General features: G+C 31.5%; 58 protein-coding genes (2 of these 58 cut by a window edge). 45 read left to right on the top strand and 13 right to left on the bottom strand.

Annotation, left to right across the window (positions count from 1 at the left end):
- The 40 genes from OZP08_RS19575 to OZP08_RS19380 all read left to right on the top strand — a co-directional run.
- On the top strand, window positions 1–109 hold the 3' end of the coding sequence (locus OZP08_RS19575) for an AglZ/HisF2 family acetamidino modification protein (protein WP_281322670.1). 665 nt of this gene lie to the left of the window's left edge; 109 of the gene's 774 nt are visible here — the last part of the coding sequence; its start codon lies off the left edge, out of view; its stop codon occupies window positions 107–109.
- On the top strand, window positions 106–1,140 hold the full coding sequence (locus tag OZP08_RS19570; protein WP_281322669.1) for a polysaccharide biosynthesis protein: 1,035 nt from the start codon (window positions 106–108) through the stop codon (window positions 1,138–1,140). Before OZP08_RS19575 ends, OZP08_RS19570 begins: the two co-directional genes overlap by 4 nt.
- Window positions 1,141–1,151: 11 nt before the next feature.
- A complete protein-coding gene (locus OZP08_RS19565; RefSeq protein ID WP_268847696.1) occupies window positions 1,152–1,568 on the top strand; it encodes a WxcM-like domain-containing protein in 417 nt (138 codons plus the stop codon).
- An 8-nt stretch (window positions 1,569–1,576) separates the two neighbouring features.
- Window positions 1,577–2,695 (top strand): polysaccharide biosynthesis C-terminal domain-containing protein, encoded by a 1,119-nt coding sequence (locus OZP08_RS19560; protein ID WP_281322668.1) that lies wholly within the window; start codon window positions 1,577–1,579, stop codon window positions 2,693–2,695.
- A 23-nt stretch (window positions 2,696–2,718) separates the two neighbouring features.
- Entirely contained in the window at window positions 2,719–3,858 is a 1,140-nt protein-coding gene (gene wecB / locus OZP08_RS19555; protein ID WP_281322667.1) for a non-hydrolyzing UDP-N-acetylglucosamine 2-epimerase, read from the top strand.
- Window position 3,859: 1 nt separating this feature from the next.
- Window positions 3,860–5,065: a glycosyltransferase family 4 protein gene (locus OZP08_RS19550; protein WP_281322666.1), complete on the top strand. Its 1,206-nt coding sequence runs from the start codon at window positions 3,860–3,862 to the stop codon at window positions 5,063–5,065.
- Complete coding sequence (locus OZP08_RS19545) at window positions 5,065–5,967, top strand: NAD-dependent epimerase/dehydratase family protein (RefSeq protein ID WP_281322665.1); 903 nt, start codon at window positions 5,065–5,067, stop codon at window positions 5,965–5,967. The genes OZP08_RS19550 and OZP08_RS19545 overlap by 1 nt, the downstream gene beginning before the upstream one ends.
- 3 nt (window positions 5,968–5,970) lie before the next feature.
- The gene (gene rfbC, locus OZP08_RS19540) at window positions 5,971–6,519 is read left to right on the top strand and encodes a dTDP-4-dehydrorhamnose 3,5-epimerase (protein WP_281322664.1); all 549 of its coding nucleotides are present in this window, start codon (window positions 5,971–5,973) and stop codon (window positions 6,517–6,519) included.
- A complete protein-coding gene (gene rfbD, locus OZP08_RS19535; RefSeq protein ID WP_281322663.1) occupies window positions 6,519–7,379 on the top strand; it encodes a dTDP-4-dehydrorhamnose reductase in 861 nt (286 codons plus the stop codon). The genes rfbC and rfbD overlap by 1 nt, the downstream gene beginning before the upstream one ends.
- Window positions 7,380–7,467: 88 nt before the next feature.
- Window positions 7,468–8,337 carry a glucose-1-phosphate thymidylyltransferase RfbA gene (rfbA, locus tag OZP08_RS19530; protein WP_268847693.1) on the top strand — a complete coding sequence of 290 codons (870 nt, stop codon included), beginning with the start codon at window positions 7,468–7,470 and terminating at the stop codon, window positions 8,335–8,337.
- 40 nt (window positions 8,338–8,377) lie between these two features.
- The gene (locus OZP08_RS19525; RefSeq protein ID WP_281322662.1) at window positions 8,378–9,367 is read left to right on the top strand and encodes an MraY family glycosyltransferase; all 990 of its coding nucleotides are present in this window, start codon (window positions 8,378–8,380) and stop codon (window positions 9,365–9,367) included.
- A gap of 106 nt (window positions 9,368–9,473) precedes the next feature.
- On the top strand, window positions 9,474–10,070 hold the full coding sequence (locus OZP08_RS19520; RefSeq protein WP_281322661.1) for a sugar transferase: 597 nt from the start codon (window positions 9,474–9,476) through the stop codon (window positions 10,068–10,070).
- A gap of 235 nt (window positions 10,071–10,305) precedes the next feature.
- A complete protein-coding gene (locus OZP08_RS19515; protein ID WP_281322660.1) occupies window positions 10,306–12,255 on the top strand; it encodes a polysaccharide biosynthesis protein in 1,950 nt (649 codons plus the stop codon).
- A gap of 314 nt (window positions 12,256–12,569) precedes the next feature.
- Window positions 12,570–13,430 (top strand): ABC transporter permease, encoded by an 861-nt coding sequence (locus OZP08_RS19510; protein WP_268847689.1) that lies wholly within the window; start codon window positions 12,570–12,572, stop codon window positions 13,428–13,430.
- 48 nt (window positions 13,431–13,478) lie between these two features.
- A complete protein-coding gene (locus OZP08_RS19505; protein WP_281322659.1) occupies window positions 13,479–14,744 on the top strand; it encodes an ABC transporter ATP-binding protein in 1,266 nt (421 codons plus the stop codon).
- Between the two features lie 15 nt (window positions 14,745–14,759).
- Window positions 14,760–15,443 (top strand): TylF/MycF/NovP-related O-methyltransferase, encoded by a 684-nt coding sequence (locus OZP08_RS19500; RefSeq protein ID WP_281322658.1) that lies wholly within the window; start codon window positions 14,760–14,762, stop codon window positions 15,441–15,443.
- A 4-nt stretch (window positions 15,444–15,447) separates the two neighbouring features.
- On the top strand, window positions 15,448–16,215 hold the full coding sequence (locus tag OZP08_RS19495) for a class I SAM-dependent methyltransferase (RefSeq protein WP_281322657.1): 768 nt from the start codon (window positions 15,448–15,450) through the stop codon (window positions 16,213–16,215).
- A complete protein-coding gene (locus OZP08_RS19490; protein WP_281322656.1) occupies window positions 16,212–16,928 on the top strand; it encodes a class I SAM-dependent methyltransferase in 717 nt (238 codons plus the stop codon). The genes OZP08_RS19495 and OZP08_RS19490 overlap by 4 nt, the downstream gene beginning before the upstream one ends.
- A gap of 3 nt (window positions 16,929–16,931) precedes the next feature.
- Window positions 16,932–17,762, top strand: a complete 831-nt coding sequence (locus OZP08_RS19485; protein ID WP_268847685.1) for a glycosyltransferase family 2 protein — start codon at window positions 16,932–16,934, stop codon at window positions 17,760–17,762.
- Window positions 17,763–17,772: 10 nt separating this feature from the next.
- A complete protein-coding gene (locus OZP08_RS19480) occupies window positions 17,773–18,735 on the top strand; it encodes a glycosyltransferase family 2 protein (protein WP_281322655.1) in 963 nt (320 codons plus the stop codon).
- A 17-nt stretch (window positions 18,736–18,752) separates the two neighbouring features.
- Window positions 18,753–19,694, top strand: a complete 942-nt coding sequence (locus OZP08_RS19475) for a glycosyltransferase family 2 protein (protein ID WP_281322654.1) — start codon at window positions 18,753–18,755, stop codon at window positions 19,692–19,694.
- Window positions 19,687–20,676 carry a glycosyltransferase family 2 protein gene (locus tag OZP08_RS19470; protein ID WP_281322653.1) on the top strand — a complete coding sequence of 330 codons (990 nt, stop codon included), beginning with the start codon at window positions 19,687–19,689 and terminating at the stop codon, window positions 20,674–20,676. Before OZP08_RS19475 ends, OZP08_RS19470 begins: the two co-directional genes overlap by 8 nt.
- 3 nt (window positions 20,677–20,679) lie before the next feature.
- Window positions 20,680–21,699: a glycosyltransferase family A protein gene (locus OZP08_RS19465; protein WP_268847682.1), complete on the top strand. Its 1,020-nt coding sequence runs from the start codon at window positions 20,680–20,682 to the stop codon at window positions 21,697–21,699.
- The gene (locus tag OZP08_RS19460) at window positions 21,696–22,775 is read left to right on the top strand and encodes a glycosyltransferase family 2 protein (protein WP_281322652.1); all 1,080 of its coding nucleotides are present in this window, start codon (window positions 21,696–21,698) and stop codon (window positions 22,773–22,775) included. Before OZP08_RS19465 ends, OZP08_RS19460 begins: the two co-directional genes overlap by 4 nt.
- 41 nt (window positions 22,776–22,816) lie before the next feature.
- Complete coding sequence (locus OZP08_RS19455; protein ID WP_281322651.1) at window positions 22,817–23,908, top strand: glycosyltransferase family 4 protein; 1,092 nt, start codon at window positions 22,817–22,819, stop codon at window positions 23,906–23,908.
- Window positions 23,909–24,586, top strand: coding sequence for an acylneuraminate cytidylyltransferase family protein (locus OZP08_RS19450; protein WP_268847678.1), 678 nt, complete (start codon window positions 23,909–23,911; stop codon window positions 24,584–24,586).
- Window positions 24,587–24,657: 71 nt separating this feature from the next.
- Window positions 24,658–25,698 carry an N-acetylneuraminate synthase gene (gene neuB, locus OZP08_RS19445; RefSeq protein ID WP_268847677.1) on the top strand — a complete coding sequence of 347 codons (1,041 nt, stop codon included), beginning with the start codon at window positions 24,658–24,660 and terminating at the stop codon, window positions 25,696–25,698.
- Window positions 25,699–25,702: 4 nt separating this feature from the next.
- Window positions 25,703–26,824, top strand: coding sequence for a UDP-N-acetylglucosamine 2-epimerase (neuC, locus tag OZP08_RS19440; RefSeq protein WP_268847676.1), 1,122 nt, complete (start codon window positions 25,703–25,705; stop codon window positions 26,822–26,824).
- A complete protein-coding gene (locus OZP08_RS19435; RefSeq protein WP_281322650.1) occupies window positions 26,824–28,224 on the top strand; it encodes a glycosyltransferase family protein in 1,401 nt (466 codons plus the stop codon). The genes neuC and OZP08_RS19435 overlap by 1 nt, the downstream gene beginning before the upstream one ends.
- Before the next feature lie 49 nt (window positions 28,225–28,273).
- On the top strand, window positions 28,274–29,707 hold the full coding sequence (locus OZP08_RS19430) for an MBOAT family O-acyltransferase (protein WP_281322649.1): 1,434 nt from the start codon (window positions 28,274–28,276) through the stop codon (window positions 29,705–29,707).
- On the top strand, window positions 29,707–30,588 hold the full coding sequence (locus OZP08_RS19425; RefSeq protein ID WP_281322648.1) for a hypothetical protein: 882 nt from the start codon (window positions 29,707–29,709) through the stop codon (window positions 30,586–30,588). Before OZP08_RS19430 ends, OZP08_RS19425 begins: the two co-directional genes overlap by 1 nt.
- A 4-nt stretch (window positions 30,589–30,592) precedes the next feature.
- On the top strand, window positions 30,593–31,738 hold the full coding sequence (locus OZP08_RS19420; protein WP_281322647.1) for a glycosyltransferase family 4 protein: 1,146 nt from the start codon (window positions 30,593–30,595) through the stop codon (window positions 31,736–31,738).
- A gap of 2 nt (window positions 31,739–31,740) precedes the next feature.
- Window positions 31,741–33,276: a glycosyltransferase family 2 protein gene (locus OZP08_RS19415; RefSeq protein WP_281322646.1), complete on the top strand. Its 1,536-nt coding sequence runs from the start codon at window positions 31,741–31,743 to the stop codon at window positions 33,274–33,276.
- 3 nt (window positions 33,277–33,279) lie between these two features.
- On the top strand, window positions 33,280–34,290 hold the full coding sequence (locus OZP08_RS19410) for a glycosyltransferase family 2 protein (RefSeq protein WP_268847673.1): 1,011 nt from the start codon (window positions 33,280–33,282) through the stop codon (window positions 34,288–34,290).
- Between the two features lie 16 nt (window positions 34,291–34,306).
- The gene (locus tag OZP08_RS19405) at window positions 34,307–35,311 is read left to right on the top strand and encodes a hypothetical protein (RefSeq protein WP_281322645.1); all 1,005 of its coding nucleotides are present in this window, start codon (window positions 34,307–34,309) and stop codon (window positions 35,309–35,311) included.
- A 10-nt stretch (window positions 35,312–35,321) separates the two neighbouring features.
- Window positions 35,322–36,437 (top strand): glycosyltransferase family 4 protein, encoded by a 1,116-nt coding sequence (locus tag OZP08_RS19400; protein ID WP_281322644.1) that lies wholly within the window; start codon window positions 35,322–35,324, stop codon window positions 36,435–36,437.
- On the top strand, window positions 36,437–37,510 hold the full coding sequence (locus tag OZP08_RS19395) for a glycosyltransferase family 4 protein (RefSeq protein WP_281322643.1): 1,074 nt from the start codon (window positions 36,437–36,439) through the stop codon (window positions 37,508–37,510). The genes OZP08_RS19400 and OZP08_RS19395 overlap by 1 nt, the downstream gene beginning before the upstream one ends.
- Window position 37,511: 1 nt before the next feature.
- Window positions 37,512–38,888, top strand: coding sequence for an O-antigen ligase family protein (locus tag OZP08_RS19390; protein ID WP_281322642.1), 1,377 nt, complete (start codon window positions 37,512–37,514; stop codon window positions 38,886–38,888).
- An 18-nt stretch (window positions 38,889–38,906) separates the two neighbouring features.
- Entirely contained in the window at window positions 38,907–39,914 is a 1,008-nt protein-coding gene (locus OZP08_RS19385; RefSeq protein ID WP_281322641.1) for a glycosyltransferase family 4 protein, read from the top strand.
- A 57-nt stretch (window positions 39,915–39,971) separates the two neighbouring features.
- Complete coding sequence (locus tag OZP08_RS19380; protein WP_268847671.1) at window positions 39,972–41,366, top strand: sugar transferase; 1,395 nt, start codon at window positions 39,972–39,974, stop codon at window positions 41,364–41,366.
- 1 nt (window position 41,367) lies between these two features.
- Here OZP08_RS19380 and OZP08_RS19375 read toward each other — a convergent pair whose 3' ends face one another.
- The gene (locus OZP08_RS19375) at window positions 41,368–42,507 is read right to left on the bottom strand and encodes a lipoprotein N-acyltransferase Lnb domain-containing protein (protein ID WP_281322640.1); all 1,140 of its coding nucleotides are present in this window, start codon (window positions 42,505–42,507) and stop codon (window positions 41,368–41,370) included.
- Window positions 42,508–42,559: 52 nt separating this feature from the next.
- On the bottom strand, window positions 42,560–43,630 hold the full coding sequence (locus OZP08_RS19370; protein ID WP_489886166.1) for a putative type IX sorting system protein PorV2: 1,071 nt from the start codon (window positions 43,628–43,630) through the stop codon (window positions 42,560–42,562).
- A 190-nt stretch (window positions 43,631–43,820) separates the two neighbouring features.
- On the opposite strand from OZP08_RS19370, the gene OZP08_RS19365 reads away from it, so the two are divergent.
- Window positions 43,821–44,543: a CDP-alcohol phosphatidyltransferase family protein gene (locus OZP08_RS19365; protein ID WP_268847669.1), complete on the top strand. Its 723-nt coding sequence runs from the start codon at window positions 43,821–43,823 to the stop codon at window positions 44,541–44,543.
- A gap of 9 nt (window positions 44,544–44,552) precedes the next feature.
- The gene (locus tag OZP08_RS19360; protein ID WP_281322639.1) at window positions 44,553–45,398 is read left to right on the top strand and encodes a glycoside hydrolase family 25 protein; all 846 of its coding nucleotides are present in this window, start codon (window positions 44,553–44,555) and stop codon (window positions 45,396–45,398) included.
- A gap of 67 nt (window positions 45,399–45,465) precedes the next feature.
- Here OZP08_RS19360 and lptB read toward each other — a convergent pair whose 3' ends face one another.
- The 4 genes from lptB to OZP08_RS19340 form a co-directional block, all read right to left on the bottom strand.
- Window positions 45,466–46,206: an LPS export ABC transporter ATP-binding protein gene (gene lptB, locus OZP08_RS19355; RefSeq protein ID WP_268847668.1), complete on the bottom strand. Its 741-nt coding sequence runs from the start codon at window positions 46,204–46,206 to the stop codon at window positions 45,466–45,468.
- Window positions 46,207–46,316: 110 nt separating this feature from the next.
- On the bottom strand, window positions 46,317–46,667 hold the full coding sequence (locus OZP08_RS19350; protein WP_268847667.1) for a carboxymuconolactone decarboxylase family protein: 351 nt from the start codon (window positions 46,665–46,667) through the stop codon (window positions 46,317–46,319).
- Window positions 46,660–47,475: a twin-arginine translocase subunit TatC gene (gene tatC, locus OZP08_RS19345; protein ID WP_281322638.1), complete on the bottom strand. Its 816-nt coding sequence runs from the start codon at window positions 47,473–47,475 to the stop codon at window positions 46,660–46,662. Before tatC ends, OZP08_RS19350 begins: the two co-directional genes overlap by 8 nt.
- A complete protein-coding gene (locus OZP08_RS19340; RefSeq protein ID WP_281322637.1) occupies window positions 47,475–48,440 on the bottom strand; it encodes a KpsF/GutQ family sugar-phosphate isomerase in 966 nt (321 codons plus the stop codon). Before OZP08_RS19340 ends, tatC begins: the two co-directional genes overlap by 1 nt.
- An 85-nt stretch (window positions 48,441–48,525) precedes the next feature.
- Here OZP08_RS19340 and recQ point away from each other — a divergent pair, with 85 nt between their 5' ends.
- Window positions 48,526–50,721 carry a DNA helicase RecQ gene (gene recQ, locus OZP08_RS19335; protein ID WP_281322636.1) on the top strand — a complete coding sequence of 732 codons (2,196 nt, stop codon included), beginning with the start codon at window positions 48,526–48,528 and terminating at the stop codon, window positions 50,719–50,721.
- An 83-nt stretch (window positions 50,722–50,804) separates the two neighbouring features.
- Here recQ and OZP08_RS19330 read toward each other — a convergent pair whose 3' ends face one another.
- Window positions 50,805–51,044 (bottom strand): hypothetical protein, encoded by a 240-nt coding sequence (locus OZP08_RS19330; RefSeq protein ID WP_268847664.1) that lies wholly within the window; start codon window positions 51,042–51,044, stop codon window positions 50,805–50,807.
- A 150-nt stretch (window positions 51,045–51,194) separates the two neighbouring features.
- Between OZP08_RS19330 and OZP08_RS19325 the strand changes: the two genes are divergently transcribed.
- Window positions 51,195–52,754, top strand: a complete 1,560-nt coding sequence (locus tag OZP08_RS19325; protein WP_281322635.1) for an NAD(P)/FAD-dependent oxidoreductase — start codon at window positions 51,195–51,197, stop codon at window positions 52,752–52,754.
- 9 nt (window positions 52,755–52,763) lie between these two features.
- Window positions 52,764–53,855, top strand: a complete 1,092-nt coding sequence (locus OZP08_RS19320; protein ID WP_281322634.1) for a DUF6630 family protein — start codon at window positions 52,764–52,766, stop codon at window positions 53,853–53,855.
- 129 nt (window positions 53,856–53,984) lie between these two features.
- Here the strand turns inward: OZP08_RS19320 and OZP08_RS19315 are convergent, their stop codons facing one another.
- The 6 genes from OZP08_RS19315 to msrA all read right to left on the bottom strand — a co-directional run.
- A complete protein-coding gene (locus tag OZP08_RS19315) occupies window positions 53,985–54,944 on the bottom strand; it encodes a quinone oxidoreductase family protein (RefSeq protein ID WP_268847662.1) in 960 nt (319 codons plus the stop codon).
- Window positions 54,945–54,984: 40 nt separating this feature from the next.
- On the bottom strand, window positions 54,985–55,446 hold the full coding sequence (locus OZP08_RS19310) for a GNAT family N-acetyltransferase (RefSeq protein ID WP_268847661.1): 462 nt from the start codon (window positions 55,444–55,446) through the stop codon (window positions 54,985–54,987).
- 72 nt (window positions 55,447–55,518) lie between these two features.
- Window positions 55,519–56,004, bottom strand: a complete 486-nt coding sequence (locus OZP08_RS19305; RefSeq protein WP_281322633.1) for a nuclear transport factor 2 family protein — start codon at window positions 56,002–56,004, stop codon at window positions 55,519–55,521.
- A gap of 28 nt (window positions 56,005–56,032) precedes the next feature.
- Window positions 56,033–56,680 carry a TMEM175 family protein gene (locus OZP08_RS19300; RefSeq protein ID WP_268847659.1) on the bottom strand — a complete coding sequence of 216 codons (648 nt, stop codon included), beginning with the start codon at window positions 56,678–56,680 and terminating at the stop codon, window positions 56,033–56,035.
- 87 nt (window positions 56,681–56,767) lie between these two features.
- Entirely contained in the window at window positions 56,768–57,298 is a 531-nt protein-coding gene (locus tag OZP08_RS19295; RefSeq protein WP_281322632.1) for a MepB family protein, read from the bottom strand.
- 89 nt (window positions 57,299–57,387) lie between these two features.
- Window positions 57,388–57,671: the 3' portion of a peptide-methionine (S)-S-oxide reductase MsrA gene (msrA, locus tag OZP08_RS19290; RefSeq protein WP_268847657.1), read on the bottom strand. Its footprint extends 343 nt past the window's final position; the window shows 284 of its 627 coding nt (coding positions 344–627); its start codon lies beyond the right edge, outside the window — the gene reads right to left on this strand; it ends in the stop codon at window positions 57,388–57,390.

Genomic DNA, 57,671 nt, shown 5'->3' with positions numbered 1-57,671 from the left:
TGTAGCGGCAGGGAGCTTATTTGTGTTCAAAGGTCCTTATAAAGCGGTTTTAATAAATTATCCATCACAAATAGAAAAAAATAAGATTTTTAAAATAAATCAACAATGATAATAAAAAATAAAGTACTTTTAATAACAGGAGGAACTGGTTCATTTGGTCATGCCGTCTTAAATCGTTTTCTTCATACTGATCATTTTAGTGAAATACGTATTTTTTCTCGTGATGAGAAAAAACAAGATGATATGCGTAATCAATTAAAAAACGATAAACTTAAGTTTTATATTGGTGACGTAAGAGACTTCAATAGTGTAGAACGTGCCATGCGAGGTGTGGATTATGTGTTTCATGCAGCAGCATTAAAACAAGTTCCTTCATGTGAATTTTTTCCTTTAGAAGCTACCAAAACGAACGTTTTTGGAACACAAAATGTAATTGATGCAGCCGGAATCAATAAAGTAAAAAAAGTAATTTGTTTAAGTACAGATAAGGCCGCTTATCCTATTAATGCTATGGGAATATCAAAAGCTTTGATGGAAAAAGTAGCAGTGGCAGCTTCTAGAAATTTAACTGATACTACTGTTTGTTTAACAAGGTATGGAAACGTAATGGCTTCTAGGGGCTCAGTGATTCCTTTATTTTTAAAGCAAATAAAAGAGAATAACCCTATTACTATTACAGATCCTAATATGACCCGTTTTTTAATGTCATTGGATGAAGCTGTGGAATTGGTTTTATTTGCTTTCGAGAATGGTAATCCAGGGGATTTATTTGTTAATAAAGCTCCAGCTGGAACTATTGGAGATTTAGCTCAAGCATTGAAAGAACTTTGTAATTCAAATAATGAGATAAAAATCATTGGAACTCGCCACGGTGAAAAATTATATGAGACTTTATGTACTCGTGAAGAAATGGTTAAAGCTGAAGATATGGGAGAGTTTTACCGTATTCCTGCGGATAATCGTGATTTGAATTATGCACAGTATTTTTCTGAAGGGGAAGAAGATGTCTCATTAATAGAAGATTATCACTCTCATAATACGGAGCAGCAAGGAGTTGAAGGAATGAAAAAACTTTTATCGACATTGCCACTCATTCGAAAAGAGGTTTTTGGAGAAGATGTTGCACAAATGCCAGGTTAAAAAATAAATAAATGATACCAAAACTAATTATCGGCAATTGTCATTCTGACCAACGTGGCAATTTATTATATAATAATGATTTTGATGCTTCTTTAATTAAAAGAATATACGTAATCGAAAATAAAGATGTTCAATTTGTAAGAGGATGGCAAGGACATCAAATAGAACAAAGATGGTTTTCTGCTGTTAGCGGAAGTTTTAAAATTCAATTAATTAAAATTGATAATTGGGAAAAGCCATCTGTAGATTTGGAAAATTTTACCTATATAGTTGATTCCGAAAAATTAAATGTAATACATGTTCCTAGCGGATATATCAGTAGTATTCAATCCTTAGAACTTAATTCTAAGTTATTGGTTATGGCTGATTATTTATTAGGAGAGACTAAAGACGAGTATAGATACGATATTGAATATTTTAAAATTTAAATAAGTTAATGTTAAAAGTAGGTATTACTGGTCAAGCAGGTTTTGTTGGAAAACACTTATATAATACAATCGGTTTATTTACCGAAGAATTTGAGAGAATTGATTTTCGAAAAGAATATTTTGAAGAAGAAAGTAAATTAAATGATTTTGTAGCTGAATGTGACGTAATAGTGCATTTAGCTGCTATGAATCGTCATAATGATCCACAAGTTATCTATGATACAAATCTTGGGTTGGTACAAAAATTAGTAAATTCTCTTAAAGCAACAGGAAGTAAGGCTCATGTTCTTTTTTCTTCATCAACTCAAGAAGAAAGGGATAATCTTTATGGTAAGTCGAAGAAAGAAGGAAGAGAATTAATGATTGATTGGGCTAACAGTTCAGAAGGTGAATTTACAGGAATGATTATTCCAAATGTTTTTGGGCCTTTCGGATATCCAAATTATAATTCTGTAATTGCTACTTTTTGTCATAAATTATCGCATAATGAAATACCAACGATTGATGTAGATGGGGATTTAAAATTGATTTATGTTGGAGAATTGGTTGATAGAATGCTTTCTGAAATAAGAGCAAGAAAAGGAAATCCGGAAGTATTGGTTAAACATACTTCAGAATCTAAGGTTTCTCAGATTTTGAGTTTATTAGAAAAATATAAATCAGAATATCAAGAGAAAGGTATTATTCCAAGTATCAATAACACATTTGAGCTCAATTTGTTCAATACTTTTCGTTGCTACATGGATATAAAAAATCATTTTCCTGTAAAATTTGTTGAGCATACGGATCTGCGAGGCTCATTTGTTGAGATTATACGTTTGGGAGTTGGGGGGCAAGTTTCATTTTCAACAACAGTACCTGGAATAACTCGTGGGAATCATTATCATACAAGAAAAATAGAGCGTTTTGCAGTAATTAAAGGAAAAGCCTTAATTCAGTTACGCCAAATCGGTACCGATGAGGTTTTAGATTTTTATTTGGATGGAGATGAACCAGCGTATGTGGATATGCCAATTTGGTACACACATAATATAAAAAATATTGGGAATGAAGTTTTATATACTAATTTTTGGATAAATGAATTCTATGATCCGAATGACCCAGATACTTATTTTGAAAATGTTTAAAAAATAATTATTTCTTCTATATAATGAAATCACAATTAAAAGTAATGACTGTTGTTGGGACAAGACCTGAAATTATACGTCTTTCCAGAGTTATGGCAGCTTTAGATAATTCCGATGCAATTGAGCATATTATTGTACACACTGGGCAAAATTATGATTATGAATTAAATCAAATATTCTTTGATGATTTGGGAATTCGTAAACCAGATTTTTTTTTAAATGCAGCTGGAGCAACGGCCACAGAAACAGTTGGGCAAATTTTAATAAAAATAGATCCTTTACTAGAATCTGAAAAACCAGATGCTTTTTTAGTTTTAGGAGATACTAATAGTTGCTTGTGTGCAATACCAGCAAAGAAAAGACACATTCCAATTTTTCATATGGAAGCTGGAAATCGTTGCTTCGATCAGCGTGTACCAGAAGAAACTAACAGGAAAATTGTAGACCATACTTCTGATATTAACTTAACTTACAGTGATATAGCCAGAGAGTATTTACTAAGAGAAGGTTTACCTGCTGATAGAATCATAAAAACAGGTTCACCAATGTTTGAAGTTTTAAATCATTATCTGCCATCTATTGAATCTTCTGATGTATTAGAAAGATTAGAATTGGAAGAAGGTAAGTTTTTTGTTGTGTCATCGCATAGAGAGGAAAATATTAACAGTGAAGTAAATTTTCAAGGTTTAATGGACAGTTTGAATCTTATTGCTGAAAAATACAATTATCCAATTATTGTAAGTACGCATCCTCGAACTCGAAATATGATTGAGAAAAAGAATATTCAAATGCATAAAAATGTGCAATTTTTAAAACCATTAGGATTTAATGATTACAACGCTTTGCAAATGAAATCTTTTGCTGTTTTATCAGATTCAGGAACAATCTCGGAAGAATCATCAGTATTGAATTTTAGAGCCCTTAATATCAGGGATGCTCATGAAAGACCAGAAGCAATGGAAGAAACTTCTGTTATGATGGTAGGTTTAAGCCCAGAAAGAATTATGCAAGGATTAGTACAACTTCAATATCAAAAAGTTGGAGAAGAAAGAAACTTTAGACCAGTTGCTGATTACTCAATGCCAAATGTTTCAGAGAAAATGGTTCGTATTATTTTGAGTTATACCGATTATGTGAAGCGCGTAGTCTGGAGAGAATTATAGGATGAAAATATTATTAGTTACACAATATTTTTTTCCAGAAAATTTCAAAAGCAATGATATTGCTTTTGAACTTGTTAAAAGAGGACATGATGTTACCGTTTTGACTGGATTGCCAAATTATCCCGAAGGTAAAATTTATAATAGCTATGGTTTTTTTAAAAAACGTAAAGAAGTTATAAATGGAGTAAAGGTTATTAGGACACTTTTAATTCCGAGAGGAAAAGGGGGTGGAATTAGACTTTTTTTAAATTACTTTAGTTGGGCTTTTTTTGCTTCTTTTCGAGCTTTATCTTTAGCTTTCCAATCTAAATTTGATGCAGTTTTAGTACACGAACCATCTCCCATAACTCAAGGTTTTCCTGCAATTGTAGTCAAAAAAATTCAAAAGATTCCTCTTTATTTTTGGGTATTGGATTTATGGCCTGAAAGCCTTACTTCAGCAGGTGGAATCACAAATAAAACAGTCCTGTCATTTTTTACGAAAATGGTAAAGTATATTTATGATAAATCTGATAAAATTTTAATCAGTTCGGAAGGATTCAAAGAGTCAATTTTAGTAAAAGGGGATTATAATGAAAAATTACTTTATTTCCCTAATTGGGCTGAGGATTCTATTTTAAAGGGTAATTCTAATTATCCAATTCCTGAATTGCCGAAGGGGTTTAAAATTCTTTTTGCTGGAAATATTGGTGTAGCACAAGATGTTAATTCAATAATTAAAGCAGCCTTAATTCTTAAAGAAAAATTAGATATTCATTTTGTTTTTGTTGGAGATGGAAGAAGTAAGATACAATTAGAGGATTTTGTTAATGAAAATAATTTAAATAAAACAGTGCATTTTTTAGGAAGGTTTCCTCTGGATGCTATGAAAACTTTTTTTACCCAAGCAGATGTTTTATTAGTATCGCTAAAAGATGAATTGATTTTTAATGTAACAGTTCCAGCAAAATTGCAAGCATATTTATGTACTCAAAAACCAATTTTAGGTATGTTAAATGGAGAAGGAGCTGCGATTATTAATGAAGCAAAATGTGGATTCTCTGTTAATGCTGGAGATTCCAAAGAATTAGCTAAAGGGATAATTAAATTGTACGAAATGGATAATGAGGACCGATATATTCTTGGAAAAAATGGGTTTCAATATTTTGAAGAGAATTTTACGATGACAAAATGTTTAGATAATTTAGAATCCATATTAAAAAGCTAATGACTAAAATTGCAATTACTGGATCTACTGGGTTTGTAGGGGCTAACCTTCAAAATTATTTAAAAGAATCATATGAAATAGAACCATTGAGTGTTCGTTATATTCCTAATCAGGAATTTGAAATTGAAGCAGACTTTTTAATTCATCTTGGAGGGAAAGCACATGATTTAAAAAAAGTTTCAAAACCAAACGATTATTATGAAGCTAATTTCGAACTGACTAAACAACTGTTTGATGCATTTTTGGACTCGAATGCTACTGTGTTTGTTTTTATGAGTACAGTTAAAGCTGTCGCAGACAAAGCGGATGGAGTTTTAACTGAAGATGTAATTCCAAATCCAAAGACGCATTATGGTATTGCTAAGCACCAGGCAGAGCTATATATATTGAATAAGGAATTACCTAAAGATAAAAGAGTTTATATACTTAGACCATGTATGATTCATGGTCCGGGAAATAAAGGAAATCTTAATTTATTATATCAATTAGTTTCAAAAGGATTGCCTTGGCCCTTAGGATCTTTTAAGAATCAAAGATCATTTCTAAGTATAGAAAATCTTTGTTTTGTTATAAAAGAATTATTAGAAAACAGTTCAATACCTAGAGGTGTCTATCAAATAGCTGATGATGAATCATTATCAACTAATGAACTAATTGAGCTTTTTGGAACATGTTTAGGGAAAAAAAGTAGAATTTGGTCAATCCCTGTTTCTTTGATTAAAGGATTAGCCAATTTAGGGAATTATTGTTATTTGCCCTTAAATTCTGAACGTTTGCAAAAGTTAACGGAGAATTATGTGGTAAGTAACCAAAAGTTAGTAACGACTATAGGGAAACCTTTGCCATTAAGCGTGAAGAAAGGATTACTGATAACATTAGAATCATTTAAAAAAAAAGAATAAAAAATGACAATAGAACAAACATTTATTAAGGATTTAGTAGTTGTCGAGCCAACTGTTTTTGGTGATGAAAGAGGTTATTTTTTTGAGGCTTACAGTAAAATTAAATTTAAAGATTTAGGAATCGATATTGATTTCGTACAAGACAATCAATCTTTTTCAAAAAAAGGAACTCTTAGAGGATTGCATTATCAAAATCCTCCATTTGCACAAACTAAACTAGTACGTGTTTTAGAGGGGGAAATCATAGATGTGGCGGTCGATTTGAGAAAAGATTCTCCTACTTATGGAAAGCATTTTGGTATTAAGCTAACTGCTGAAAATAAAAAGCAATTATTTGTACCCCAAGGTTTTGCTCATGGATTTTCTGTTTTGAGTGAAACCGCTGTTGTGATGTACAAATGCGATCAGTTTTATAACAAACAAAGTGAAGGAGGAATCCGCTATGATGATGAAATCTTAAATGTCGATTGGGGAATGGATTTGGAGGATGCGATTGTATCCGAAAAGGATTTGGTTTTACCTGATTTTGCTAATTGTAATAGTCAGTTTTAATGAAAAAAATACTAGTTACTGGTGCCAATGGGCAATTGGGTTCGGAATTGAATGTTTTGTCCCAAAACTATAGTCAATTTGAATGGATTTTTACCGATAGAACTGAATTGGATTTGTGTGACTTAGAAAAAATAGCTTCTAAATTATCCAATATCAATCCACAGTTCATAATTAATTGTGCAGCGCATACAGCCGTAGATAAAGCTGAATCGGAGTTTGAATTAGCTGATGTTTTAAATCATCAAGCCGTTGCTATAATGGCAAAATGGAGTGAAATCAACGGCTCTAAATTGATACATATTTCTACAGATTATGTTTTTGATGGTACTGTGGCTACAGCACTAGATGAATCTGTACCAACAAAACCAATTAATGTCTATGGGGTAACTAAATTGGCTGGTGAAAAAGCCTGTTTGGAAGAAAATCCAACTGCGATTATCGTTAGGACTTCATGGGTATACTCGAGTTTTGGGGCAAATTTTGTAAAAACGATGTCTCGTTTGATGCAAGAAAGGGACTCTTTGAATGTGGTCAACGATCAAATAGGGAGTCCAACCTATGCAGCCGATTTAGCACAAGCCATAATGACAATTATTACACATGACCATTGGCAATCTGGAATTTATAATTTCTCTAACGAAGGAGAAATCAGTTGGTATGAATTTGCTTTGATGATTCAAGAAATAGGTGGCTTTGATTGTGTAATTAATGGGATTCCATCTTCGGGTTATCCTACACCAGCAAAACGTCCACAATACTCTTTATTGGATAAAACCAAGATTAAAAAAACTTTTGATGTTGTTGTTCCAGATTATAAAGAGAGTTTGGTTAGATGCATTGAATTATTGAAGAGAGATTAGGTATTAGTCGAAATTCTAATCCAAGAAGTAAAAGTAATACTAGAAACAATTGATAACTCAAACTCATACAACTCACTACAAAAAACATATGAAAGGAATTATACTTGCCGGAGGATCCGGTACTCGATTGCATCCTTTAACGCTTGCTATGAGTAAGCAAATGATGCCTGTTTATGACAAACCAATGATTTATTATCCATTGTCGACTTTGATGATGGCGGGAATCAATGAAATATTAATTATTTCGACTCCCCACGATTTGCCTAATTTTAAAAAATTATTAGGGGATGGGTCGACAATTGGATGCCAATTCAGTTATGAAGAGCAGGCAATTCCAAATGGTTTGGCACAGGCTTTTGTGATCGGAGAAGAATTTATCGGTTCGGATTCTGTTGCTTTAGTTTTGGGAGACAATATTTTCTTTGGCGCTAATATGCATGAACTTTTGCAGTCAAATACGGAACCAGTGGGAGGAGTTGTTTTTGCCTATCATGTTTCGGATCCAGAAAGATATGGTGTAGTAGAGTTTGATAAAAACCTAAAAGCACTTTCTATAGAAGAAAAGCCATTGGAGCCTAAATCCAATTATGCGGTTCCTGGATTGTATTTTTATGATAATTCGGTTGTAGAAATTGCAAAGAATATCAAACCAAGTGCAAGAGGCGAATATGAAATTACCGATGTAAATAAAGTGTACTTAGAAAAAGGCGCTCTAAAAGTTGGTATTTTGAGCCGAGGTACGGCTTGGCTGGATACTGGAACTTTTAATAGTTTAATGCAAGCTGGTCAATTTGTTCAGGTTTTGGAAGAACGTCAAGGGTTAAAAGTAGGTTGTATTGAAGAAATTGCTTGGAGGCAAGGTTTTATAAACGAACACCAATTAAGAGATTTGGCAGAACCGTTGAAGAAATCTGGGTATGGGGAATATCTTTTGGGACTTTTGAAAAACAAACTCTAGTTAAAAATTCAGTTTTAAAAAAATCAAATTCTAAAAAGAGATGAATATCTATTTTAGAAAACAGTTAGTACTTTATATGATTTACATTATATTACTCCTTTTATTTATAGGTATTGAATTGATTTATTTCAAAATTGCCGATCATTACAATATTATAGATAAACCCAATAGTCGTTCTTCTCATTCATCTATTACTCTGCGAGGAGGAGGGATTATTTTTCCTATCGCAATTTTAATTGCTGCTTTTTTAGGATATGTTTCTTGGGTAGTCGTTTTAGCTGTGGTTTTGGTGGCAGTTGTAAGTTTTATAGATGATATAAAACCTTTGTCTCAGTTGCCTCGATTTGCTTCTCATGCAATAGCGATTTGTTTGGTTTTTTATGATTTAAATTTGTTTAATCAAGCTATTTGGATTTTACCTATTATTTTCATTTTGCTTATAGGCTGGGTAAATGTCTTTAATTTTATGGACGGAATTAATGGAATAACAGTATTGTATGCGTTTGTTACTGTAGTTAGTTTCTCTTTTTTATCTATAAACAAAGATTGTCTTACTCTATTAATCACTATGGGATTGTCATGTTGTGTCTTTGGAATTTTTAATGTTAGAAAAAAAGCTAAAACATTTGCAGGTGATGTTGGGAGTATTAGTATGGCACTGTTTTTGGGATATTTTATGATCAAAACTATTTTGCTATCAGGGCAAATTGGTTATTTACTTTTTTTATCGGTTTATGGAATTGATGGTATAATTACTATTTTTACCCGTATCAAAAAGAAGGAAAATATTTTTGAACCTCATCGATCACATCTGTACCAATATTTAGCAAATGAATTAGGATATTCACATATTTTGGTATCGTTTATTTATGCAGGTGTTCAGATTGTAATAAATGTAGGTATCATTTATTTGGATAGCAAAGGGGATTTGTCACTTCCTATTGTTATTTCTTTTTTGGTGATTGAAATATTAACTTATTTGTGGATTAGAAAAAAAGTTGTTCAAAAAGTAAGTCTAGTAAATGCTTAAACGGTTTTTATAGTATAAAAAACTGGTATACTATTTTTTAAATTTGAATATTAGGTATTTTATCACAAATTTAAATAGCTTAGATAATAAATATAATTACTGTAATTTGAGATTAACTTTAAAGCGATTTTTTGATATTTTATTTTCTGTGCTAGCACTCTTTTCTCTTTCTTGGATATTATTGATTTCTTGGATTATAGCTGTTATTGATACACGTACCAACGGAGTTTTTAATCAAGAACGTATTGGATTATATGGCAAATGTTTCAAAATTCATAAATTTCGAACTATTCAAAAGATTCATGATTCAGGCGAATTTCAAATATCAAGAATGGGAAGGATACTTAGGAACTTTAAATTAGATGAATTGCCTCAGCTGTTTAATGTTTTAAAAGGGGAGATGAGTATTGTAGGTCCAAGACCCGATATTTCTGGATATTATGACTTATTGGAAGGAGAAAATCGAAAAATTTTAGAGTTAAAACCGGGTTTAACCAGTTTAGCTTCCTTAAAATATTTCAATGAAGACAAGCTGCTAGAAAATCAAATTTCGCCTTTATTATATAATGATCAAGTGCTTTTTCCTGATAAAGTAAAAATGAATTTAGAATATTATTACCACCAAAGTTTCTTCGGAGATTTAAAAATTATTATCAAGACTATTGTTTTTTTGTTTTTTAAAAGCCAATTTAGAAAGCATTAAGTTTTATTAAAAATTAAATCCTAAATTTGAAAGAAAAGGATTATTTTATAGATTGTAAATAAAAATTATTTTTTGAATCGATTACTACACATTATTACATTATTTGGAATATTTTTTTGTAAAATTAAATTCTGCATTGTTAATTAAATTCTACATTGAATTTAATTTGTATTTTTGCTGTTTCGTCTTAATTTTATAGAAAAGTTAAGCATTATAAAACATGATATTATAAAACATGAATAACGACTCTTTTATTTCTGGATTTTTTTCAAGAGCCAATTTGAAATTAAGCATTCATAATTTAAGCTATCTTCCGAGATGGATTATTGTTATGATTGATTTTTCAGTTTTAATAGTTTCCTTTTTTTTTACGCTTCTTATTTTTAGAGGTACTGGTTTAAAATACATCATTACAACACATGATGTATTATTTGTGTGTTCATTTTTTGGCGTTAATGTTTTCTTTTTTTGGTTGTTTAGAACTTATTCTGGAATTATACGGCATTCTTCTTATATAGATGCTGTTAAGCTTTTGTTTTCTCAGATGTCAGTTTTGGTCGTTTTTCTCTTTTTTAATTTTTCATACGAGTTATTGTATGATGAGAGAGCTTTTTTGACCACTGCGCTTTTTATAAATGTTGTACTTTCTTTTTGTGGGTTGTTTTTGTATCGCGTAGTAGTAAAGCAAACATTTGAACTTTATTTTTCGGAAAAAAGCCCAACTAAATTAATCCGAGCTATCATTTATGGAACCGATGCGAATGCCATATCAGTAGCTAATGCTTTAAAATTTGAAACACCAACTCGTTTTAAAATTGTAGGATTCGTAGATAGGAACAATCAAAATGCATCTAAGCGAATGTTGGATTTACCAATACTAGTCCAAAAGAAAAAGTTGCCATCTTTAATGCGTTCTGTTGGTGCTGAGGCTGTTATTATAGCCGATAAAAGTTTAGGAAAAGAAGAGCAATTGATCATTGTAGATCAATGTTTAGAGTTTAATTATAAAGTTTTTACTGTTCCTTTGATTTCTGATTGGGAAAATCAAAAGGAAATTTCCCAAAAGGTAAAGAACATTCAAATTGAAGATTTATTGGAAAGAAAACCAATTGTTTTAGATAATAAATCGATTTCTAAGCAATTAAAAGATAAAACAGTTATGATATCTGGTGCTGCAGGATCTATAGGGAGTGAGATTGTAAGACAGGTATTGAGTTTTAATCCCAAAAAAGTGATCATTTTGGATCAGGCTGAGACACCTTTACATCATTTGAGTCTTGAATTACAAAAAAATCACTATACGTCAAAAATTCATAATGTGATTGCCGATGTTAGGAATTATGAAGCTATGTCTAAAGTGTTTAAATCATACAAACCACAGGTTGTTTTTCATGCTGCAGCTTATAAACATGTCCCTTTGATGGAAGAAAATCCATCTCAGGCCATTTTGACTAATATTGAAGGAACTAAAAATTTAGCCGATTTAGCCTGTGAACACAGTGTAATTAAATTTGTGATGGTATCTACTGACAAAGCTGTAAATCCGAGTAATGTTATGGGGGCCAGTAAAAGAATTGCTGAAAAATATGTGCAATCCTTGCAAATTAAGAACTCAAAAAAGAGCAATGAAAAAACTACAAAATTCATAACTACTCGTTTTGGAAATGTTTTGGGATCTAATGGATCTGTAGTGCCTTTGTTTACCAAACAAATTGCTAATGGGGGCCCTGTTACTATTACACATCCAGATATTATACGCTATTTCATGACGATACCAGAGGCATGTCAGTTAGTGCTTGAAGCTGGCGCTATGGGTAATGGAGGCGAGATTTATATTTTTGATATGGGTAAACCAGTTAAGATTATTGATTTGGCTAAAAAAATGATCAAGTTGGCAGGTTTCATTCCAGATAAAGATATTAAGATTGAAATAGTTGGATTACGTCCAGGAGAAAAATTATATGAAGAGTTACTTAATGATACTTCAAAAACGATTCCAACGTATCATGAAAAGATAATGATTGCTGAAGAAATTCAAGATGAATTTGAAAATTTACATAGTGAAATAAATGAATTGATAGGAATTGCAAATTTCTTTAACAATGATGATATTGTTGCAAAAATGAAAACAATCGTCCCAGAGTTTATAAGTATGAATTCAACTTTTGAAGTTTTGGATAAATAAAAATGACTTAAAGATAGATTAAAAGGTTTACAAAGTTTATTTGTAAACCTTTTTTGATTAAGATTGTTTTCTGTAATTATTCTTTAATACTTCAATGAGATTGAGATTATAAATTTGTTGTCGAATTTTTGTAATGGACTAATCGAAATAGGCATTATAATATTAGGAAAACCTTATAATGCAAAATTCCCAATCTGTTAATTAAACTATATAAATTGTATCTTTGCTTTTTATTTTAAAGTATCAAGAAAAGTAAAAATTATTAAGAAGAAACAATTTTATTTAAACTATAATTTAAGCTTTTACTCTAAAAAATGAATACTACGCACAAGCCTTGGTTGTTTGAAATAACACCCAAAAATAATTTTTTTTCACTTAACCTAAAAGAAGTTTGGCAATACCGTGATTTGCTATTTCTTTTTGTGAAAAGAGATATTGTTACGGTTTATAAACAAACTGTATTAGGACCATTATGGTATTTGATTCAACCTCTATTTACCTCTATTATATTTACCATTATTTTTAATAATGTGGCTGGAATTGATACAGGTACTATACCTCCATTCTTATTTAATCTCGCAGGCATAACAGTTTGGAATTATTTTACAGCCTGTCTTAATGGGACTTCAGATACGTTCAGAAGTAATGCAAATATTTTTGGGAAGGTATATTTTCCAAGAGTTATAGTGCCCATTTCAATAGTAATCTCTAATTTATTGAAGTTTGGGATTCAATGTGGGATATTTATTGTTTTATATCTTTTTTATTATTTTAAAGGTGTAACTATTGGTTTGAATCCTTCAATTGTATTTTTCCCTTTGCTCATTTTGTTGATGGGTGTTTTAGGACTTGGATTTGGGATGTTAATCTCTTCATTAGTTACAAAATATAGAGATTTTAATTATTTGATAGGTTTTGGTGTGCAGTTGCTGATGTATCTCTCGGCTGTTATGTATCCGATGGTTTTAATTAAGGAGAAGCTTCCTTCTTATGGTTGGTTAGTTGAGTATAATCCGCTAGCTTACTTGATAGAAACCACACGTTATATGTTACTTGATGTCGGACATATTTCATTTTTAGGATTAGGCTACACCTTTTTGGTTACACTAGTTGTATTTTTTGTTGGTTTACTAATTTTTAATAAAACTGAAAAAAGGTTTATAGATACTGTTTAAAGGAGAACAAAGATCAATATCATAGAAACGAGAATTCACAACCCCAATATGAGTAAAGAAATTATATTAAAAGCTGAAAACATTTCTAAGCAATACCGTCTTGGACAAGTAGGTACGGGGACTTTGAGTCATGACTTGAACCGTTGGTGGCATCAAATTCGAGGGAAGGAAGACCCATATTTGAAAATTGGTGAGACCAATGACCGTAGTACTAAGGGATCAAGTGAATATGTTTGGGCTTTGAAAGACATTAATTTTGAAGTTGCACGTGGTGAAGTTCTAGGGATCATTGGTAAAAATGGTGCAGGAAAATCGACTCTATTGAAGATATTATCTAAGGTTACGGCACCCACTACAGGAAGTATAAAATCCCGTGGACGTATTGCCTCTTTGCTTGAAGTAGGCACAGGATTTAATCCTGAATTAACTGGACGAGAGAATATTTTCCTGAATGGAGCAATTCTCGGAATGACCAAAAATGAGATTACTTCCAAGTTAGACGAGATTATTGAATTTTCAGGTTGTGAACGCTACATTGATACTCCAGTAAAAAGATACAGTAGCGGAATGACTGTTCGTCTTGCTTTTGCTGTAGCAGCTTTTTTAGAACCCGAAATTTTGGTAATCGATGAGGTTTTGGCCGTTGGGGATGCTGAGTTTCAAAAGAAAGCAATAGGTAAAATGCAGGATATTTCAAGAGGAGGAGGTCGTACTGTTTTGTTTGTTAGTCATGATTTAAGTGCAATAAGTACTCTTACTAAGAAGACAATTGTACTTTCGAATGGTAAAATTGTTGCTTATGAAGAAACTGATAAGGCAATTGCAATTTATTCGTCTTTACAAATTTCTGAAAATCTTTTTGTTCAAAAGCCATTGTTGAATGTACCGTCGATAACAAAAGTAGAAATTTTAACATCAGAAGGTGGAACATTACAAGCAAACGGTAAATCATTTAAGGTCAATTTTGAAATCGAAATGCCAAATGAGGATTATGAAAATTTATCGCTTTCTTTTCAAATAATAGACAACCTAAATAAAGCAATTTTATTTGCTTATGTTTTTGATAATAATACACCAATTTGCAGAAAAAATGGGATTAATAAAATTGGTTATGAGTTTGATAATCTACGTCTTTATAAAGGAAGTTATTATTTAAAGATTCATTTAGCAAACTCCAAAACAAGAGAAAAATTTCAAGAATTTGATTGTTGTAGTTTTGAAGTGGAAATGATAAACCAAAAAGAACCAGAATGGGGTTGGCAAAATAATGTTTGTCAGTATATTGATGAAGGGAAATGGTCATTTTTTGAATAAGAATAACTAAATATTATGAAGAAAGTTTATAGAGCTTTAAAAAAGGTTTTAAAAAAAAATAGAGCTAAAGATATATATATAAAATATAAAGAATTCAGCATGATTCCGTTGGGAATCTATACTGATAATCTATTATTATGTGATAGTATTAATTTAATTGATGGTTGTGTTGTTGAATGTGGTGTTTGGCGAGGTGGTATGATTGCAGGTATTTTTGATTATATAGGAAAAAAAAGAAAATGTATTTTATTTGATAGTTTTGAAGGATTACCTGATGTAAAAGAAAATGATGGCGAAGCTGCAAAAATATGGCAAGAAACAAACGATGGTGTTGGTTTGGACAATTGTAAAGCAGAAATGTTATTTGCAGAAAAAGCAATGAAATTGGCTAATTCAGAAAACCATATTATTGTTAAAGGGTGGTTTGACAATACAATACCAAATACTAAGATATCAGAACCAATTGCTATTTTACGCCTAGACGGGGATTGGTATGATTCAACTATGGTTTGTTTAGAAAATTTATATCCATTGGTTGCAGAAGGTGGTATAATTATAATAGATGATTACTATGCTTGGGATGGATGCTCACGAGCAGTACATGATTATTTATCAAAAAATAATTTGCCTTTAAGAATTTCTCAAACAGTAAATGGGGTTTGTTATATAATAAATACAAAGCAAGGTAGAAAACTCTAAAAATATGACACCAGAAAACTATAATGATAATTTTCATGCAGTACACTTTCAGAACTCAATATCTTCGGCCGTTGAGATTATACCTCTTTTTTTGTCCTATTTTAGACCTAAAACGGTTTTGGATGTAGGTTGTGGACTAGGATCTTGGTTGAAAATATTTGAAGAAAATCAATGTGAAGTTTTTGGTATTGATGGAGATTATGTTGATACTAAAGATTTGGTTATCCAAAGTCAAAAATTTAAATCTTATGATTTAAATTTAAAATATGATTTGCATAAGAAATATGATTTGGTAACTTCTTTAGAAGTAGCTGAGCATATTTTGCCTGAAAATGCAGAAAAATTTATAGAATCAATGTGCTTACATGGTGATATTATATTGTTTTCGGCAGCAATTCCAGGCCAAGAAGGGACTTTACATTATAACGAACAATATAATGACTATTGGATTGATATTTTTGCTAAAAATGGTTATGAATGTGTTGATTTTTTAAGACATAAAATTTGGAATAATAACAAAATCAGTTGGTGGTACAGGCAAAATATTTTGATTTTTATCAAAGAAACAGAAATAAATAATTCACTTTATGAATTAATAGCAAAAGAAAAAAGTCAATATCAAAACACATACGTACACCCTTCATTATTTGAATACAAATGTGCGAAAGCTGATAAATTTGAAAAAAAAGCTGATAAATTTGAAAAACTAGTAAACAGCCCCCCTAAATTATTAAAGTATTATTTAAAACGAATAAAATCTAAGCTAAGATGAAGAGAGAAGAAAATCTTATTCGATTAGATAGTGTTGAAAAAAATGATATTTCAAATAGTGATTATTTAGTATACTTATTTTTTCACAAAGAATTAAAGACGGCGATTCAAAAATATGCTAAAGGTAAATTATTGGATATTGGTTGTGGTAATAAACCTTATGAAATCTGGCTTAAAGGAAAAATTTCAGAATATATAGGTTGTGATATTGTACAATCTAGTTCAAATAAAGTGGATATTTTATGCGAGGCCATTAATATTCCTCTCGAAAGCGATAGTTTCGAAACAATTATTTCTACACAAGCGATAGAACATATAGAAGATCATCAAGAAATGGTGAATGAAGCCTATCGTCTGTTGAAATCAGATGGGTATTTTATACTTTCGGGACCTTTCTATTGGCATTTACACGAAGAACCGTATGATTTTTTTAGATTTACAAAACACGGTTTTAGATATATTTTAGAGAAAGCTGGGTTTGAAATAATTGAAATTACCCCAAATGGTGGTGCATGGGCAACCTTAGGGCAAATGATTAATCATACTTTAGGGTTTAAAAATTCTAATGCAAATACAATTGCTAAAGGGATCAAATATTTATTCCGTAAATTGAGATTATATGTTTTAGTAAATAGGATTTTTAGTTATTTAGACCAAAAAGATTTTAATACAATAAACACAATAAATTATGTTGTTGTTGCAAGAAAGAAATAAATTATGAGCCCAATTTTATCCATAATCATTCCCTGTTTCAATTCGGAGGCTACTTTAGAAGCGACCTTAGAATCGGTAGTTAGTCAAAATTTTCAAGAATGGGAAGCTTTGATTATAAATGATGGTTCTAGAGATAAAACAGAGGAAATAGCTTTAAAATGGGTTACAAAAGATAGCAGATTTAAATATTATTCAAAAGAAAACGAAGGCTTAGGTAAAACTCGAAATTATGGTATAGAAAGAGCAAAAGGGATTTATATATTACCTTTGGATTCAGATAATCTTGTAGAAAGAGATTTTGGAGAAAAGGCATTGAAAGTTTTTAAAAATAATTTAAATGTTGGAGTTGTGCATGGTTATGCCGAATATTTTGGAGGAAGAGAGGGATTGTGGAAAATCGACGATTTTAATCTACAAAAAATGTTAGCGCATAATTATATCGATGCATGTGCCATTTTTAAAAAAGATTTGTGGAGAAAAGTAGGTGGTTATGATGAAAATATGCCGCATCAAGGTCATGAAGACTGGGAATTTTGGGTGTCTTTAAGTAGTATAGATACTGTTTTTTTTAATTTACATGAGATTACTTTTAAATATTTTGTTTCAAATAAATCCATGATTCATTCATTTACTGATAGCATGGTCTTTTTGAACCAAGACTATATTGTAAAAAAACATAGTAAATTGTTTCATAATGAATACGCAAAAGTTGTTGCATTAAGAGAAATAGAGACAAAGGAAAGATCAAGAAAATTAAAAAGTAAAAAGTTTGTAATTGATTTGTTTTGCAAAACTTTTTTAGGGCTTACAGTTTTTAAAAATAAGTTTGAATAAATGTAGAATGATGAAAAGCATTTTACCATTAATTTCTGTAATTGTTCCAAATTACAATCACGAAAAATACTTAAAAGAGAGATTGGATAGCATTTTCAATCAAACTTACCCTAATTTTGAAGTAATAGTATTAGATGATTGTAGTACAGATAATAGTAGATATATTCTTAACCAATACAGTCAGCATCCTAAAGCCAGTCATTGTGTTTTTAATGAAATAAATGCTGGAAATACTTTTGTACAATGGAATAGAGGAATCGCTCTGGCAAGAGGAGAATTTATATGGATAGCGGAATCGGATGATTTTTGTGATTATAATTTTTTAGAAGAAGTAAGTAAACCATTAATAGAAAATGATAAGGTAGTTTTATCATATTGTCAATCGAATCGGGTAGATGGAAAAGGAACTGTAACTGGGAATTGGTTAAATCAAACAAGTGATTTAGATAGAGATTTATTTCTTAGGGATTTTGTTTTTGATGGGAATGAGTTTATAGAAAAATTTTTGATTTATAGAAATGTTATCCCTAATGCTGCAGCAGTAATTTTTAGAAAAAATGGCTTAATTAAAAATAGTCATCTTGATTTAAATCCATTATTAAAGTATAATGGTGATTGGTTATTCTACTTGAAAATTATAGCAAATAATAAAGTTGCTTTTATAGAGAAACCTTTAAATAATTTTAGGTTTCATTCTCATAGTGTGATTACATCAGGATTTGATAGTAAGCCTTTGGAATTTAAAATAGAAGTTAATATTTGTTTTAGAGAATGTTGTGCTTATTTTTTTAAAAAAATGAATCTTATAAATTTCAAAAGAATAGCGAAAATAAATAATCAGTTTCTAATGGAATATAAATATAAATTAGGGCTTTTTTATATTAATAATAATGACAAAGTGAAAGGTGTTTTTTTAATGATATCGATTACAGATTTTTTAGTTGTAAATTTTATTAAACGAATTTTTAAATAATTGAAAATTAGTCATCTATGAATAAGGTGTTTGTTGTTATTGTCACTTATAATGGAATGAAATGGATTGATGAATGTTTAAGCAGTGTTTTAAATAGTTCAATTCCAGTTTCAGTTGTGGTTATTGATAATAATAGTTCAGATGAAACAATCACATTCGTAAAAGATAAATTTAGTGAGATAACAATATTTGAACAAACAGATAATTTAGGTTTTGGTAAAGCGAATAATTTAGGAATGAGTTATGCTTTAAGTCAAAATGCTGACTTCGTTTTTTTGTTAAATCAAGATGCCTTTGTAAATAAAAAGACTATTGAGGATTTAGTAGCTTTATCATTGAACAATCCTGAGTATGGAATTTTAAGTCCTGTTCAATTAGATTATTCAGGGAAGCTACTTGAAAATTATTTTTTTAGATTTATGTCTGAGGATGGCTCAAGATCTTTTTACTCTGATTTTGTTTTAGGAAATCCACAAAAAAAGATTTACGATATAGATTTTGTCCAAGCAGCAGCATGGCTTTTACCAATAAATACAATAAATAAAATAGGGGGATTTGATCCTCTTTTTTATCATTATGGAGAAGATAATAATTATTGTCAGAGATTATTGTATCATAATATGAGAATAGGAGTGGCACCTAATACATATATAAGACATGATAGTAATAAACCAAAATCTGAACAGGTTAAATTATTTTCTAAAAAATATTTTGATACGTATATAAAAGAAATAGCTGTTAAATATGCTGATATAAATATAGATTTTATAGGTAAAAATGTCTCAAGCGAAAGAAAAAAAATTTATAAAATTATATTGTACAATTTTTTCAAACTTGACTTTATAAAGCTTGTGGGATTTTTAAAACAATTGCATGTTTTAAATAAAACTGTTAAACGAATTGAAGTTAGTCGAAATAGAAATATTCATATTAATTCAAATTATTTAAATTTTGAATAGTTTAGTTTCCATCATAATCCCAACTTACAACCGAGCACATCTTATAGGAGAAACACTGGATTCTGTATTAAAACAAACTTATGAGAACTGGGAATGTATCATAGTTGATGATGGAAGTACAGATGATACAGCTATTCTTATTGATGATTATATAAAAAAAGATAATAGATTTCAATATCATCAAAGACCTACAGATAGAATTAAAGGTGCCAATGCTTGTAGAAATTATGGTTTCGAATTGAGCCAAGGTGAGTTTATAAAATGGTTTGATAGTGATGATATTATGCATCCTGACTTTTTAGAAAAACAGGTTGGAGTTTTACAACAGTATAAATTACTTGATTTTTGTGCATGCCAGTCACTTACCTTTTTTTCTAATTCTAATAAGATTGAAAAAAATTTAGCTAATCGAAATCCAAAGGATAGTTTAATTCTTAGTTACCTTGTTAAAAATCTTTATTTTTTTACTGGTTCACCATTGTGGAGGAAAGTTTTTTTATTAAATAAAGATCTTTTTGATGAATCGTTATCAGATTCACATGAATCAGATTTTCATTTAAGAATGTTGCTCAATTTTCCTAAATTTGATTATATGCCCGACTTTCTTTTTTCAATAAGGAGAGGTAGCGAGAGTATTACACAAAACAGTCTAAATAAAAAGTCTAGTCTTGAATCAAAAATTATTTTTTTCGATAAAGCTTTAAAGTTGATTTCATTGCAAAATGTTCAAGACAAAAGAAAAATAAATGAGTATTTATCATTTCGAATTTCAAGTACAATTTATGAATTATGTCTAATTGATTCCCGAATAAAAGTATTAAATCAATACAAAACTTTTGTTTTTGAACTGCTTTTTTTAAACGATATAAAACTGAAATCGAGACTAAAAATGACATTGGGTTTTATTTTACTTTTATTTTTTGGTAAAGGATATAATTGCTTAAAAGAGAATTTAAATATTAGAGAACAAATTGTTAATTAAAAAATGAGAGTAGGTTTCAATCCTCATAAAGATAAAGTTCATGTGATCTCTGATTATTTTCATCAGGTGGTGATTCCAGTTTATATACCTAATCAAGAAGACTATTTTAAAGATAGTTTTGAAATATTGAAACTATGTCTCAATTCATTATTCAAAACAATTCATAATAAAACTTACATTACTATTGTCAATAACGGAAGTTGTGATTTGATTGTTAATTATTTAAATGAGTTGTATAAAGGGAATAAAATACAGGAGATTATTCATGTCACTAATATAGGTTATATAAATGCAATGTTAAAAGGCATTACAGGACAAAATTTTGAACTTATCACTACTTCAGATGCAGATGTTCTTTTTTTAGAAGGTTGGCAGAGAGCATCGTATAATGTTTTTCAAAATTTTTCCAAATGTGGTGTAGTGTGTCCAACACCTTCATCAAGATCTTTAAGGACTTATACTGCTAATTTGTATTGGGACTTTTTGTTTTCAAATAAAATGAAGTTTAAGACAGTAACTAACCTTGATGCATTCAGAAAGTTTGGGGTGAGTGTTGGTAATCCTGAGTTTTATAATGAAATTCAATTAAAAAAATATTTAACCATATCTAATAATGAACAGGCTGCAGTAATTGGAGCAGGGCATTATGTTGTTACTTATAGAGCGTCAATTTTTAATAATTTAGAAAGTCGCTACACTGATTATATTCTTGGAGGAAATAGTGATGATTTATTTGATCTCCCTGTTGTAAAAAAAGGATTTTGGCGATTATCTACAGCTGATAATTATGCTTATCATATGGGTAATATTATCGAAGATTGGATGTATGAGGAAGTTTCTAAATTAGAACAAAATGATAGAGGGAGTGATTTTGAGTTAAAGAAGATTCCAGTCGGTTCAAAATGGTCTTATTTTATTAAATCTAAATTGTTTGGGAAATTCATTTTGAATAAAAAAGTAATGAGGTATTTTTTGATTTGGAAAGGACTTGACAAAGAAGATGCTAAAAATTACTTGACATGATTACCATAATATACCCTTATCGTAATCGGGAAGAAAACAGAGTTAAGCGTTCACTGGATTCATTGACACAACAAAACAATCATAATTTTAAAGTTATTTTTGTAGATTATGGTTCTGTATTCAATATAGCAGAAACAATTAAGAAGCTAACTCAGAATTATGATTTCGTAACCTATTTGTATTCCTACCATTGTCATCAGCCATGGTCACGCGCAAAGGCAATTAATATTGGGTTAAAACATGTAAATACTCCTTATGTTTTTGTTGCCGATGTGGATATGATTTTTAGTCACGATTTCATAGAAAAACTGATTCATATTCAGAACCCTAATCAAGCTGTTTTTTTTAAAGTTGGTTTTCTTGATCAAAAAGAAAGTGTTCAAATCAAACCTTTTTTCGAATATAATATAAGTTTCTTCAGTCAAGTTGGAGCGAAAGGATTATCGTTATTTCCTCTTAAGACATTGAATGAAATACATGGTTTTGATGAGTTTTTACATTTTTGGGGTGCCGAAGATGAAGATGTCCATAATCGATTAGAAAATGCGGGTTACCAATCCATATTTTATGATCAAGAGATTTTAATGTTACATCAATGGCATATTACCTATAGAAAAGCAGAGTCAAAAGAATTAAGCCAGGATTTACGATTAACAAACATCAGTAGAATTAATTTTGAGCATTTATTGGCTAATAAGAGAGAGAAACGAACAGTTGTTAATCTGAAACAGTGGGGACGAAGTATTTCTAAAATAGAACATGAAGTATTAGAAAATAGCATTATGCCTTATTTTGTAGGGAATAAAAAAGAAAGTATTGATCATTTTCTTTTTGTGACATTACCTAATTTTAAGGGAGAAGTATTAAATGTGATTTTTCAAAAAGACGATTTTCAAGACACTTTAAAATACCATGTAAAAAAAAGATTGGGAAAATCAGTTCCTAGATACTACACTTTGAAAGAAATAAATGATAGAGTATTGTTGCATCTTATTAGTTTTTATAATACCCATAATTATTTCTATATAATAGATAATGGTTTAAAATCGATTCAATTAAAAATTAAAAAAGACTAAGCTACTTTTTTTATCTTTACTAAGCCATAAAGTTTTAGCCAATGACCAAAGTAATTCTCATATCACAAGTGCCACTTCCATTCTCTCAAATAGGAAGTTGGACCACGCTATATAAAAATTACTTGCAAGACAAACATCAGATAGATTTTATAGTATGTGAACCACCCAAAAAGCAGTTTGAGAATATTGAGTACAGTTTGGTAGCCAATAATCTTATTTTTAAGATAAGAAGAAAAATCAAGAAAAACTGGTACTTAGGTTATCTGGAAGCTTTGGATAAAATTTTGAAACCAAATGAAAAATACGTTATTCAAATTGTAGATAATTTTGGAATTGTAAAACCGTTGCATGAGCTTTTGATTCGTAGAGGAGTTAGGAAAAATTGCCAACTGCAGTTTTTTTATCATGGTTTTCCCCCTTTTTATGAAAATTATCAAGGTAGATGGTTTTTTGAGTCTATCGATGAAATGGTGTTATTAACGAATGATTCTTATCTAGCACATAAAAATTACTATTCAATTTTGCCAGTGAGGTTTTCAGTATTACACAACGGTATTGATACCAAAAAATTTACCAAAGTTCTTGATACTGAAAAATGCAAGTTGAAAGAAGAATTAGGATTTGATGACAAAAAAATCTTTATTTGGTGTTCTCAAGACAGACCTAAAAAAGGATTGAATTTAATACTAGCTGTTTGGAAAAAAATTTATGCTACACACAAAAACATTACCCTATTAGTCATTGGTTGTGATCCAAGAGAGAAAATAGATGGAGTCCAGTTTTTGGGAAGAATTCCTAATGATGAACTTCCTAAATACTATCAGGTTTCTGATTGTTATCTTTTTCCTACTTTATGTAAAGAGGGTTTTGGACTCAGTCTTATAGAAGCTCTTCATTGTGGAAATTATTGTATTGCATCAGCAATGGGGGGTGTTCCAGAAGTTTTGCAGTATGGAAAACTAGGGAAACTTATAGAAAATCCTCATTTTGTTTCAGAGTGGGAAAATGCCATAAATGATTTTTTAGAAGGAAAATATCAAATTCCTGAAATCCCTGAAGCATTATATTCTAAAGAAAAATGGAATGATGAGATGAATCAAATTATTGAAAATGCTAAAAGCAGATTAGAATAAATGAAAACCATAGCCGTAATTCCTGCCCGTGGAGGATCGAAACGAATTCCCCAAAAAAACATTCAGCTTTTTGGAGAAATACCATTGCTGTGCCATTCAATACAATATGCTTTTGCGAATAGTGAAATTATTGATACAGTTTATGTTTCTACAGATGATGAAAATATCAAGAACATAGCGTTACAATACGGTGCCAAAGTAATTGATAGACCAGAATCTTTATCTGGAGATTTGGAACCTACGGTTTCGGCATTGAAACACGTTTTGGAATCTATTAATGAGGAAGTAGAAAATGTCGTTTTATTGCAGTCTACTAATCCACTTAGACCAGAGAATTTACTTAAAGAAGCTTTTGGTATTTATCAAGAAGGAAATTATGATAGTCTTTTTACAGTTACAAGAAATCATAACAAATTGGGTAAAATAATTGAAAATAAATTTACACCTTTTAATTATACCATTGGACAGCGCAGTCAGGATTTAGAGCCCTTATTTTTCGAAAATGGCTTGTTGTATATTTCCAAAGCATCTTTGATTTTGAAAGATAGCATTATCTCAGAAAAAGCACTTCCTTACGAAGTAAATCATATTTTTGCTAATGTAGATATTGATATACAAGAAGATTTGGAGTATGCTGAGTATTTGTATCAAAAGAAGCTTTTGAATAGTAATAAATAATAAAAAAATAGAAATTAGAAGAGAGAAGTGACGGGTTAAAGGTTCACAGCTCAGAACTCATAATATAAAATATGAATCCATATATAGAAATAGCAGGTCGTAAAATAGGACCAGATTTCCCGCCATTAGTTATTGCAGAAATCGGTATTAATCATGAAGGCTCTTTGCAAATAGCCAAAGAAATGGTTGATGCAGCACATAGAGCTGGCGTTGAGGTGGTAAAGCATCAAACTCATATTGTGGAAGATGAAATGAGTGGAGCTGCAAAAAAAGTGATTCCAGGTAATGCTGATGTATCTATTTATGAAATCATGGAACGTTGCTCATTGAATGAAGCTGACGAACTGGAACTGAAAAAGTATGTAGAAAGTAAAGGAATGATCTTTATTTCGACTCCGTTCTCTCGTGCAGCAGCTGAACGATTGAAAAAGTTCGATATTCCAGCTTACAAAATAGGATCGGGAGAGTGCAATAATTATCCTCTTTTAGAGCATATAGCTTCTTTTGGGAAGCCGGTTATTTTGAGTACTGGTATGAATACTATTGAGAGTGTTCGTAAGGCAGTCGCTATTTTCGAAAAACACAACGTTTCAGTGGCGTTATTGCATACCACTAATTTGTATCCAACACCAATCCATTTGGTTCGTTTTGGAGCGATGACAGAATTACATGAAGCTTTTCCGGATAAAGTTTTTGGTTTAAGTGATCATACTTTGAATAATAATGCATGTCTAGGTGCAGTTGCGCTTGGAGGAAGTATTTTGGAAAGACATTTTACAGATCATATGCAACGCACGGGTCCGGATATTGTATGCAGTATGGATGAAAAAGTATGTCAGGAATTGATTGTGTCAAGTGCTGAAATTGCACTAATGAGGGGCGGAACAAAAAAGCCTGCCACAGAAGAACAAGTAACGATTGATTTTGCTTTTGCAACAGTTTGTACTATTGCACCAATTAAAAAAGGAGAATTTTTTACTAAAGAAAATATTTGGGTAAAACGTCCGGGTACTGGTAAAATTTTAGCAGAACATTTTAATGAAGTACTAGGTAAAATTGCGATAAGAGATATTGAGAATGATGAGCAACTTGATTTTTCAGATTTTAAATAATTAAATGAAAAAAATCTTATTCCTTACAGGAACCAGAGCTGATTTTGGTAAAATAAAGTCATTGATTTCAATTTTGGAACAACAGCCCGAATTTGAAGTTTTTGTGGCAGTTACTGGTATGCATTTACAGGAAGAATACGGATATACATTGTTGGAAATTCAACGGTGCGGATATAAAAATATACATACCTTTCATAATCATACCCACGAAACCACTATGGATTTGACATTGGCAAAAACCATTGAAGGGTTCTCGAGTTATGTAAAAAAAGTAGAACCCCATTTGATTCTCGTACATGGAGATCGGGTCGAAACTTTGGCAGGAGCTATTGTGGGTTCACTAAATAATATTTTGGTTGCTCATATTGAGGGCGGCGAAATATCAGGTACTGTAGATGAGTTGATTCGTCATAGTGTAAGTAAGCTGAGCCACATACATTTTGTTTCTAATGCAGAGGCTGCCAAAAGATTGGAACAAATGGGAGAAATAAAGAAATCTATTTTTACTATAGGTTCACCGGATATAGACGTTATGTTTTCGGATAAGCTTCCGAGTTTAGCTGTTGCTAAAGAATATTATCAACTATTTTTTGAAACCTTTGCTATAGTGATGTTTCATCCTGTTACTACCGAAATAAAGGAAATGGAACAGTATGCTACCAATTTTGTCAATGCATTATTGATAGATACCCATAATTATATAGTTGTATTTCCGAATAATGATTTAGGCAGTAAAACTATTTTAAAGACCTATGAAAGGTTAAAAGAGAATCCACGATTTAGAATTTTTCCATCGCTGCGATTTGAATATTTTTTGACATTATTAAAAAATTCTCAATTCATTATAGGAAATAGTAGTGCGGGTATTCGAGAAGCACCTTATTACGGAATCCCTATTATCAATATTGGAACTCGCCAACAAAATAGGGCAGTTCATGCTGATATCATCAATGTAGATTATAATGAAATGAATATTTCAGAAGCATTAAAAACTATTGGTTCTCACGAAGTGCAGCAATCTGATGCCGATTTTGGACAAGGTAATAGTGCCGAACTATTTCTGGAATCTCTTCAAAAAGAGGAGTTTTGGAAAATGAACCATCAAAAACAGTTTAGAGACAGATAATGCAAAACAATAAAATATTTATCCTTTTGCCTGACGGCATTGGTCTACGCAATTTTGCGTATTCAGATTTTCAAGCTATAGGGTTACAAGAAGACTTTAATGTTGTTTTTTGGAACAATACTCCATTTGATTTAATAGAATTAGGTTTTAAAGAAATAAAGATTCAAAACTCCAAGTCACATCCACTTACGGAGACCTATAAGAATGCCCGAAAACAAATTGAATTGAATCTGAACATCAGGATAACCAAAGATCGTGTTTATGATACGTATCGTTTTCCTTTTTCATATGCAACACCTACAAAAGCAATAAAAAGTGGGGTCACTAAGTTATTGTCTTTTACCCACTCTTCAAAATACGGATTAAAACGCATTCGAAAAAAAATCAATCAAGAGGAGCGAAAAACGTTGTATTATCACCAAAGTTTAGAGACACTGCAAAAGGAAAAACCAGCTATGGTGTTTTGTACCAATCAACGACCAATGACAGCAATAGCTCCTCTGTTGGCAGCACAAGATTTAGAAATTCCTACCGCAACTTTTATTTTTTCTTGGGATAATTTGCCCAAGGCTACCATGGTGGTAGAAACGGATTATTATTTTGTTTGGAGTGATTTGATGAAAAAGGAATTGCTTTTTTATTATCCTTATATTCAAGAATCTCAGGTTTTTGTAACCGGGACTCCACAATTTGAATCTCACTTTGATAAACGTAAGTTGCTCCCAAGAGAAGTTTTTTTTGAACAAAATAATTTAGATGCCAATAAAAAATACATTTGTTATTCGGGAGATGATGTGACGACTTGTCCAGATGATCCAAAATACCTTGAAGATGTTGCTATTGCTATTAGAGAGTTGAACCAAAAAGGAAATGCATTGGGGATTATTTTTCGACGTTGTCCTGTTGACTTTTCGGGACGATATGAAAAAGTGCTTCTTGATTACCAAGACGTAATCAATCCCATTGACCCACTTTGGGAAAAAATAGGGGAGAACTGGAATACGATTTTGCCAAAACAAGCTGATATTGATTTACAAATGAATACTATAGCACATACGGAGCTAGTAATTAATTTAGGATCTTCCATGGTTTTCGATTATGTAGCCCATGATAAAGCATGTGCATTTATTAATTATGATGTTAGCAATAAAAAAATCTCAGATTGGTCAGTAAAGAAAATATATAATTATGTACATTTTCGTTCAATGCCTAATGCTGAAACAGTTTTGTGGATAAATAGTTCTGATACTATTATAGCAACAATCGAGCAAGGAACTGCTATGAATTCATCTGTTATAAAAGAGGCAAAACAATGGTTCGAAATCATCAATAAACATCCTTCACAAGAAGCTTCCAAACGAATTTGGAAAGGAATTAAAACCATCATTTCTAAACAATAATGCTTTTCTTTGCACTTTCAAATTAGAATGAAATTTTTTAAAATAAATTATGTTTTTTAACTCTTTAGCGTTTGCTATTTTTTTACCAATCGTTTTTTTTCTGTATTGGTTTGTTTTCAATAAAACCAAAAGCACTCAAAACGCTCTCCTCATTGTAGCCAGTTATTATTTCTATTCCTGTTGGGATTGGAGATTCTTGTTTTTACTGGTTTTCTCTACTTTTTTGGATTATTATACTGGAATAAGAATAGAGAAGAGTGCGACTGAAAAAGGACGAAAGTTCTGGTTTTGGTTGAGTATTACTGTCAATTTAGGTTTTCTGGGAATTTTTAAATATTATAATTTTTTCTCAGTCTCGTTTGCACAAATGTTGAATACTGTTGGGTTTAAAGCTAGTCCTATTCTATTAGATGTTGTCCTACCAGTAGGAATTTCTTTTTATACGTTTCATGGATTATCCTATGTGATTGATATTTATTTTAAAAGAATTAAAGCCGAATATAATTTTATAGATTATTCATTGTTTGTGAGTTATTTTCCGCTTTTAGTTGCTGGGCCTATTGAGAGGGCAACACATTTGTTGCCGGAAGTAAAGGTGAAAAGAACTTTTGACTATAATCAGGCCAAAGAAGGAGTATGTCAAATAATATGGGGATTGGTCAAAAAAGTGGTTATTGCAGATACTTGTGCAACTTATGCCAATGCTATTTTTGATCATTACACTTCAATGAATTCATTTTCATTGATTATGGGTGCCATTTACTTTGCGTTCCAAATTTATGGAGATTTTTCAGGGTATTCTGATATGGCATTGGGAATGTCAAAATTGTTTGGGTTGGAATTATTACGAAACTTCAATTATCCTTATTTTTCAAGGGATATAGCCGAGTTTTGGCGTCGTTGGCATATTTCGCTTACTTCTTGGTTTCGTGATTATTTATATATTCCGCTGGGAGGAAGCAAGGGCGGACTTTGGATGAAAATCAGAAACACTTTTATCATCTTTTTAGTAAGCGGGTTTTGGCATGGAGCCAGTTGGACTTATATCGTCTGGGGATTAATAAATGCAGTTTACTTTTTACCTTTACTTTTGTCAAAAAAGAATAGAAACAATATGGATACAATCGAATTAAAATGGAATTTTGATTCGGTAAAAGTGATATTCAGCATTATTTCTACCTTTATTATTACTTGTATAGCCTGGGTGTTTTTTAGAGCAAAAACTATAACTGATGCAGTTCAGTATTTAAAGCGAATAATTTTAAGTCGTGATTTTAGTTTTCAGTATTTAGATAACGAGAGGTACAATTATGAATTAATTCTTTTGATTGGATTGTTTGTTTTAGTTGAATGGAATAGTCGTGCTAAAACTGAACCTCTTTCCGGAAAAAGAAATTTGGTCAAAATAGCATTAGCAATTGCTACTATAATTGCTTTTGGAACTTTTTCAGATTATAAAGAATTTATTTATTTCCAGTTTTAATGAAACGTTTTTTAATTTATACAGCCAAAATTTTCTTTGTAATTGTCTTAATTGCAATTGCTCTGGACGGACTTTATACGTATGTTTTTCTTCAATCTAAAAATAGAGGGAAAATAGAAACCGTTTTTAATTCAAAGCCTCAAAAATATGATGTTGTGATTCTGGGTTCGTCTCGTGCCAATAATCATTTTGTAGCACAAATGTTTGAAGACAAAGGATTAAAAACGTTTAATTATGGTATGAGCGGTGGGCATTTGTTTGAAGCTTCACTGTTATTAAAATTAATGATTGAAAAAAAATATGAGATTAAAAATCTAATTCTCGAAGCCGATCTAAATCTTTCTAATGACAAAGAATCTGAAGGTGTTTCAGCATTGTTTTTACCTTATATTCATAATTCAGAGATTATAAAAGATCATTTTATGTCTCAGGAAAATTTTAATGAATTATATTATATTCCATTTTACAGATATGTAAAATATGAAACTAAAATTGGTTCAAGAGAAGTTTATAAAATTATGAAGGAAGAAAGAACAAGTACCTTGAATAATTTAGGTTATTATCCGTTAGTAAAGCACAAAAATGGCAATATGAAAAATAATATTGTCAATCTAAATCCTTTGCCTCACAATAGATATTATGAAGAAATTAAAAACATCTGTAAAAAAAATAAGATTAATTTTATAGCACTAATGACGCCAATGTGCGAAAATGTTGTTGGAATGAATTATTTTGATAAGGTTAAAAAAAAATATCCAGAAATTCATAATTATGAAAATGTGGTTATAGAGAATAAATATTTTTCTTCTTGCGGACACATGAATGATACAGGAGCAAGATTGTTTACGGCTAGAGTTTTGAAAGATTTTTTTAATAAATAGAAACATGCACATTGCTTTTTTAACTCCAGAATATCCACATGAGCGCATACTATATGCAGCAGGAATCGGTACGAGTATCAAGAACCTAGTTGTGGCTTTGATTAAAAAAGGAATACAGGTTTCAGTTTTTGTTTATGGACAAGATGAAGATGTAGTTTTTCTAGAAGAAGGGGTGAAAATACATTTGATAAAAAATCAAAAGTATAAGGGGTTTGGCTGGTATTTTCATCGAAAATATATTCAAAACTATCTGAATAAATACATTGTTTCTGATACAATAGATTTGGTTGAAGCACCCGATTGGACAGGAATAACAGCATTTATGAATTTAAAAGTACCGGTTGTAATTCGTTTCCATGGAAGTGATACTTATTTTTGTCATTTGGAAGGAAGAAAACAAAAGCTTAAGAATTTTTGGTTTGAAAAATGGGCAATTAATAAAGCTAAGGCTTTTATTGCGCCAACTTATTTTGCAGGAGAACTGTCAATGAAGCTTTTTGGAATAAAAGACAAAACAATTCAAACCATACATCATGGGTTAGAACTAGATCAATTTCAAAATATGAACCCTTCGGTTTATGAGAAAGGGTTAATTTTATATATCGGCACTATTATTCGGAAAAAAGGAGTGCTTGAATTGCCTGCTATTTTTAAGAGAGTTAGGGACAAATTTCCTGATGCACAATTGGTTTTAATAGGAAGTGACTCTTTTGATGTACAAACCAACTCTAAATCGACTTGGGAATTAGTGCAACATGAATTTGATAAAGAAGATTTAAACCACATTTCTTATTTAGGGAAAATCCCATATCAAGAAGTAAAAGAATATTTGAAGAAAGCACATGTTTGTATTTTTCCAACTTTCGCAGAGACTTTAGGAATGGTAACGATTGAATCCATGGCGTTGCAAAAATCAGTTGTGAATAGCAGCATTGGTTGGGCTCAAGAATTAATTGTTGATGGTGAAAGTGGTTATTTGGTTTCCCCAAAAGATCATGATAGGTTTGCCGATAAAATAGTAGGATTGTTGCAAGACGATTTTTTATGTTCTATTATCGGAAAAGCAGCAAGAATAAAAGTTGACACTGTTTTTAATATTGAAAAAATAGTTGGGCAAAATGTAGATTTTTATAAATCAATAATAGACTAATTTTGATTGTAGTATACCATAAAAAGAATAGGATTACTAAAGTTCTTTCAGATGATAAAAATGAAATAGCTGTTGCTAAAAATAAGCCTATTGCTTTTGGTTTAATGCAATTGGCTCAACGTTTTCCAGAATCAAAATTGGTTTGGTGTCATGAAGAGTATCAAGAAGCCTTTAATTTGGAAGAGCTTGATACAATAATGCATCACAATAAGATGATGCTTTCCTATAATCCGAATGAAAGAAATTATTTTGGTCCAAAAATAGGCTATGTAGAGGAATCTTTGTTTATTAAAATAAATAAAAAAGTAACATATCCTACCTGGCAAATGAGTAGTTTGGTGGGAGTTATTTACGCTTCAACATTAATAGCCACTAACAAGGCAATAAAGCAGGATTCAAATTTTGATTATTATTTAAATTCAATTGCCAAAGTTTGTAAGCCACTGGGTTTATTATGTTATTCTGAACCTAAATTATTAAAAAAACATTTTTTAGTTTCTTCACCCAAAGCTTCTGTTTTTACTCTTTTTAAATTTATAAGGCAGCATTATAAAAAGAGGTGGATAGTAATGTTGTTTTTAAATTTAATCATTTATGAGCGACAATTTCATTTTGCAGCATTTCTATATGCTTATTTTTTTAAGAACAGGAAAAAAAATAAAACGGATATAAGTGCTATTGAAGTCAATTCCTCTCTTGCAGTTATAGTTAATCCCACTATAGATGTTATCATTCCCACTATTGGGAGAAAGGATCATTTATATGACGTTTTGAAGGATTTAGCAATACAAACGCATTTGCCAATTAATGTAATTATAGTGGAGCAAAATCCAGCTATCGGAAGCGTTTCTGAATTAGATTATATAAACAATGAGGTTTGGCCTTTTGTTATAAAGCATACTTTTATACATCAAGCAGGTGCCTGTAATGCAAGAAATTTGGCATTAAGTCAAGTAGAAAGCGAATGGGTATTCTTGAATGATGATGACAATAGATTTGAATCGGATTTGATTGATAAGGTGTTTAAGGGGATTAAGCAATACGGTATTTTAAGTTTATCAACTGCTTATCTGCAAGTAAATGAACATAAACATAATTTAAATATTCATCAGTCGAGTATCTTTGGATCGGGAAATAGTTTTTTAAAAGCTGATTTGCTAAATAAAGTGTCTTTTGATAAATGTTTAGAATTTGGATATGGAGAAGATACTGATTTTGGGCTACAATTGCGTAATTTAGGAGTAGATGTAATTTCTTTTCCCGAGATAAGTATTTTGCATCTAAAAGCCCCAATAGGCGGATTTAGAATAAAACCAACTTTTATATGGAGTAAAGAAGAGATACAACCCAAACCTTCACCTACAATTATGTATGTGAAACTCAAGTATAATTGTAAAGAACAAATAAGAAGATATAAAACAACATTGTTTTTAAAATATTATAAACATCAAAATAATAAAAACCCAATTCGTTATTTAAATCACTTCAATAAGCAGTGGAAAAAAAGTGTTTTTTGGGCAAATGAATTAAAATTATAAAATATGAAATTTTCTTTAATCATTTGTACTTACATGCGGCCTAAACCCTTACTGAAATTATTAGAGTCGGTTAAGGAACAAAGTCTATATCCGGATGAAATTCTGATTATTGATGGTTCAACTAATGTAGAAACAGAAGTTATTCTAAAAGAAAATCAATTTAAGCACCTAGATTATTTTTTTGTTCCAGCAGAACATAGAGGTCTGACCAAACAAAGAAATTATGGAGTCAAAAGAGTTGGAAGTGAAATGGAAGTTATTTGTTTTTTGGATGATGATACTGTTCTTGAACCAGATTATTTTAAAAATTTATTAGAAACATACAAATTATTTCCTGAAGCTTTAGGAGTTGGAGGGTACATTAATAATGAAACGAAATGGGAGTGTGTTGGTGTCAATTATATGCCTAAATTGAATGAATTTTATTTTGATGGATGGAAACGTAAAGATGGTAGTAGGTTTATTTTAAGAAAAAAACTTAAATTAGATAGTGATTGCCCGCCAGGATTTTCTCCTTCTTTTTCTCACGGAAGAAGCGTTGGTTTTTTGCCTTCAAGTAATAAGATATACCAGGTAGAGCAATTAATGGGTGGGGTTTCGTCTTTTAGAAAGTCTGTTTTTGAAAAGTTTTCGTTTTCTAATTATTTTGAAGGTTACGGTTTATATGAGGATGCCGATTTTACTTTAAGAGTTTCAAAAAGCGGAAATTTGTATTTGAACACTGCAGCTCAATTATCACACTATCACGCTGAGTCTGGACGTCCCAATCAGTATAAATACGGTAAAATGGTAGTAAGAAATGGTTGGTATGTATGGAGAATAAAGAACCCAACCCCAAGTTTTAAAGATCGATACAAATGGAATGCTATAACTATTTTGCTGATATTAATTAGATTTACTAATGTAATTAATGACAGTAATAAAAAAGGAGCTGTTACGGAAGCATTAGGAAGAACAGTTGGGTGGTGGAGTTTGTTATTTAATAAACCAATTTTTTCAAATAATTTACTATAATGTAAAAATAACAATTATGAAATTAGAATTTTCATCTTGGACACATCATTTAAATCAGCTCATATATTCCTACTTTTATTTTTGCAAAATAGAGAAAATAAATGTTGACATTATTCGAAACAATAATATAAAATTTAATGGTGCAGTTTTATATATCGATAATAAGACTGTTTTTTTTGATTATTCTGATGATACTAAATTTATAGATATTCCTGAAAAATTTGATTATTATTTTAAAAGATCACTGCTTCCTAAAGATAAAATTGCTAATGTATATCCATTAAATTTTAATGTCCCAATGGCATATAAAAGTCATTTATTGCTTCTGAATTTAAAATCAGATTTTTTATTTGATAGGAGTAGCAGAACAGAAGTAATAAGGGCATTAGACAGGTTTTCGATATTTACAAATTCATCACATGCTGTTTTAGATATTAAAAGATACCCTAAAAGAGAAATCGATTTTGGAGGTAATATTATTTTTCAAACAAGATTGTGGAATCCTGATAATCATTCAGATGAAGATGAGAAAGAACGTAGAAGAAATCAAAATGAGTTTAGAATTAATGCTTGTCGTATTATAAAAAAGACATTTAAAAATGCTTCGGTAGGTTTATTTGCTGATCATCTGTCTAAACAACTAGCTCCGGATTTATTATTAGATTCTAAATGTTCAAATAAAAACAATTATTTTAACATGTTAAATAATTATAATATTTGTATTGCCGATGATGGTCTTAAAGACACTCCGGGATGGAAAATTGGCGAATATTTATTGTTTGGAAAAGCTGTTATAACAACTCCATTAAATGTTTCTATAGATAAATTTGATGAGCATGTAAATTACGAAAAATTAAGTTCTCGCAGCTCTTATATGGAGTTGCCTGAAAAAATCGAATATTTGCTTAATGAAAATAAATATCTGGAAATGGGACATAATAATTTAATTTGGAGTGATAATTATTTACATCCTCGAAATTACATTAAGAGAATATTATCTATTGTAGACAAAACGATTTAATCCAAAAGTAATGATTTTTACAATTATTACCCATGTCAATCATATCAAAAAGAATAACCAGTATTTTGGTTATGCTCCTTATGTTCGTGAAATGAATGTTTGGTCAAAATATGTTGATGAGGTAATTATTGTTGCGCCTATTATTCAAGCTTCAAATACGGCAATTGATAGTCCATATAATCAAGAGAATATTAAGTTTTTCAAGATTGAGAATATTAATCTATTGGGTTTTAAATCCATTTGTAATGCGATTTTAAAAATCCCAAAAATAAGTTGGCAAATTTTTAAGGCCATGAAAGAAGCTGATCATATACATTTGCGTTGTCCCGGCAATATTGGTTTGTTGGGATGTTTGGTTCAAATTTTATTTCCCAGTAAACCTAAAACGGCCAAGTATGCTGGAAATTGGGATCCAAAATCAAAACAGCCTTGGAGTTATTGTTTGCAAAAGTGGATTTTGAGTAACACTTTTTTGACCCGCAATATGCAGGTTTTAGTTTATGGAGTATGGCAAGGAAGTACTAAAAATATTCTTCCTTTTTTTACAGCTTCTTATTCTGAAAAAGAAAAAGAATTAATTAAACCATTGGATTTAAAAGGGGTAATTAATTTTGTATTTGTAGGAACCTTATCAAAAGGGAAAAAACCATTGTATGCTATTCAGTTGGTAGAAGGTTTATGGCAAAAAGGTTATAACGTGAGTTTGGAATTGTATGGTGAAGGAGTCGAGAGAGATTATTTAGAACAATATATTAGTTCAAGGGGGATAGCAACATTTGTCAACCTATGTGGAAATCAGGAAAAAGAAGTAATCAAAAAGATATATCAAAAAAGTCATTTTGTAATTTTACCTTCTCAAAGTGAAGGTTGGCCAAAAGCAATTGCCGAAGGAATGTTTTGGGGATGTGTCCCAGTTGCAACTGCTGTTTCTTGTGTTCCTTTTATGCTGAATTATGGAGAAAGAGGAGTATTGTTACAAATGAGTTTAGAGAAAGATGTACGTGAGGTAGAAGCTGCTTTAAATAATAAAATTGATTATGATGCTAAAAGAAAAAAAGCATCGGAATGGTCACAAAAATACACACTTGATATTTTTGAAGCAGAAATAAAAAAAGTATTGTTATAATGAGAATTATTCAAATCATAGACTCACTAGATGCAGGAGGAGCTGAGCGTATGGCGGTAAATTATGCGAATGCTTTGGTCGATAAAATTGAATTTTCGGGTTTAGTTGCTACTCGCAAAGAGGGTTCTCTACTGCATCAAATTCACCCAAATGTTTCCTATTTGTTTTTGAATAAAAAAAAGCGACTTGATACAGCAGCTCTTTTTAGATTACGGTCTTATGTTTTAAAGAACAAGGTTACTCATGTTCATGCACATAGTACTTCTTTTTTTCTTGCTTTTCTTTTAAAAATGAGCCTACCATCGTTAACGATTATTAGACACGATCATTATGGTAATAATGAATTTTTAGCAACTAGACCTTATTTTGTATTGAAACTGACAGCTTATTTTTTTAATGGAATTATCGCCGTAAATCAAAAGCTTAAAGATTGGTCGGAGCAGAAACTAAAAGCTAAAAACGTTATTTTTTTGCCTAACTTTCCGGTGATTGAGATGGGAATTGTGGGAGATACAGTCCTAAAAGGGGTTGAAGGAAGACGAATTGTATCTTTGGCTAATTTAAGAGAACAAAAAAATCATTTTTTGTTGTTAGAGGTAGCTAGAAAACTTAGACAATTCCAGCCAAATTGGACTTTTCATTTGGTTGGGCAAGACTTCGAGGATAAATATTCTGAGCAAATTAGAAGGCTAATAATGGATTATGATTTAGAAAACAATGTGTTTCTATATGGTTCCAAGCAAGATGTAGAGAATATTTTATCACAATCGGATATTGCTATTTTGACTTCACAATCCGAAGGACTTCCAGTTGCACTTTTGGAATATGGATTATATAAAAAAGCAGTTGTAGTTACACGAGTGGGAGAGATTCCGATGATAGTGCAACATGGGAAGAATGGTTTTATTGTCGATTCTAACGAACCTGATTTGTATTATCAATCTCTAGTAGAATTGATAAAGGACGAGGCTTTGAGATTTGATTTCGGGAATGCTCTTTATAGCTGTATTCAAGCAGAATATTCAGCTGAAAATGTATTGAGAAAGTATTTAAATTGGTTAAAAAAAAGTTGAAATGAAGAAGGAAGAACTGTCTTATATTTATTTAATACTCTTTCATGCTTTTCTTGGGGCATTAGTATATGTTTTGCCTATCATTTCTAAAGTATATACTTTGATAATATTTGTATTTGGCGTTTACTATATTGTAAAAAAGAAAAACAAAAATAATGAAGTACTTATAATGTCAGCCTATGTAGTTAGTGTTGAGGTGCTTTTGAGAATGACTGATGGAGTAATCTTGAGCGAGTTTGGTAAATATTCGATCTTAATTTTTATGTTTCTAGGAATGATTTATTCTGGATTTTCAAAAAATGCTTTTTTATATTGGGTCTTTTTGACATTGTTAATTCCAGGTATTATTATATCGATCCTTTCTATGAATTTTGAAACTGATCTCCGAAAGGCAATAGCGTTTAATATTTCGGGGCCAGTTTGTTTGGGAATTTCTTCGATATATTGTTACCAAAGAAAAATTGCTTTTGACCGATTAAAAGGTGTAATTACAACTTTTTCTTTGCCTTTGGTTTCTATAGTGGTTTACCTGTTTTTATATACTCCCAGCGTGAGAGATGTAGTTACGGGAACACAATCAAATTTTGAAACCTCAGGGGGATTTGGACCTAATCAAGTATCTACTATATTGGGATTAGGGATTTTTATTTTTTTTGTACAATTGCTGCTAAATTCAAAAAGCAGATTGCTGCAAATAATAAATGCGGGATTTGTTTTGGTTTTTGCTTTTAGAGGAATCGTTACTTTTTCCAGAGGAGGAGTAATGACGGCAGTTTTGATGATTTTTTTACTTATGACAGTACTGTATTTTCAGGCTAATCTTAATACAAAGCCTAAAATGGGATTGATTATTATACTATCTTTTTTGGCTGGATTAGGAGTTTGGGGGTATAGTTCTATGCAAACTGGCGGATTGATTAATAAGCGATATGCTAATCAAGATGCAACGGGAAGAGAGAAAAAAAGTCAATTTAGCGGAAGGGAGGAACTTATGCAGTCTGAGTTACAGATTTTTTTTGATAACCCGGTTTTAGGGGCAGGTGTGGGAAGAGGTAAAGAAATTAGGGAAGAAGTAACTGGGAACGTAGTTGCCTCACATAATGAAATTACTAGAATGTTGGCAGAGCACGGTTCACTAGGATTAATTGATCTAATGATTTTATTATTTACTCCTTTATTATTATTTGTAGATAGCCGTCAAAATTTATTACTGTTGTCTTTTCTAGCTTTTTGGCTGCTGACCATTAACCATGCCGCCATGCGACTTGCAGCTCCAGCATTTGTTTATGCGCTTTCATTGTTAAAAGTTTATATTGAAGAAATTGATACGATTCCAAAAGAGACAGAAATGAAGAATGGTGATGCCATATTTCACTAAAGAGAAATATATCTTTGTATGAAAAAAATACTCTACATAGGAAATAAGCTATCTAAACATGGAGTTACTCCAACTACCATAGAAATTCTCGGACCACTTTTGGAACAAGAAGGGTTTAGTATGACTTATAGTTCTTCAAAAAAATATAAGCTGCAAAGATTGATTGCTATGCTTTGGAGTGTATTGCAAAATAAAAAAGCTAATTATGTGCTTATCGATACTTATAGTACCACCAATTTTTGGTATGCATTCGCTTCTTCACAGTTGTGTAGGTTACTAAATTTAAAGTATATACCAATTTTACATGGAGGTAATTTGCCTTTTCGGTTAAAGAAAAATCCAAAAATCAGTAATATGATTTTTAAAAATTCTTATCAGAATGTTTCTCCTTCTAAGTATTTATTAGAGAAATTCAAAGAAAAAGGTTTTGATAATTTGATTCATATTCCAAATGGGATAGAAATAAAAAACTATCCATTACATGAACGAGAAAAAGCTGCTCCAAACCTTTTGTGGGTTCGTTCTTTTGCTCAAATATACAATCCGTTAATGGCTATTGAGGTATTTTCTTCAATAAAAAAGAAATATCCAGAAGCGAGACTTTGTATGGTTGGGCCTGAAAAAGATGGGAGCTTATTAGAGGCAAAAGAAAAAGCCAAAGATTTAAAATTGGAGGTACTCTTTACAGGAAAATTATCAAAACAAGATTGGATAAATCTTTCTAAGGAATATGCAGTTTTTATAAATACCACTCATTTTGATAATATGCCAGTAAGTGTTGTTGAAGCTATGAGCTTAGGATTGGCAGTAGTTTCTACGAATGTTGGAGGTATCCCTTATTTGTTAGAAAATAAAAAAGAGGCTCTATTAGTATTAGATAATGATGTTAATGGAATGGTATCGGCTATAGAGGAAATAATTGAAAGTCCGGATTTATTTATTAGGCTAACAGGAGATGCTAGGCAAAAAGCAGAGAGTTTTGATTGGATATCTCTAAGACATAATTGGATTAGAATCCTAAAATAATTGTTTTCTTTTTTGTATATTTAATTACCTTGCAACATTATATGACTTTTTAATCTTATGAGTAACCAAAAAAACATACACTTCGAAATTTCTGAGAGAAAGCTCCTATTGCGCTTTTTTGATGTTATTTCTGTTTTGTTTGCGTTATACCTAGTTGGTTTTTTATTTCATTTCGAATATTTTAGATTTTCTGTCACAAACTATTATTGGACAATAGTTTTGGCTATCTATATAAATGTATTTGGTGCTGTTTTTGAAATGTATAATCTTCAGGTGGCTAGTAACCACTTTCAAGTTCTGAGAAGCACTGTTCTTGCGACTACTGCCACTGTGGTATTTTATTTGCTGACACCAATTTTTTCTCCTCAATTGCCAAAGAATAGGCTTCAATTATTGTTTTTCTATCTGGCAGTTTTTTTAGCATTATATACATGGAGAATGATTTATGTTCGATTTTTAGCCTCTAACAGATTTGTGCAAAAAGTGTTGTTAATATGTGACAGGGAGCAGGTTGAGGAATTAATTTTGGGGATTGAAAACGCAGATCCTCATTATAAAATAATAGGATATGTAAATGCTGAGCAGCCTATTAATGATAATTTCGAGGATCATTATGTACGATGTATTAAAAGAGAAGAATTAAGCTTGTTTGTAACGGAAAATGGAATTTCTGAACTTGTTGTAGCGTCCCCAAAAACCGACGGTATAACAGTAGATTTATACCAACAGTTGCTTCAAATATTAGAATCAGGGGTAACTATCAGAGAGTATACACAAGTTTATGAAAACAAAACACTGCGTATTGCTGTACAATATATTGCCAGAGATTTTTATCGTTTTTTTCCTTTTAGTCGAAGTAACCAAAATAAACTGTATTTATCAATTGTTAGATTATTCGAAATAGGTTTGTCATTACTGGGTATATGTATTGGTTTGGTTTTGGTTCCTATAATTCTCTTAGGAAATATTTTTTGGAACAAAGGACAATTGTTTTATACCCAAGAAAGAGTTGGTAAAGATGGTGTTGAATTTGAAATTTTAAAGTTCAGAACTATGATTAAAAATGCGGAAACCAAAGGAGCTGTTTTTACCACAACCAATGATTCTCGTATAACCAAGTTTGGTAAATTTTTGAGAAAAACAAGAATAGATGAGGTTCCTCAGTTTATTAATATTCTGAAAGGTGATATGGCCATTATTGGACCTCGTCCAGAGCGCCCTTATTTTGTAAATGAAATTGCTAAAATAATGCCTTTTTATGAAACTCGCCATATTATTAAACCTGGTCTAACAGGTTGGGCTCAAGTGAATTATTCATATGGCGAAAAAATAGAAGACAGTTTGGTAAAACTTCAATACGATTTGTACTACATCAAACACCGAAGTATTTATTTGGATTTGAGTATTGTCTTCAAAACAATTTCTACCGTCTTGTTCTATAGAGGTCAATAAATTAGATTATTATTGGAATACGCTTTTTATTTCTGATAGCTAGTCTTATTAAAACAACTAGGTTAGTTATTAAAATAGGAGCAATTATCAGTAAATGAACTTTATTTAGCATCAAAAAGAAATATAAAACCATAGTGAGGATAGTAAAACCAGCTGTTTTATATGTCCATTTTGAGTTTTTTGTACTCCAAAAAAACAATGCTATGAAAAGTATGGGATTAAATAATAGTATGTTGTAGTTATATCCTAGTTCTTGATGAGAGGAATAAAATCCTAAAAAAACAAATAATGATCCCAATAAGGCTATTGTAAATAGATAAACGAAGTCAATAGCTCTTTTATTTATTAGTATTACAAATCCTAAGAGCAAAAGATAAGAATAGCAATTATTCCACCAAGAAGATGGGGTTTCCTCCTCAAAAGTAAGTATAGTTTTGTTTTCTCCACACAAAGGATGGTTTTGGTATTGAATGAGCTTTAGGCTTTTTTGAAGCTCAAAAGGTAAAAATATTTTAGTGCCCATTTGATCCACTTTTCTCCCAAATACAATGCTTGTTCCTAGTTTTTCATAAAAATGGTTGTCAAAGTAAGGAAAAAGAATAGATCTGTAGGTTTGATCAGTATCTGTTTTTTTGATAATTACTTTAGATTTTAAAGTTTTATTGATCACATCTACAACCTTAGATGTACAATTATTATCTATAAATTTATAATTGTATAAGCGTTCATCAGATAACATTGATTGTGCTAAGTTGTTAAATAGTTCTTGTTTAAGAGCAAGAGGGATATTCAATTCTTGTTCATAGACATCTCTTTTTTCATAAGTGTACTGATTGATAAAATCAATATATCGATTGTTTGTTATAAAATAATTTAAATCACCTTTGGTAAATTGCATTACAAAATTTGGCGTATCAAAGTCAAATGCACCATAGTTGTAAACTATGTCGATATTATTGTCAATATCGCTTACTCTTATTGCAGTATGGCCAAATAACGAATAAGACTCATTCCCGGTGCCACAAGTAAGTACACTAATATGGGCATTTTTTGATAATAAAACATCTTGACCGAAAGAGTTATAAATTGAATTCAGTAAAAGAATACAAACAAAAATGTTCTTTAATTGGCTAGCTTTCATTTTGTCAATTTTAAAATATAATTAAGATGTAATTTTTTGAATAGTCTAAAAGTTAATTTCTAAAAAGCGATAAATCAATTTTTAGAGAAAATACATTCGAGTACAGAGCAGTACTTTGGTTGCCTAGAGCAGTTAGCGCATAATCAATAGCGATGCCTTTGTATTTAAAACCTAAACCAATATTAGGTTGAAACCCTATTTTTTCTGTATTGTCTAATTGTGTTACCTGCTGAAAATTTCCAATACCAGCTCTTAAGAAAGCAAGATTGGTATAACCAAATTCTAAACCAATGGCAGGATCGATACTTACAAAGCTGCTTGAAATTAAATCATTGGTTTTGGTAAATTGCATGTTCATATTGGCAGTAGTCAAGAGACTGTAATCTTCATGAAAAATAAACTTTTTTGCCACTCCCAGTTGAGCTTTAGGAAGTGTGATTTCTGAACTTTCGGGCATTTCTTGGTTTTGACCAGGAATAGCATCTGCTATTTTTTGATAAGCAGCTTCATTAATGTTCCAAATATTATATGTAGTGGTGATATCGCGAAGCATTAACCCGAATTGCCAATCATTTTTTTCGAATTGCAAACCAAAATCAAAACCAAATCCCCAAGAACTTGCAAAATCTCCAATTACTCTTCGGATAATTTTAGCATTAACTCCATATTGAAATCCGGGTACAGGTAACTTTACAGCATAAGAAAAAGTAAAGCCATAGTCTGCAGTTGAAAAAAGTTTAATTCGATTGTAATCTATATGGCCTTCGTTGTCAATTAATTCGGTTGTGTTTAAAATGTCATCTACACCAAAACGAATTATTGAAATTCCCCATGCACTTCTATCATCAATTGGACTTGCATAGGCGGCATAATCGTATTTAGCAATATTAGCGAAGTAATTGGCATGCATTAAAGCGATTTGGTTATCCTCCAGATGAATTAGTCCAGCGGGATTCCAATAACATGAATTTACATCGGCGGTAGAAGCAACAACAGCATTAGACATACCCAATGCAGCGGCGTCTACACCAATATTCATGAACTCATTAGAATATTTGCGAACGGTTTGGCTATAAGAAGATATAGCAATAAAAAGCAATAAAAAGAGCTGTGTTTTTCTCAAAAGTTGATATTTGTAAGCAAAAAATGATTTTTAATTTTTTCCAAAAATAAAGTTTTTTGATGATGTAACTTCTTCATTTCTATAAATTAATAAGATTTGATAAAAAGTAGTCGAAAATCTCCATTAAAAACGCGTATCTCATCCACATATTGTATTAAATTTGTCGAGCATAAAATTCAATTAAAAAACTATGAACATCAAAAAACACATCCCAAATACAATAACTCTGTTAAATCTTTTATGTGGTTGTATCGCTTTAGTATATACTAGTAATGATCGTTTTGAGATGGCATTCATTTTTGTTTGTCTAGGTATCTTCTTAGATTTTTTTGATGGTTTTTTTGCTCGTTTGTTTAAAGTAGCCGGTCCTCTAGGTCTACAATTGGATTCATTGGCCGATATGGTAACCAGCGGTGTTGTTCCCGGATTTGTGATGTTCAAAATGATGCTTAGCAGTTCGGTAGATATGAGTGAGGGATATCTTCAATATTTCCCTTATTTAGGATTTATAATTACATTGGGGGCGTGTTTTCGTTTGGCTAAATTTAATATAGACACCCGTCAGACAGATTCGTTTATAGGTTTGCCAACACCGGCTAATACTCTTTTTATATTGAGTCTTCCTCTAGTATTAGAATATTATTCTGCTGAGTCATTGATGGTACTCGAAATTTTAACTGAAAAATGGGTTTTACTACTAATATCATTGTTTAGCGCCTATGTCATGAATGCTGAAATTCCTTTATTTGCATTGAAAATCAAGAAATTTAATTTCAAGGATAATGCACTTCAGATTGTTTTTTTAACCATCTCTGTTTTGTTGTTGTTTTTTCTTCAATATTTAGGAATAGCATTGGTAATCATATTCTATGTATTACTTTCAATAATTAATAATAAGTTTCTAAAAAAGTAGTTTTTTTGGATGAAGAAAAAGAATACAAGAACAGCTTATAGTCGTAAGTCTAAAAAGAAGAGAACCGTTTTCTCGGCTAAGATATTTGGTTATTTTATAGTTGGTTTCTTGATTGTGGCGGTATTGTCAGTTGCATATCATTATCGTTCCGGTTTAGCGAATTATTTAGGTTTTAAATCGCATTACAATAGTCATACCGATGTTTTTTCTGAAGCTAGGAATCTACGGGTTTTAGAAAAAAATGAGGGTAAAATAGTAGGCTTGGATGTTTCCGAATATCAGGGGAAAATCCGCTGGTCTTATGTTGATACTTTAGAAAAAAAATATCCGTTGCATTATGTCTTCATTCGGGCAACTGTTGGAAATGATAGGGTAGATCACCAATTTAAAAAAAATTGGCTTGGTGCCAAAGAAAACAAAATGATACGGGGTGCTTATCATTACTATCGTCCCAACGAAAATTCCTTAGAACAAGCCAAACTCTTTATAAAAACGGTTAAACTAAGAAAAGGAGATTTACCACCAGTTTTGGATATCGAAAAACTTCCTAAAGAACAGTCTATTGAAAGATTGAAAGTAGGTTTAAGACGTTGGCTGAATGCAGTAGAATTGCATTATGGAGTGCGACCAGTAATTTATACTGGAGAGAAATACTATGATGATTTTTTGAAAGAGGAGTTTAGTGATTATCTTTTTTGGATAGCCAATTATAACTTTTACAGAGAAAAAATTCAAGACAACTGGCTCTTTTGGCAATTTACAGAAAAAGCCACAGTCCCAGGAATCGATTATAGCGTAGACGTAAATATCTATAATGGCGATTTACAGCAACTACATTTTATTACCGTTGAATAGTCTTGGACTATGAATGTTAGCTCTTGAGATTTTTTATTTAAAATTAGCAGCTGTTTATCTAAAAAAATTAAAACTCTAACTTCTTCTTTCTTAATTCGAAATTCTGACCTAGATATACGCGACGTACCATTTCGTCTTCAACCAATTCTTCAGGTATACCGGCTTTTAGAATTCCTCCTTCAAACATAAGATACGTTTTGTCAGTGATGGCCAGAGTTTCCTGCACGTTATGGTCAGTTATTAAGATTCCGATATTTTTATTTTTTAATTGAGCTACAATTCTTTGAATATCTTCTACAGCAACTGGATCGACACCTGCAAAAGGTTCATCAAGTAAGATGAATTTTGGATCGGTTGCTAAACAACGGGCAATTTCGGTACGACGACGCTCTCCTCCCGAAAGTAAATCCCCGCGATTGGTACGAATGTGTTCTAAACTAAATTCGGCAATTAAGCTTTCCATTTTGGCTATCTGCTGCTCTTTGGAAAGTTTGGTTAATTGCAATACACTTAAAATATTATCTTCGATACTTAATTTTCTAAAAACGGAAGCTTCTTGTGCCAAATAACCAATTCCTTGCTGTGCTCTTTTGTACATCGGATAATCCGTAATGTTCAAATCGTCAAGATAAATGTTTCCTGAATTTGGCTTAACCAATCCTACAATCATATAAAATGAAGTGGTCTTTCCAGCGCCATTGGGACCTAAAAGCCCTACAATTTCGCCTTGGTTCACTTCTACAGAAATGCCTTTTACGACACTACGGCCCTTATATGTTTTTATTAAATTTTCTGCTCTTAATTTCATTGTTCAATTAGATAATTTAGGTAATGTGTCAATATAGATAATGTGTCAATTAGACAATGAGACAATGTTTCGAAAATCTAATTTATCTCATTATCAGATTTATTAATTATCTAATTTCCTTGCTCTTCCAATGCTTCCCAAAATTCATAAGCTCTACGCAAATGAGGTACTACAATTGTGCCACCAACAAGGGTTGCAATTCCCATAGCTTCCATCATTTCTTCTTTAGTAACTCCTTCTTTATAGCTGGTTTCCAAATGATATTTTACGCAATCATCACAACGCAAAACTGCCGAAGCTACTAAACCTAGTAGTTCTTTGGTTTTTACATCTAAGGCTCCCGCAGCATAAGCATTGGTGTCAAGATTGAAAATGCGTTTCACTATTTTATTATTGTCGGCCAATAATTTTTCGTTCATTTTAGAACGATAATCATTGAATTCTTGTACGATATCAGACATTTTCTTTCTTTTTATTTAATACGACAATTTTTGAAATCAATATGCTTACTTCATAAATGATCAACATTGGTATAGCAACAATAGTTTGGCTCACTACATCAGGAGGTGTAACAATTGCAGCAACAATTAGGATTATTACAACGGCATATTTCCAATATTTCCTTAAAAACTCAGGTGTTACCAAACCTAATTTGGTTAGAAAATAAATGATAATAGGTAATTCAAAGAATAATCCACTGGCTAAAATGCTAGTTTTTACCATTCCCATATAGGAATCTAATGTGAATTGGTTTTTTACTACATCACTTACTGTAAAAGTAGCAACAAAATTAACCGACATTGGGATGACCACAAAATAACCAAATATAACTCCTAAAAAGAAAAGTAGGGAAGAAGTAAATACAAATACTTTCGCGTTTTTCTTTTCTTTTTCATATAAAGCAGGACTGATGAATTTCCAAACTTCCCATAAAATATAAGGGAAACTTAAGATAAAACCAGCCAAAATACACATCCAAACAAATACGTTTACTTGCCCTTCCATTTCAGTGTTCTGAATGATAAATGGCATTTCGGTAATGCAAATACTTTCGGCAAAACCTAGTCGGTGCGATAAATCACAAAAAAAAGTATAAGTAAAAAAGGAAGGTCTTGTTGGACCAAAAATAATGGTGTCAAATAAGTAATCACTAATAAAATAAGTAATACAAGCCATAATAATTACAGCAATTGTACTTCTAACCAATAACCATCTTAGTTCTTCAAGATGATCTAAAAACGACATTTCGCCTAGAGTTTTATTTGCCATTATACAATACCTTCTTTTAATATATCATGCAAGTGTAATACTCCTTTGTAGTCACCATTATCAACAACCACTAATTGAGTGATTGAGAAATCTTCCATAATATTGAAAGCATCAATAACCATACTTTCTGAGTTTGTTGTTTTTGGACTTTTCGTCATGATATCTTTTGCAGTCAAATCGGCAAAAGTGTCTCTATCATTTAGCATTCTACGAATATCACCATCGGTAATTATTCCGACTACTTTGTTGTTTTCTACAACAGCGGTAACACCAAGACGTTTTTCTGAAATTTCAAAAATGACTCTTTTAATAGAAGCATTTGGGTCAACTTCCGGTTTCAAAGTATGTTCTAGCATGTCTTTTACTCGGAGTAATAGTTTTTTTCCTAAAGCACCACCTGGATGAAATTTTGCAAAATCTTCGGCTTTAAAATCACGCATTTCCATTAAGCAAACTATCAGGGCATCTCCCATGACCAATTGAGCAGTAGTGCTATTTGTTGGTGCTAAATTTAAAGGACAAGATTCAGTATCTACAGTTGTGTTCAATACAAAATCAGAACCTTTAGCAAGAAATGATGTCATATTGCCCGTTATTCCGATTAATTTATTGCCAAAACGAGTCAAAAGAGGAACCAAAGCTTTAATTTCTGGGCTATTACCACTTTTTGAAATACAAATAATCACATCGTTATCTTGTATCATTCCTAAGTCACCATGAATGGCTTCTGAAGCATGTAAAAATAAAGAAGGTGTACCGGTAGAATTAAAGGAAGCTACCATTTTTTGGGCAATAATAGCACTTTTTCCTATTCCAGTTACGACTAATCTTCCTTTAGAATTAAAGATGCATTCTACAGCTTCCGCAAATGTGTCATCTATATAATTCAATAGTTTAGAGATTGATTTGCTCTCGGATTCGATAGTTTTTTTGGCTATTGCCAATATATTTTCTCTTGTTATCAAAACAGATAATTTAAAGTTTGTAAGTATAAAAGAAAGTAGTATCTTTATGTGCCGCAAATTTATATAAAATACCACATAATAAAGAATGAATTCATACGAAATTGACATACACAAAGAATTAAAGAGATATTTTGGCTTTAGCCAATTTAAAGGGCTGCAGGAACAGGTTATAAAAAGCTTGCTCAATAAGCACAATACGTTTGTTATTATGCCTACGGGTGGGGGAAAATCACTCTGTTACCAATTGCCTGCTTTAATTCAAGAAGGGACCGCAATTGTGGTGTCTCCTTTAATTGCATTGATGAAAAATCAGGTAGATGCTATTCGAAGCCTATCTTCAGAAAATGGCATTGCCCATGTTTTAAATTCCTCACTTACCAAAACAGAAATTGCTCAAGTTAAATCTGATATTGCATCAGGATTAACAAAGTTGCTTTATGTTGCTCCAGAATCCTTGACCAAAGAGGAATATGTTGCTTTTCTTCAAACTGTGCCTATTTCTTTTGTAGCCATAGATGAGGCGCACTGTATTTCAGAATGGGGACATGATTTTAGACCAGAATATAGAAATCTTAAGAGTATTATTAAGCAACTCGGTGAAGTACCTATTATTGGGCTTACTGCTACTGCTACGCCAAAAGTGCAAGAGGATATCCTGAAAAATCTGGATATGGCTAATGCAACTACTTTCAAAGCCTCATTTAACAGAGCCAATTTATTTTATGAAGTAAGGACTAAAACGAAAAATATAGAATCCGACATTATTCGTTTTATAAAACAGCATAAAGGAAAATCAGGAATTATTTATTGCTTGAGTCGTAAGAAAGTAGAATCTATTGCCGAAGTTTTGCAAGTAAACGGAGTTAGTGCTGTACCTTACCATGCAGGTTTAGACGCAAAAACACGTGCCAAACATCAAGATATGTTCTTGATGGAAGATGTAGAGGTAGTTGTAGCAACTATCGCTTTTGGTATGGGAATAGATAAACCCGATGTGCGTTTTGTAATTCATCATGATATACCAAAATCATTAGAAAGTTATTATCAAGAAACCGGACGTGCAGGTCGAGATGGAGGCGAAGGACATTGTTTGGCTTATTACTCTTATAAAGATGTAGAAAAATTAGAAAAATTTCTATCCGGAAAACCGGTAGCCGAGCAAGAAATAGGTTTTGCTTTATTGCAAGAAGTGGTGGCTTATGCGGAGACTTCTATGTCTAGACGAAAATTTTTACTCCACTATTTTGGTGAAGAGTTCGATAGCGAAACTGGCGAAGGTGCTGATATGGATGATAATGTTCGAAACCCTAAAACAAAAGTTGAAGCACAGAATGAAGTGGTTCAATTGTTAGAAGTTGTTAGGGATACCAAGCATATTTATAAATCTAAAGAAATCGTATTTGCTTTAATTGGTCGTGTGAATGCCATGATAAAAGCGCATAAAACAGATTCACAATCATTTTTTGGTTCAGGTTCAAAACATGATGAGAAATTCTGGATGGCATTATTAAGACAAGTTCTTGTAGATGGCTTATTGTCTAAGGATATCGAAACTTATGGAATCGTAAAAGTTACTAAAAAGGGATTGGCTTTTATCAAAAAACCAACTTCATTTATGATGTCTGAGGATCATGAGTATAATGAAGCTGATGATGAAGCTATTGTAACAGGATCAAAATCTTCTGGAACTACAGATGAATTATTGATGACTATGTTGCGTGAATTGCGTAAAAAAGTAGCTAAGAAACTTGGAGTTCCTCCTTTTGTGGTCTTTCAGGATCCGTCTCTTGAAGACATGGCCTTAAAGTACCCTATTTCACAAGAAGAGCTAGTTAATATTCACGGGGTTGGTGAAGGAAAAGCAAAAAAATACGGAAAAGAGTTTGTTAGCCTAATCAGCCGTTATGTAGAAGATAATGATATTGTTCGTCCTGATGATTTGGTTGTAAAATCAACCGGTGTCAATTCAATTAATAAATTATACATCATCCAAAATATCGACAGACAATTGGCCTTGACAGATATCGCTTCTGCAAAAGGGTTAAAGATGGATGATTTGATAAAAGAAATGGAACAAATCGTGTATTCTGGTACCAAACTAAATATCAAATATTGGATAGACGAAATGCTTGACGAAGACCAACAAGAAGAAATTCAAGAGTATTTTATGGAATCTGAATCCGATAGTATAGAAAGTGCTCTTAAAGAATTTGATGGAGATTATGATCTTATTGAATTGCGCTTAATGCGAATAAAATTTATTAGCGAAGTGGCTAATTAGTCAAAAGCTTAAAGATAAAAATGAAAAATCCAAATTCCAAACTATCACTAGTTCTTGGAATTTGGATTTTTTTTATTGAATATTTATTCTTCATAAATTTCTCCTCGATGCGGTTTCAAAGCATCTCTTACTTGAATCATATTTTCGTCGGTTACGACCATGAAGGCTGTAGCGTACATATCGTTTAGAATTGAAAAACCAGTGATATTCAAAGGAAGTTTTTCAATTACAATATATTCTTTCAAATGAATTTCGTGGTGTTCGGCTGTTTTAGCGGAAGCAGGGCCTCGAAAATCCCAAATTAATTTTATTTTTCTGGACATTATTTATTAAGGTACAAAGGTTCTAAGTGACAAAGGTACAAAGTCTATTTTTAAAATGGATTTTATATTAAAGAACTAATTTCATTTCAAAATGTTACTTTTGTAACTTCTTTTCATAGAAAGAAAAGCTAATAGAATAAATAAAATACAATGCCAAGAGAACTTTTACTTCAGGTAACCCCAGAAACTGCTGCAAACGAAGTGTTGCTTAAAGATTATTTGTCTAAACAAATAAAAGTTTCTCCAAACGAAATTCAGCATATTTCAATTTTAAAACGTTCAATTGATGCGCGTCAAAAAGCGATAAAAATCAATCTGAAAGTTGTTATCTATCTAAAAGGTGAATCTTTTCAAGAAAATAAAATAGAACTACCGGATTATAAGAATGTGTCAACTGCACAAGAAGTTATTGTTGTTGGAGCAGGACCTGCTGGACTTTTTGCTGCTTTGCAATTGATTGAATTAGGCTTAAAGCCAATAGTAATTGAACGCGGAAAAGATGTTCGTGGACGTCGCCGTGATTTGAAAGCCATCAATGTTGATCATATTGTTAATGAAGATTCCAATTATTGTTTTGGAGAAGGTGGAGCAGGAACTTACTCAGATGGTAAATTATATACACGTTCTAAAAAACGTGGCGATGTTACTAGAATATTAGAGCTATTGGTTGCTTTTGGAGCTACTGGGGATATATTGGTAGATGCTCATCCGCATATTGGGACCAATAAATTGCCACAAATCATACAAGATATCAGAACAAAAATCATCGAATGTGGGGGGCAAGTTTTGTTCGAAACTCGAGTGACTGATATTCTTATAAAAAATAATGAAGTACAAGGAGTTGTAACTCAAAATGGAGAAACAATCTCTGCAAATAAATTAATTCTGGCAACAGGGCATTCCGCTCGAGATATATTCGAATTACTTGATAGAAAGAAAGTTCTTATCGAGGCAAAGCCTTTTGCATTAGGAGTAAGAGCAGAACATCAACAATCCTTAATAGACAGTATTCAGTATAGTTGTGATTACCGTGGTGAATATTTACCGCCAGCACCTTATTCTATAGTGAAGCAGGTTAACGGTCGTGGTATGTATTCGTTTTGTATGTGCCCGGGAGGGGTGATTGCACCTTGTGCTACTAGTCCCGGCGAAGTAGTGACTAATGGTTGGTCTCCATCTAAACGCGATCAAGCCACCGCCAATTCTGGAATTGTTATCGAATTGAAACTGGAAGATTTTAAGCCTTTTTCTAAATTTGGAGCTTTAGCTGGAATGGAATTTCAAAAAAGCATCGAGCAAAAAGCATGGCATTTGGCCGGAAAAACCCAAAAAGTGCCAGCTCAACGCATGCTAGATTTTACCCAAAACAAAGTTTCATCGGATATACCTAAAACTTCCTATGTTCCGGGAACTACTTCGGTAGAAATGGGACAAGTTTTTCCAGGATTTTTATCACAAATTTTGCGCGAAGGGTTCAAAGAATTTGGTAAATCTATGCGAGGATATTTAACAAATGAAGCTATCTTGCATGCACCTGAATCTAGAACTTCATCACCGGTTCGTATTCCTAGAGATGCATTTACTTACGAACATTTGGAAATAAAAGGTTTGTATCCGTGCGGAGAAGGAGCTGGTTATGCAGGAGGGATTATCTCTGCAGCCATTGATGGAGAAAAATGCGCCTTAATGATTGCCGAAGCTTTAAAATAACATATTTCAATGAAAAAATTTTTTTCTAATTTATTTGGTGGAAATAACAATCAAAAATCAATTGTATCTTTTGATGTTATTGATTCGATTTATTCTTATTTGTATACAGAGGAAAATAGCCTGGAATTTAAAATGAAAGGAATTCATGATACAGTTTCTGTGAATTTGTATACGTTTCCAACTTCATTTGATCATGAAGAAGGGAGAAATGAAATCAAAAAAAGCGGTTTTAAAAATGCTTATGAAGTTTTAAATGAGTTGTATAAAAAGATAAATATCGGTCCAATTTCTGAAGAGCATATGCTTCAGGAATTAGAATACGATTGTATTCATATTCAATTTTATACGGAGCCAATTCCAGAAATGAAAAATTATCTAAAACATGTTTTGCATAATTTTATCATTTTCTTTTGTTGTACTGATAGTTTGGAAACAAATGATTTTAGAATTTTATACAGTCATGATTATTTTTCGGATTACACAAAAGCGATTTTGGATACAGAATATATTGATATAAATAATCCTAAAAATGAAATTCAGAAAATAGGGTTTAAAGAATTTGAAAGAGTTTTGCAGGGAATTTGTCAGTATCTAGAAATCGAATTGCCTGAAGACATTAATGTTCCTACACAAGAGAATTTATTGCCAGAAGAAATCGAGGTTACTGAAGAAATTTTCGAAGAATTTATAAAACTGGTTTCAAGAGGAGATATAGAAGAAGAACTGCTTCAAGAGCAATCAAAAAAACTTTTGGAGAATTTTAAAAAAGAACCAAAAGAATATCATTCGAAAGTTGAAGGTCATTTTGATTTTTTTGAAAGTATAGATAGTTGGAACAGTGATTGGAAATTTGGCCCAGAAGATGCAGAATATTTCATTTCAGAGTTAATAGGTGAAGATTTCAATTTTGAATACCCGGAAAAAACATATTGCCATGATTTGTTTCCTTATATTCAGTCTGCTTTAGCAAAACAAAATCTTGAATTAATGACTTACGAAACGTATGGAGATAATTATTTGTTTTTTGTGGCAAATAAAAGTGAAGTAGACAGAATTTTAGAATTATCTGAATTAACGAAGATTGAAGTTAATCAGTTATAATAGATTTTTTCCGTGAGGAATAAGAGGAAGCTACCGAAGTAGCTCGGATAGCCCGACACCAATATAAAAAGGGCTGACTTTAGCACCGCTTAGTCAGCCCTTTTTATATTGATGGCACGCTCTGATTATTTACGGAATCAGGATAATTTTTCCAGTGCTTTTTCGGCTTTCTAAATAATCATGAGCATTTTTGCCTTCTGATAGTTTGAAAATTGTTGGAGTTGCTATAGTTATATCACCATTGGCAATCCAATTAAATAATTGGTGAGCTCTTTTGATGCGCTCTTCTTTTGAAATCAAATAGCTCCATAAATCACCACCCGTCAATGTTTTAGAAGTATCCATCAGCATTCTTGGGTTTACAAATTCAGGATCGCCACCAGCCATTCCAAAAAATACAACTTGCCCACACATTTTGGTTACTTCAAAACTATCATTCAAGGTGCTGCCAATACTGTCGTAAACAACATCTACACCATTTGGGCAAAAATCTAAAACTTGCTTTTTCCAATCTTCTGAATATAGAAAAACAGCGTCAGCTCCATTTTGTTTTGAGACTTCAGCTTTTTCAGAAGATGATGTTAGTCCAATAACTCTAGCACCTAGAAGTTTACTGATTTGTGTCAAGAATTGCCCGACTCCACCAGCCGAAGCATGAACCAATACTGTTTCTCCGTTTTGGGTTTTATGACTGTCGGTTGCCAAATAATGAGCGGTTAGTCCTTGCAACAAAATAGTCGCTGCGGTTTCGAAAGATATACTGTCTGGTAACGGAATTACATGGTCAAGAGGAACTGCTACCAATTCAGCATTAGCAAAAGGAACATCGGCAAAAGCTACACGATCTCCAACTCTAAAGTCGGAATTTCCATTGGTCTCCACCACAATTCCGGCACCTTCATAACCAGCAATAAAAGGAGGATTCCCTTTGAGATGGTAATTTCCTTTACGTCTATACACATCGGCAAAGTTGAGACCAATAGCTTTCATTTCGACTAATATCTCATCTTTTTTTAATACAGGAGTTGGGATTTCTATATATTCAAGAACATCTGAATTTCCAAAGGAAGAAAAGGTAAGTGCTTTCATTTTTTTATTTTTTAGAGGATACAAAGAAAGCTAAATTTTATTAGCTAGATAATGTTTGGTTCTGCTTCTTAGCTGTCCAGTCTTTATAGGTCATTTCAAACTTAATTTCATTTTTTCCGTGCGTTCCAATCTCTGTCCAACCAGCTTTTCTATAAAAAATTTCAGCTCGAGTCATTGGAGAAGTTCCCAGCCAAACATTGTCTTTTGTTTGCTCAAAATACCAGTCAAGCATAATGTCATGAAGTTGTTTGCCAATTCCCTTCTTTTCAAATTCTGGCTTCATAAATAGAGCCCAAATATTGTTGTCTTTTAGATCAACAATTGAAAAACCAACAATTTCATTATCAATTTCACAAACCCAACCTTTTCCTCGTATCGTCAAGAATTCTCTACAATCTTCGTCTGTTACCAAGTTAGGGTTTGATAAGGTGTTCTCTAAAACAGAATTCCGTACGATTTGAATTTGTTTTATGTCTTCAATTTTAGCTTCTCTAATAGTCATTTAGAATGTTTTTAGCATTAATTTGTTGTTCCCGTATGACAAGTAATTATGCAGGAATGGTAATTTTTATGATTAATGATCGTAGCTAATCATTCTTGAAACTTTCCATTGATTATCTATTTTTTTCCAAATAGCAACAAATTTAAATGTACCTACTTCTTCTTTCCCGTTTTCCATATGTCGGAATTGATGAGTAGCAATTTCAATAGCGCCAAAATCTTTTATAGGATGTACTTCTAGGCTTCCTTTAACCAACTGTCGAGTGAGTTTGTTTTCATTATTAAACATCTTTTCGAAATTTGAAAAAACGGTTTGATAGGAAAGCAATCCGCCATTGTCTTGATACCATTCTAAATCTTCTGTAAACAGAGGCTTGAATTTAGCCATGTCTTTTACATTGAAAGCGTCAAAAAGAACAGTATCCATTTTTGCAATTTCGTTGTATAATTCTTGCGAAGTTGGAGCCACTTTTTTTTCTTGGGCTTGTGCTAAATTTAGCACCAGGATCAATAGAAGCGACAGATAAAAGGTTTGATGTTTAAGTGTTTTCTTTCTCATAGTTATATTGTTTTTTGGTAATGTATTTTTAATTGTGTTTTTGGTTGTATTTTTTATTTACACACCAAAGGTATAAAGGAATAAATACAGTTGACATTCTTCCAATCCATGCTGGTAAAATATAGGAAATCAGTAATCCGGAGAGAAATATAGTTGGCATCATCAAACTTTTGGCAATTGAAGCCTTTATCAGATTTTCATCTTCAAATCCATCAGTAATATTATTTTTTGAATAAGCTAAATGTTTTACCAAGAGAAAACTAATTAAGCCTGTTAAACAGATATTAATAGTGTAAATTAAGTAGGGAATGTGTAAATGAGGCTGGAAAAATTCACTACATAAAGCAGTTGTAAAGGGCATAAGAACTATTGAAAATAGAAATAAAATATTTAACCATATTAATTTTGTGTCATAATTAATCAAATAACTAAAAAGACGGTGATGAACTGTCCAGTAAATTCCAATTACAAAAAAACTAACCACAAACCCAAAGAATTTTGGTATCAGATGCAAAAGCTCATTAAAAACAATAGTGTCATTGATATTAGTCTCAATGTGTGGAACTTTAATTTCTATTACCAATAAGGTAATTGCAATTGCAAAAACTGCATCACTAAATAGTATTAATCGTTCGAGTTGAAATTCTCTTTTTAATTCTTTTTCAAGTTTATCCATGCTTTTTATGTTATTATTTTTTATTGTTTAATTTGAATAAATGTATAAAAATATGTTTTGAATTATAGGAAATGAGAGTCAGTTTTTTTAATTTTCTGTAAGAAAGAGTGATTTTACACGCTTCAAATCCATTGTTTGATTTATCTCTAAAAAATAATCCAATTGCCATTTCTGTGTTTTTTGAGCTTGTTTACTAGTAGTTACATCCCACGGCGGATAAACACGAATAGCACGTTTTCCTTCTTTTTTATCGGAAACGATTTCTTTGGTTATCAGTACTGATTTTGGGAAAATAAACAGCCCAAAGTGATTTTCTTTTCTGGTACTAATAATAAATAAATCGATAGGGTCATTACTGTCAAATGGCTGAATAGGACCTTGATTAATTCTTTTCCATAGCGTAACAAATTGACCAGTTTTTGTAGGAGTAATTTTTGCAGTTCGGTATCGAATGTTTAGATTGTTTAGAACGAAAGTACAGGCTCCGTATTCTGAACTTTCAGGTTCAAGAAAGGGATGGCTAATTTCAAAGTCACCAATGTCATTTAGTATTTTCTTTATCAGGATAAGATCATTGGGTAATTCCTCGATTGCTGTACTTGGGTTTTGGCTGTTCATTTTATAAAAAAATATATGGAATGATTTTGTTATTTTGAGATATTAAAAAAGGCGAAATTGATATTCCGCCTTTAATTAATTTGATAAAACTACTTCTTATTTTTCAGTTTGTCTTTAAAAATTTTTTCGAATTTTTCAAGTTTTGGCTGAATGACCATTTGGCAATAGGGCTGATTTTTGTTATTGGCATAATAGTTTTGATGGTAATCTGCAGCTTTGTAAAATTTAGTAAAAGGTTCTAATGTAGTCACGATTGGGTTTTCATATACTTTAGCTTTTTTTAATTCAGCTATAATAGATTGAGCTTCCTGTTTTTGTTCTTCATTATTATAAAAAATTACAGAACGGTATTGGGTTCCTCTATCGGCACCTT

Origin of the sequence: Flavobacterium aestivum (genome assembly GCF_026870175.2) — a bacterium.
GTDB classification, from domain to species: Bacteria; Bacteroidota; Bacteroidia; order Flavobacteriales; family Flavobacteriaceae; genus Flavobacterium; species Flavobacterium aestivum.
The sequence above is the reverse complement of the archived record's forward strand: the minus strand, read 5'-3'. Positions and strand labels throughout refer to the sequence as shown.

Excerpts from the sequence above, each read along its gene's own strand:
- OZP08_RS19570 (WP_281322669.1), top strand. The coding sequence starts at position 106 with ATGATAATAAAAAATAAAGTACTTTTAATAACAGGAGGAACTGGTTCA.
- OZP08_RS19565 (WP_268847696.1), top strand. The coding sequence starts at position 1,152 with ATGATACCAAAACTAATTATCGGCAATTGTCATTCTGACCAACGTGGC.
- OZP08_RS19560 (WP_281322668.1), top strand. The coding sequence starts at position 1,577 with ATGTTAAAAGTAGGTATTACTGGTCAAGCAGGTTTTGTTGGAAAACAC.
- wecB (WP_281322667.1), top strand. The coding sequence starts at position 2,719 with ATGAAATCACAATTAAAAGTAATGACTGTTGTTGGGACAAGACCTGAA.
- OZP08_RS19550 (WP_281322666.1), top strand. The coding sequence starts at position 3,860 with ATGAAAATATTATTAGTTACACAATATTTTTTTCCAGAAAATTTCAAA.
- OZP08_RS19545 (WP_281322665.1), top strand. The coding sequence starts at position 5,065 with ATGACTAAAATTGCAATTACTGGATCTACTGGGTTTGTAGGGGCTAAC.
- rfbC (WP_281322664.1), top strand. The coding sequence starts at position 5,971 with ATGACAATAGAACAAACATTTATTAAGGATTTAGTAGTTGTCGAGCCA.
- rfbD (WP_281322663.1), top strand. The coding sequence starts at position 6,519 with ATGAAAAAAATACTAGTTACTGGTGCCAATGGGCAATTGGGTTCGGAA.
- rfbA (WP_268847693.1), top strand. The coding sequence starts at position 7,468 with ATGAAAGGAATTATACTTGCCGGAGGATCCGGTACTCGATTGCATCCT.
- OZP08_RS19525 (WP_281322662.1), top strand. The coding sequence starts at position 8,378 with ATGAATATCTATTTTAGAAAACAGTTAGTACTTTATATGATTTACATT.
- OZP08_RS19515 (WP_281322660.1), top strand. The coding sequence starts at position 10,306 with ATGAATAACGACTCTTTTATTTCTGGATTTTTTTCAAGAGCCAATTTG.
- OZP08_RS19510 (WP_268847689.1), top strand. The coding sequence starts at position 12,570 with ATGAATACTACGCACAAGCCTTGGTTGTTTGAAATAACACCCAAAAAT.
- OZP08_RS19505 (WP_281322659.1), top strand. The coding sequence starts at position 13,479 with ATGAGTAAAGAAATTATATTAAAAGCTGAAAACATTTCTAAGCAATAC.
- OZP08_RS19500 (WP_281322658.1), top strand. The coding sequence starts at position 14,760 with ATGAAGAAAGTTTATAGAGCTTTAAAAAAGGTTTTAAAAAAAAATAGA.
- OZP08_RS19495 (WP_281322657.1), top strand. The coding sequence starts at position 15,448 with ATGACACCAGAAAACTATAATGATAATTTTCATGCAGTACACTTTCAG.
- OZP08_RS19490 (WP_281322656.1), top strand. The coding sequence starts at position 16,212 with ATGAAGAGAGAAGAAAATCTTATTCGATTAGATAGTGTTGAAAAAAAT.
- OZP08_RS19485 (WP_268847685.1), top strand. The coding sequence starts at position 16,932 with ATGAGCCCAATTTTATCCATAATCATTCCCTGTTTCAATTCGGAGGCT.
- OZP08_RS19480 (WP_281322655.1), top strand. The coding sequence starts at position 17,773 with ATGAAAAGCATTTTACCATTAATTTCTGTAATTGTTCCAAATTACAAT.
- OZP08_RS19475 (WP_281322654.1), top strand. The coding sequence starts at position 18,753 with ATGAATAAGGTGTTTGTTGTTATTGTCACTTATAATGGAATGAAATGG.
- OZP08_RS19465 (WP_268847682.1), top strand. The coding sequence starts at position 20,680 with ATGAGAGTAGGTTTCAATCCTCATAAAGATAAAGTTCATGTGATCTCT.
- OZP08_RS19460 (WP_281322652.1), top strand. The coding sequence starts at position 21,696 with ATGATTACCATAATATACCCTTATCGTAATCGGGAAGAAAACAGAGTT.
- OZP08_RS19455 (WP_281322651.1), top strand. The coding sequence starts at position 22,817 with ATGACCAAAGTAATTCTCATATCACAAGTGCCACTTCCATTCTCTCAA.
- OZP08_RS19450 (WP_268847678.1), top strand. The coding sequence starts at position 23,909 with ATGAAAACCATAGCCGTAATTCCTGCCCGTGGAGGATCGAAACGAATT.
- neuB (WP_268847677.1), top strand. The coding sequence starts at position 24,658 with ATGAATCCATATATAGAAATAGCAGGTCGTAAAATAGGACCAGATTTC.
- neuC (WP_268847676.1), top strand. The coding sequence starts at position 25,703 with ATGAAAAAAATCTTATTCCTTACAGGAACCAGAGCTGATTTTGGTAAA.
- OZP08_RS19435 (WP_281322650.1), top strand. The coding sequence starts at position 26,824 with ATGCAAAACAATAAAATATTTATCCTTTTGCCTGACGGCATTGGTCTA.
- OZP08_RS19430 (WP_281322649.1), top strand. The coding sequence starts at position 28,274 with ATGTTTTTTAACTCTTTAGCGTTTGCTATTTTTTTACCAATCGTTTTT.
- OZP08_RS19425 (WP_281322648.1), top strand. The coding sequence starts at position 29,707 with ATGAAACGTTTTTTAATTTATACAGCCAAAATTTTCTTTGTAATTGTC.
- OZP08_RS19420 (WP_281322647.1), top strand. The coding sequence starts at position 30,593 with ATGCACATTGCTTTTTTAACTCCAGAATATCCACATGAGCGCATACTA.
- OZP08_RS19410 (WP_268847673.1), top strand. The coding sequence starts at position 33,280 with ATGAAATTTTCTTTAATCATTTGTACTTACATGCGGCCTAAACCCTTA.
- OZP08_RS19405 (WP_281322645.1), top strand. The coding sequence starts at position 34,307 with ATGAAATTAGAATTTTCATCTTGGACACATCATTTAAATCAGCTCATA.
- OZP08_RS19400 (WP_281322644.1), top strand. The coding sequence starts at position 35,322 with ATGATTTTTACAATTATTACCCATGTCAATCATATCAAAAAGAATAAC.
- OZP08_RS19395 (WP_281322643.1), top strand. The coding sequence starts at position 36,437 with ATGAGAATTATTCAAATCATAGACTCACTAGATGCAGGAGGAGCTGAG.
- OZP08_RS19390 (WP_281322642.1), top strand. The coding sequence starts at position 37,512 with ATGAAGAAGGAAGAACTGTCTTATATTTATTTAATACTCTTTCATGCT.
- OZP08_RS19385 (WP_281322641.1), top strand. The coding sequence starts at position 38,907 with ATGAAAAAAATACTCTACATAGGAAATAAGCTATCTAAACATGGAGTT.
- OZP08_RS19380 (WP_268847671.1), top strand. The coding sequence starts at position 39,972 with ATGAGTAACCAAAAAAACATACACTTCGAAATTTCTGAGAGAAAGCTC.
- OZP08_RS19375 (WP_281322640.1), bottom strand. The coding sequence starts at position 42,507 with ATGAAAGCTAGCCAATTAAAGAACATTTTTGTTTGTATTCTTTTACTG.
- OZP08_RS19365 (WP_268847669.1), top strand. The coding sequence starts at position 43,821 with ATGAACATCAAAAAACACATCCCAAATACAATAACTCTGTTAAATCTT.
- OZP08_RS19360 (WP_281322639.1), top strand. The coding sequence starts at position 44,553 with ATGAAGAAAAAGAATACAAGAACAGCTTATAGTCGTAAGTCTAAAAAG.
- lptB (WP_268847668.1), bottom strand. The coding sequence starts at position 46,206 with ATGAAATTAAGAGCAGAAAATTTAATAAAAACATATAAGGGCCGTAGT.
- OZP08_RS19350 (WP_268847667.1), bottom strand. The coding sequence starts at position 46,667 with ATGTCTGATATCGTACAAGAATTCAATGATTATCGTTCTAAAATGAAC.
- tatC (WP_281322638.1), bottom strand. The coding sequence starts at position 47,475 with ATGGCAAATAAAACTCTAGGCGAAATGTCGTTTTTAGATCATCTTGAA.
- recQ (WP_281322636.1), top strand. The coding sequence starts at position 48,526 with ATGAATTCATACGAAATTGACATACACAAAGAATTAAAGAGATATTTT.
- OZP08_RS19330 (WP_268847664.1), bottom strand. The coding sequence starts at position 51,044 with ATGTCCAGAAAAATAAAATTAATTTGGGATTTTCGAGGCCCTGCTTCC.
- OZP08_RS19325 (WP_281322635.1), top strand. The coding sequence starts at position 51,195 with ATGCCAAGAGAACTTTTACTTCAGGTAACCCCAGAAACTGCTGCAAAC.
- OZP08_RS19320 (WP_281322634.1), top strand. The coding sequence starts at position 52,764 with ATGAAAAAATTTTTTTCTAATTTATTTGGTGGAAATAACAATCAAAAA.
- OZP08_RS19315 (WP_268847662.1), bottom strand. The coding sequence starts at position 54,944 with ATGAAAGCACTTACCTTTTCTTCCTTTGGAAATTCAGATGTTCTTGAA.
- OZP08_RS19310 (WP_268847661.1), bottom strand. The coding sequence starts at position 55,446 with ATGACTATTAGAGAAGCTAAAATTGAAGACATAAAACAAATTCAAATC.
- OZP08_RS19305 (WP_281322633.1), bottom strand. The coding sequence starts at position 56,004 with ATGAGAAAGAAAACACTTAAACATCAAACCTTTTATCTGTCGCTTCTA.
- OZP08_RS19300 (WP_268847659.1), bottom strand. The coding sequence starts at position 56,680 with ATGGATAAACTTGAAAAAGAATTAAAAAGAGAATTTCAACTCGAACGA.
- OZP08_RS19295 (WP_281322632.1), bottom strand. The coding sequence starts at position 57,298 with ATGAACAGCCAAAACCCAAGTACAGCAATCGAGGAATTACCCAATGAT.